Origin of the sequence: Methylophilus luteus, from assembly GCF_042676265.1 — a bacterium.
Taxonomy (GTDB): domain Bacteria; phylum Pseudomonadota; class Gammaproteobacteria; order Burkholderiales; family Methylophilaceae; genus Methylophilus; species Methylophilus luteus.
In genome coordinates this window covers 574069-617509 of the sequence record NZ_JBHTKB010000002.1, presented here as the reverse complement: position 1 = coordinate 617509, position 43441 = coordinate 574069, and the positions used below count along the sequence as shown (strand labels likewise).

The window sequence follows — 43441 nt, the reverse complement described above, 5'->3', positions numbered from 1 at the left end:
TCGTTTCGCTTAATTCCTCAAATTCATTTCAAGGTATGTGTGTCTAAAACACTGTACATACTTGTCATAAATCTAAGTGTAAAGCATTTGTATTTTCTGAGGCTTCTACGCATCAAATGCGCTTCACCCAACTACAAACACCCACACTTATCAGTCATCCTAATTTTTAAAGAACATGGCCACCAGGGCCTTCATCACCAACGCTTTGCGTTAACGAGGTGCGCATTATACAGCGCAATTTAAATCGGTCAAGCAGGAAATTTATTTCAATATAAAACGAATTTATTTGCTTGGTTGCGGGAACAGGATTTGAACCTGTGACCTTCGGGTTATGAGCCCGACGAGCTGCCAGACTGCTCCATCCCGCGTCCGAATCGACTAGTAAAACTTGTGTTGCGTCGAGAGGTGAGACTATAGCAAGGAAGCTTAAGGTGTGTCAACACCAATTCGAAAATACTTACAGAGTGAAGGCGGCCAGTGACTGCTGAAAAGTAAAAGGCGCCGCTAGGTAGCGACGCCTTTTACTTTTCAGGCTTTATATAACTTTTTGCTTACTTGGCGGCACCAAATACTTTTTTCAGCAAGTTGCTGGCCTGGCCCATGGGGTCTTGCCGAATAGCCGCTTCTTCTTTTGCCACCATCAGGTAAACGCCATCCAGCGCTTTTTGCGTGACGTATTGATTGATATTGGCATTTTCTTTTTTCACCAAACCAAACTTACTGCCCATTTCTGCATACTGATTATAAGTATCTGCCAGTTTGACATTGGCAGTGGCTTTTTGCACCACCGGCAGGAATTTGGTCGCCATGTCGGCTGAGGTGGTTTTCTTGAAGTATTGTGTCGCCGCATCTTGCGGGCCAGTGAGTATACCTTTGACATCAGCCAGGCTCATTTGCTTGATCGAGTTCACCAGCAGGGTCTTCGCTTCCGGCACCGCCTGTTCTGCGGCGCGGTTCATTTTCAGTATCAGTTCATCGGCCTGATCACCCATGCCGACCAGGCGCATGCCTTTTTCGACTTTCTTCAGCGAATCCGGCAACGGGATCTTCACGTCTTTATTACCGAGGAAGCCGTCAGTGGCCCCCAGCACATCAACGGCTTTGGTCACGCCCTGATTGAGCGCCAGTTTCAGGCCATCGTTGGTTTCCTTGTCTGTCAGGCTGCTGACAGCACTGCTATTGTCAGCACTGGCGTTACCGCTGACTTTGTTGACTACATCTCCCAGGCTTTTCAGGTCCAGCGCTTGCGCATCCGTAAACAGCAAGCCTATCAGCATCACCCACGCAGTTTTTTTCATTGTTTATCTCCTAGAGAAACTGAGATCAGTGTAACGATAAATGATCTGGCAAGAAAGCACAAAAGCAAGCCCTCGCGGGCTTGCTTTGTCATGTGGGCATTGCTGTTTGCTGCAACAGTCAGGCTTTAAACTGCTCTACCTTCCAGATACGGTTGGCATATTCGCCTATGGTACGGTCACTGGAAAACTTGGCCATACGCGCCACATTCAAGATAGCCACACGCGACCAGGCTTCTTCATCCTGGTACAGGGCGGCCACTTTTTCCTGCGCCTCCACATAGGCGGCGTAGTCAGCCAGCAACAGGTAGTGATCACCTTTGTGCAACAGGGTATCGACTATGGCCTGATAACGATTCGGCTCGCCAACTGAAAAGAAGCCATTACCTATCATGTCTATCACCTGCTTCAGTTCTGGGTTGCCGTTGTAGTAATCCCACGGGTTATAGCCACTGGCCTTGATTTGCGCGACCTCAGGCGTGGTCAGGCCGAAGATAAAGATATTCTCGTCGCCGACTTCTTCCTTGATCTCTACATTGGCACCATCCAGCGTGCCTATGGTCAGCGCGCCATTCAGCGCCATCTTCATATTGCCGGTGCCGCTGGCCTCGGTGCCGGCGGTAGAGATCTGTTCGGACAGATCAGCCCCCGGGAACAGTATCTCGGCGGCGCTCACTTCATAGTTAGGATAGAAAACCACTTTCAGCTGGTCACCCACTACCGGGTCGTTGTTGATCAGGGTGGCGACATCATTGATCAAACGTATGATCTGTTTGGCCAGCCAGTAGCCTGGTGCGGCCTTACCGGCAAAGATCACCACGCGCGGCGTCTGGTTTTTTGCCTGGCCACTGCGGATACGGTTATATAAGGTGATGACATGCAGCACATTCAATAACTGACGCTTATATTCATGGATACGTTTGATCTGCACATCAAATATCGCATGCGGATTGATCGCCACGCCGGTTTTCTGCAAGATTTTATAGGCCAGGCGCTGTTTATTCGCGGCTTTCACTTCCCTGAAGGCTTTCCTGAAGGCGGCATCCTCTGCCAGTGGCTCTATCTTCTGGATCAGGCCAAGGTCTTTCTGAAAGCCTGACCCTATATGCTTGGTTAACAACTCGGTGAGCAAGGGGTTGGCCTGATTGAGCCAGCGCCGCGGTGTGATGCCGTTGGTGACATTGGTGAACTTGCCCGGATAAATCTTGTTGAAATCAGCAAACAATGTGGTGCGTAACAGCTCGCTATGCAGCGCGGCCACACCATTCACGGTATGGCTACCGACCACGGCCAGGTGAGCCATGCGCACACGGCGCCCGTGCGTCTCATCAATAATGGAGACACGGCTGAGCAAGCCGCTGTCGCCAGGGAAATGCTGGTTCACCATCTGCAGGAAACGGTGGTTGATCTCGTAAATGATTTCCAGGTGGCGTGGCAACAGCGATGAAAACAGATCGACCGACCAGGTTTCCAAGGCCTCGGGCATTAATGTGTGATTGGTGTAGGCAAATATTTGCGTGACCAGCTTCCAGGCCCTATCCCATGCAAGATGGTAATGATCCACCAGCTGATACATCATTTCTGCCACAGCGATCGCCGGATGGGTATCGTTTAGCTGGATGGCGATTTTCTGCGGTAAGGTATCCCAGTCCGGATTGTAGGTGATAAACCGGTGCAGGATATCCTGCGTAGAGGCTGACACAAAAAAGTATTGCTGCTTTAAACGTAATTCCTTACCAGATTCGGAAGCATCGTTTGGATACAGCACTTGCGAGATAGTCTCCGCCCCATGACGACCTTCGACAGACTTATCGTAATTACCCTGATTAAAAGATGCCAGATCAAACTCTTTCGCAGCTTTGGCAGACCACAGGCGCAGGTTATTCACCGTTTGCGTGCCATAGCCAGGCACCGGCACATCATAAGGCATGGCGACCACGCTCTCGGTGTCTATCCAGTGGCGCTCGGTGCCACGTTCGGTGTGCACTTGCACAACGCGGCCGTAGAACTTCACTTCGCAGGTATGCTCGGGGCGCTGCACTTCCCAGATATTCTGGTAGCGCAGCCAGTTATCCGGGTTTTCAACCTGCTGGCCGCCTTCTATGCTTTGCCTGAACATGCCATAGTCATAGCGTATGCCGTAACCGGTCGCGGGAATATCCATGGTGGCCATGGAATCCACAAAACACGCAGCCAGCCTGCCCAAACCGCCATTGCCCAGCGCAGCATCGGGTTCCATCTCGGCCACACCTTCCAGCTGCTGGCCGATTTCCTGCAGGCCGTCGCTTAGTTCCGGTGCAACGCCCAAATTCAGTGCCGCGTTTGAAAGCATGCGGCCGATCAGAAATTCCAGTGATAAATAATAGACGCGTTTGGTATTGGCATCGCGATAGGCGTCACGCGTGATCACCCAGCGGCTCATCAAATGGTCGCGCACGGTAAAGGCAGCGGTCTGGTACCAGTCGCGAGTGGTGGCCCAGGAGTCGGATTTACCCAGGGAGAATGTCAGATGGTTGCGTAAAGCTTGCGGTATCGGCAACTGCGTCAGTAAAAAATCTTCAGCGTTATGGATGGTTTCGATTTTGTTGGTCTTGCTACGTGTGGATTTGGCATTAGTGGCCATGCATCTTCCCCTGGAATGATCAATAACGGATGTGATTGTCTAACTTAAAAGCAAAAAACAAGCCTGTCGCGGCTATTGCCCTTTATGACAAAAAGCCACGGCGAAGGTGCCATGGCTTTATTATAAATTACGATAAATGTAATTTTAATGACTGAAAGCGGAAACGCACTCAGGCAATCATATAGAAAATCAGGGATTTAGCCTATAACGCCCAACCGTAAGCAACACCCAGGGAATTCTGGTTCATCCGTAAATCAGCTTCTCCTCCAAAAAATTGAGGGGGAATCGAGTTACTCCCGCGCACTTTGTTTTCAAAGGCATGTGCGAAGAAGAATGAAAGCTCAGATTTGTTCGGCAAAGTATAGGTTGCGCCTAATGTAAGGTGATCCTGCACCACAGCAGGCGCCAGAATATTAAGCAGGGTTTCGCTGCTGCGCACCGGCTGCGAGCTGTGATTGTAGCCAGCACGCAACGTTAATGTATCGCTGTAAGCGTATTATGCCCCGACCTTGAAGACTGTCACGTCTCGCCAACCAAACCCTGGGCCTTTAGATGATCCAAGCGCATTACCTGCAAACAAATTGCTCACTGACAAATTACCAATCGAATCCACATCAGAATATAGGATGCGTTGTGCATCTGCAGCCAGCGTTAAGGATGGAGAAGTTTTAATCGCGATACCGATACCGTAGTTTGCAGGAATATCAATATCGCCACCTTCTGCAAACAGGCCTTTATATTTATCAAACTTGCTGGCATAAGTTTTAGTTTGATAAGTGGCACCCAAAGTCACGGCATCACTCACCTGGCCAACCCAGCCGAAACGCAAGCCAGCGCCATAAGAGTTGTCGTGCCCGTTATTGGTCACATTGCCGACAGAAGTAGTAGAGAGCGCATTATCAAAGTTCTGCAAACCCTTGGCCTCAAAACGCTGGTAGGCCAGATTCAGTGACACGCCCAACACATGCTGTTCATTCACGCGCCAGGTCGCGGTCGGCGCTACCACCACCTGCAGGTAATCGATGCCGACCCGGCTGCCAGTGTTGTTGAAATAAGGGATACCGTCTTTGTAATCGGTGTTCATGCCGCCATTGCCGTAAACGCTCACGCCCAGGGTGATGCGCTCATTGATCACCCGGTTGTAGCCAAACTCAGGGATAAAAAAGTGTTCGCTATCATTGCCATCATAACGGCCATCCAGCGCCCCGCTGCCCCCGGCAGTATTGCTGAGACGTACATCGCGGTCTGGTTTGAACCAGGTCACACCAAAATCGATACGGTCGCCAACGATGCCCAAACCAGCCGGATTGGTAGCCGCCGCCAGTGCATCCTGCGGCAGAGCAATGCCGACACCGCCCAGGCCCAGGCCCTTGACGCCGTAGCCGTGGGCAAAGTAACCATCGGTTGCCCAGGCCTGCCCAGCCATTATAGATAACAGCCACGGCAACAGTTTTACAGTAGTGCGCATATCCAACCCCTTAAACGTTGTTGAGGCCTTTAATCTACCAAGCTTACTTAATACCTAAAAAGAATTTTGAATTATATTGATATAACGGTTAAAAATATAAAGCCCGCTTGCGCGGGCTTTATATCAAAAGCAGATAGGGCTGCTTATTTGATCGAACTTACAGGATCAGGCTGTTGATACGTTTTACAAAGCTGGCCGGGTCTTCGAGCTGACCGCCTTCTGCCAGCAAGGCCTGGTCAAACAGCACATGCGCATAATCGGCGAATTTCGCATCATCGGTTTCAGCCTGCAGTTTTTCCACCAGCCGGTGCGCCGGGTTCACTTCCAGGATAGGTTTGCTCTCAGGTGCCTGCTGACCTGCCGCCTTGAGGATACGTGCCAGATTACCGGAAAGATCATGCTCGCCCGCCACCAGGCAAGCCGGGGAATCGGTCAACCTGTGCGTCACTTTCACTTCTTTCACGGCATCACCCAATGCCGTCTTGAGACGCTCCACCAGGCCCTTGGCGTTTTCTTCCACCTGCTTTTGCGCTTCTTTATCGGCTTCGTCTTCCAGCTTGCCTAAATCCAGATCGCCTTTGGCGATGGATTGCAATTTCTTGCCTTCAAACTCGGTCAGGCTGCCCAGCAACCATTCGTCCACCTTGTCAGACAGCAGCAATACTTCTATGCCTTTTTTGCGGAAGATCTCCAGATGTGGTGAATTCTTGGCAGCGGCAAAAGTATCGGCTGTGATGTAGTAGATCACTTCCTGCTCGGGTTTAAAGCGGGCGATGTAGTCTTTGAGCGACACGTTTTGCGTATCGTTATCGGCATGGGTAGAAGCAAAGCGCAGCAAGCCGGCGATCTTGTCTTTATTGGCGAAGTCTTCACCCGGGCCTTCTTTCAGCACACGGCCGAACTCGTTCCAGAACTTGCTATATTCTTCCGCTTTGTTTTCGGCGATGTCTTCCAGCAAGCTGAGTACTTTTTTCACAGAACCGTTTTTAATCGCTTCCACATCGCGGCTGTCCTGCAGGATCTCACGTGACACATTGAGTGGCAAGTCGGCAGAATCGATCACCCCGCGCACAAAACGCAGATATTGTGGCATCAGCTTTTCTGCTTCTTCCATAATAAATACACGCTTCACGTATAGCTTGATGCCCTGGCGACGCTCTCTGTCATACAGATCGAACGGCGCCCTGCTCGGCACATACAGCAGCGAGATATATTCCTGCTTGCCCTCTACGCGGCTGTGCGTATAAGCCAGCGGGTTCTCATGGTCGTGCGACACATGCTTGTAAAACTCGTTGTACTCTTGTTCACTGATATCACTCTTGCTGCGCGCCCACAAGGCAGAAGCGGTATTGATGGTTTCGTCTTCATCGGTAGCCACCATCTGGCCGCCCTCGCCATTCTCGCCATCTTTCCATTCAGACTTTTTCATCACGATAGGCAAGGTGATATGGTCAGAATATTTGCGGACTATGGTTTTCAGTTTCCAGTCATTCAGAAACTCATCTTCAGCTTCGCGCAGATGCAGGATCACCTCGGTACCGCGCTCCGCTTTTTCGGTAGTCTCTATGGTGAAATCGCCTTCACCGCCTGATTCCCACTTGATCGCTTCTTTCTCACCTGCACGTCGGGTGATCAGCGTGACCTTGTCGGCGATGATAAAGCTGGAATAGAAACCGACGCCGAACTGGCCGATCAGGTTGGCATCCTTGGCCTGGTCACCGGTCAGGTTCTGGAAGAACTCTTTGGTGCCAGATTTGGCAATGGTACCGATGTTATTGATCACTTCTTCGCGGCGCATGCCTATGCCATTGTCAGAAATGGTCACTGTGCGCGCCTGTTTATCAAACGAGATCCTGATGCGAAGCTCACTGTCATTCTCATACAGGCTGTCATTTGAGATAGCCTCAAAGCGCAATTTATCCGCCGCATCAGACGCGTTAGAGATCAACTCACGCAACACGATCTCTTTATTGCTATACAGCGAATGTATCATCAACTGTAGTAATTGCTTAACCTCGGCCTGAAAGCCCATGGTTTGTTTAGATGGCGATTCTGCTGTCGCTGTCGTCATAACGGTTTCTCCAAATAACGGGTGTTAAACACAAAAATTTCTGCATAGATGGGGAAAACAAAACCGTATTTCAAGAGGGGGAATGACAGTTGCAGCTAATCACGCAACTAACCCATGATTAAAACACAACATTGCGCACGTCATTGGCCTATCAAGCCACGGCTTCATCGCGCTGCTCGCCGATTAAAAAAGCGGCGCTCAGCACACTTCTTGCTAGCTATTTACTGAACAGGCTTTGTTAAGTAATGAGGAGTGGATGATGAATATTTTTCACACTTTAATTGAGCAAATGCAAGTCATGCAACTGCCCCTGACCGCAGTGACACTGACAGCGGTGCCGCGCGCGGACACACCCTTGCTACTGATGCTGCACTGGCATGGCTTTCGCAAGCAACCCGTGGCGGCATTACCCATGCTAAAACCAATACTGCAACCGGTGCCAGGCTCAGCCTTGCAGATCAATGACCGCTGGCGTCAGCCGGAAATGGTAGAAGAAGCCGTACTGGATGCCGCCTGGCAATTAGGCGCCTGGGATGTGCAACGCGAAGAACACCGGGCATGCACTTATATCGGGGCAACAGATCAAGAGGCTTTGGCCTGCAAACAAGCGTTTGGCAAATATGATGAAGAGCTGGAAAACGAGCTATTAGTCAGTGAAGCACCCGACCGCGATGAGATGTTGCAACTGGGTGCCAAAGTCGGCTATATACGCTGGCAGTTCAGGCCGGTGAATGGCGGTGTCTGGCAATCGACTGCTGAGGATGATACCTTGCTGGAGGATGGGCGGAGGATCCCGCCGTGTCCGATCAGGCCACTGGCGTTGAAAGGCGGGAAGATGAGTACAACGGCGTTTAGGCTGGGGCAGGTGAATCGGATTATTTTGTTGAAATAAGGGATTGCTATTTGACGCGCTATATTTCTTTGCGTAACAAAACTGGTGGTAGTCGCTAAGCCAGTGATGCACTAGCTGAAAGTTGTAATTGGTATTTCTTTGGATGAATTTGACGTTGCTTTTCGCCTCTAGGCGAGTTACTTTTCTTTGCTTGCCCAAAGAAAACGTAACCAAAAGAAATGCACCCTAGCTTCCGCTTGTTTCCTGCGTTGCTCGTCAACGTGGGCGTCCAACGAAACTCGCCCTAGCGGCTTGCACACCCCGCAAACTCGAACAAACGCTGGCCGACCTCTCCCACGCTGACTGCGCTACTCGGCGCGTCAGATAGGGGCCCAAAGTCAACACCACCACGATGGGCCATTAGTGAAACGTCATGAGTAGAGGGCGCTTAGCGACTAAGTATTTGTTTTATTCACTTGTCTAGCGGGATGCCATGCGAGAAAAACTCACGTCAATCACCGCGTAGTGTCTTTCCGGGTCCCCTATCTGACGCGCCGAGTAGCGGAGTCAAAATAAGGAGGAAGGGAGCGACTGTCTGAGTTCCGCAACAAGCCACGCAGTGTGTGGCTTGTCAGGGCGAGTTTCGCGACCGCTTATTTTGACGAGCAACGCAGGAAACAAGCGGATGCTAGGGTGCCCTTTCTTTTGGTGCCTTTTCTTTGGGCACGCAAAGAAAAGACACTCGCCGAGGGGCGAAAGAAAAGGCTGCATCAGCGCACTGAACCATCCAAAGAAATACCAATTACGGTCAGCTTAGCAACGGTGTATTTGTTTTATTCGCAGGTCGAGCGGGATACGATGTGAGAAAGACCCACCTCACTAACCGTGTGGTGCCTTTCCGGGTGCCCTATCTGACGCGCCGAGTAGCGCAGGCAAAATAAGAAACAAGGGAGCGACTGTCTGAGCTCCGCGGTGGCCTGCGTAGTTTGCAGGCCGCTAGGGCGAGTTTCGCGACCGCTTATTTTGATGAGCAACGCAGGAAACAAGCGGATGCTAGGGTGCCCTTTCTTTTGGTGCCTTTTCTTTGGGCACGCAAAGAAAAGACACTCGCCGAGGGGCGAAAGAAAAGGCTAAAAAAGAGCACCGAACAATCAGCACAGAACCATCCAAAGAAATACCGATTAAAACGATCTACTTCCCCATCAAACAAGGCTAGTCACAAAAACAAACCCCTACGGTGTCCATCTCAACCCAATCGACAACCACCTGCTCTCACTATCCCCATTCACCTGCTGCCCCAGCGTCCCATCCACCTGAAACACCTCCGGCACCAGCGAGTAGCGCACCCCCAGTTGATAAAACGGGTTTTGCGAATTATCGCCAAACACCTCGGCAATGCCTTTAAACGGCCCGCCCAGTTTGAATTCTGCGCCCAGCCCCATACTGGCCTTGAGTTCTGATGCCTGTTTGTCACGCAACATGCCCATATTCAGGTGCACGATCACATCATCATCGCGCAAAGAGAAAGACACCGGCACATAAAAATAGGTATTGCCCAGCTGGTTAGGGCCAGGCTGGATATCGGTGTGCTTGACATGCCCGGCAGCCAAACCCCAGCCCCAGCCATTGGTTTCCAGAGGCTTGAACAAGGTTTTGAATTGCACTATCCAGTCTTCGGTCCGGTAGTTCTCGTCCTGGTTGCGGTATACGCCGCCGCCCAGGGTGACTTCAAAGTTTTCACCGAAGTTGCAGGCGGGTAGCGCCCACATTTCGCGCCCGCCTTCATAGGCACGCACCCAGCTTTCAAGCTGGCAGCTGTGGGCATTGGTCAGGCGGGCGTCATCCGTGACCAGAGGGCGTGCGGCGTGCGCGCTGTGAGACAGGCACAGCAGCAATACCAGGGAGCAAGAGGTCAGTATCAGTTTCATCATTTTTTACTTGTTATTTTAATTGGCAGCGATGACAGTTTAATGAAATCAGTCGTCTGTCAGGGCAGCATTTTATATTCATTGCCGTCACATTAGTTTCACTGGCCTATGCCAGGATAACAATTTATACTGTTTGCAAGAGTTGCCTAACAGGGCAAACATGGCGGAGGTGATCGTGGCGACTATTGAGGTGACTGAAACCAGTCCTAATTCTTTTTCTGTCACCGTGCACGGGTCACAAGTCACCACGCACCAGGTCAGTGTCAAACCGGATTATGCCAGGCAGTTATTGACTACGCCGCATACGATCAATGATCTGGTCGCGGCTTCTTTCGATTTTCTGCTTGACCGCGAGTCTAACTCCAGTATTTTGAGAAGTTTTGATTTGAGTGTGATCGAACGCTATTTTCCTGAATACCCCAAGGCCATTTCACGTTATCTAAAGTAATTTCTTCAGTGGTATCGCATGCAAACTATTACCCATGACACCCAACTCGCTGCTGTAGACCTGGGCTCCAACAGTTTTCGACTTGAAATCGGCCGTGTGGTCGACGGGCAGATCCTGCGTGTCGATTATCTGAAAGAGGCCGTGCGCCAGGGTGGCGACCTCGATGAAGAGCGCAACCTGAAACCGGCAGCGTTTGAACGCGGGCTGAAATGCCTGGCACGCTTTGGCGAGCGGCTGAAAGGCTTTGCGCCGGAACATGTACGCGCGGTCGCCACGCAGACATTGCGAGAAGCGGCCAACAGCGCCGAGTTTATCAAGCAGGCACAGAAAGTACTGGGTTACCCGATAGAGATCATTTCAGGTGTGGAAGAAGCCCGCCTGATCTACCAGGGCGTCAGCCGCATGCTGCCACAATCGGATGAGAAACGCCTGGTGATAGATATAGGCGGACGCTCGACCGAGTTTATTCTGGGCCAGCATTTTACAGCCAATGTTACCGAGTCACTGCGCCTGGGCTCAGTCGGCTGGTCACAAAAGTATTTTGCCGATGGCCAGTTGAGCGAGCGCAACTTTGAACGCGCCGAGATCGCTGCCGAATCTATCATAGACATGATCGCCAGCCGTTATAACGGCCGCTGGGAAGTCGCTTATGGCGCTTCGGGCACGGTGGGCGCGGTGGCCGATGTACTGGCGGGCTCTGGCTTCTCGGCAAACAAGATAGAGCGCAGCCAGCTGGAATGGCTGAAGCAGACCCTGATCAAAGCCAAAACGCCAGACCGCCTGAATATGGAAGGCCTGAAAGATGACAGGCGCGCGGTGATAGGCGGTGGCCTGGCCATACTGACGGCGGTTTTTGACACCTTGAATATAGAGAGCATGCTGGTCGCCAATGGCGCGTTACGCCATGGTGTACTGTATGACATTTTAAGCCCGGCCGACGCGACTGAAGACTTACGTTCAGCTTCTATCGCCCGCCTGTGCAAACAGTTTGGGGTAGAGCTGGAACACGCACAGAATGTCAGCAAAGTGGCACTGCACTTTTACGATGCGATGCAAGCCTGTGACACGCAAAAACCTTTATTGCAGTGGGCAGCCCTCTGCCACGAGATCGGCTGGGCTATCTCGCACACCGACTGTAACAAGCATGGCGCTTATATACTCGACAATACCGAGCTGATGGGTTTTGCACAAAGTGAGTTACACACCATCAGCCTGCTGGTATTGGGGCATCAGGGCAAGCTGCGCAAGCTGCCTGCGGATTTCGATAATCAGGACTTGGTCTGCCAGTTGATGGCATTGCGGCTGGCGGTGATATTCTGCCACTCACGCCGCTTACCGGTGCTCAAGCACCTGCAGTTAGCGCATGAAAAACAGCAGTTCACCCTGACACTGCCTGCACAATGGGTCAGCCAGCATCCGCAAACGCATTACCTGCTTGAAGAAGAATGCCAGCTGTGGCAAAAGCTAGGCTGGCAGCTGGAAGCGCATTATGACTAGGCTGCAAGCCATTATGGCTAGATAGCAGACATAGCCACTGGTGTTGAACACAGCAAATAAAAACGGGCCTAGCTAGGCCCGTTTTTTATTTGCTGCATGATGGCTGCAGCACACCTCGCCTGTGCGGCGACTAATCCTTTTTCTTCTTGCTTTGCTTTTCGTCTTCTTCGCGCAGCTTGGCCATTTTGTCGCGCCACTCGTTCAACTGCTCATCCTCGATCTCCAGCTGCAAAGCGAGGGCTTCTTCCTGCGACAGTTTTTCCTTGATAAAACGTTTAGGCAGCTTGCCACCCATACGTGATAACACGCGTTCAGCTTCAGCCGGACTGAGCTGTTGCACTTTTTCCAGATACACTGGATTCGACTTGTCTTTCATATTACTCCCTTTGACGTAGTGCTTATTGCCTGGCTGGACAGGGCAATCGCTAACTGTTTTGTAAAATCCAGTCGGTGACCGGGTTCCACTGTGCAATATCGACCTCTTTGAGTGAGCCCGACAATTCAAAAATACTTAATCCCTCTTCAGCCGCGGTGACGTATATCTGCGATGAGCGCAACATCGACAACACGGCAAAACCGGATTCATCCATAAATGTGAGTAAGCGCTCGGCAGATTTGGTGCGCGGCATCACGCGCATGCCTACCAGCCCGACAAACGTCTTGTGTTTGCGCACGGCTTTTTCTTCGGCCAGCAAACTGAGAAAATCCTGGGTCGCGCCTATATCAAAAGCAGAGGGCGCGACAGGCACCAGGATGAGGTCGGTCTCGGTCACCGCATCAGAGATCTTCTTGTCGCGCAAACCACCGGGCGAATCAGTGATCACCCAATCGGCTTTTTGCAAGGCTGATTTGCCCAGGTCTTCGGCATTGAATACGCTGGCCACATGTTGCGGGCGGCGTGCCAGCCATGCAGCAGATGATTGCTGGCGGTCTATATCTTCGAGTACGACCTTGTGCCCCAATTGCGCCAGATAGCCAGCCAGATTGGTGGCGAGGGTAGTTTTACCGCTACCGCCTTTGGTGTTTGCCACCAATACCCTGCGCATCTCATGCTCCCTGTTTGAAGGTTTTGAATTCTGTCATGAAAAACAGACTCTATGACACCATAGCAATATGAAATTTTTATGACAATTGACGCGAAACAAAAACAGTATAAACTGTTTTCACGTAAAACTGAGGAGAGCGACATGGCCACTAAACCGGCAGCCAAACCTACGGCAAAAAGCAAGCCAGCAGCAACGACTACTAACACTGCATCCAAAACGGTAAAGCCAGTGACAGCAACCACGGCTAAACCAGCTGTTGCCAAACCAGCAGCCGCCCAATCCCCGGCCAGCAAAGCTGCTGTAAGCAAACCAGCAGTAAAACCCGCAGCCAAGCCAGCCGCCAAACCGCTGGCAAAGGCAAGCGCGCCTGTGGCTAAAAAACCTGCTACTGCTGCTGCGGCTAAAACGCCAGCAAAAGCAGTGGTCGCGAATGACAAACCGAAAACGCCTAAAGTCAAAATGGAACGTGATAGCTTCACCATGCCTAAAGACGAGTACGCGCAGATCGCAGCCCTGAAAAAACGCCTTGAAGGCCTGGGCAAACCGGTCAAGAAAAGCGAATTGTTGCGTGCCGGTTTAAAACTGCTGGCTACGTTGAACGATTCAGCATTAAAAGCCACACTAGACACAGTGCCTACCATCAAAACCGGCAGACCCAAGAAGTAATTGTGCACCACAGCGGCATTTTATCGGTGTGCATCACCGATAGAATGCTGGCAAACGTCATAGATGACGTATCACACTGACTTCAGCGCATGCGTGCCGCTGCATATCTTGCTGTACGCCAACGCTGACTACACCAGATCGGGCGACTGCACACTGTATAGTTTGTAAGGCGGCCCGGACTTGGGCAGCCGCAACCACCAGATGGCGCCTTTTTTGATACTGAGTTGCGTATCTTCCATACCCAGGCATTGCGCTGCCAATTCGCCTATCCAGGGCTGATGCCCGACCAGCATGATGTCTTCAAACGGGCTTTGCGCCAGCAATTGCAGTATAGGCTCCAGCGGCCGTTCCGGCGCCAGCCGGTTCTCTTCTTGCCAGCTTTCACCCCAGTAAGCGGCGGTTTCTTGCGTACGTCGCGCCGGGCTGACCATGGCATAGGTTTGTTTGGGCAGGTATTTCTTTAGCCATGCCGCCATCTGTTTAGCCTGCTTGTGGCCTTTTTTGGTGAGCGCGCGCTCCAGGTCCGAATGCCCGTGCTGCAGGTCTTCCGCTTCTGCGTGCCGCCATAAGATCAGGTTACGTACCGTCATCACCGGTCTCTATAGCGAATGATATTGTTTTAACAATATCTGCTGGCAGGATTGCAAAGCTGACTCGCCGGCTGAATCACGCACGGCTTTATAAACGCCCTGCTCAGTCAGCTGCCAGGCATCCAGGTTGTCATCCAGGTAAAGCTGCAGGCCTTCCTGCATGATGCGCAGCTGCATTTTCGAGTCTGTGATAGGCCAGGCCAGCTCAACGCGCCTGATCATGTTACGGCTCATCCAGTCAGCACTCGAAAGCCACATCTGCACTTGCCCATCCAGCTCGAAATAGAACACGCGTGAATGCTCCAGCAAGCGGCCAACAATAGACCTGACACGGATGCGGCCTTTGAGCGCTGGCAGATCGACTGGCAATATGCAGGCACCGCGTATGATCAGGTCTATCTCCACCCCGGCAGCAGCGGCCTTGATCAGGGCTTCGGTCAAGGGCACATCGGTCAGCGCATTCATTTTGGCGATCACGCGCGCCGGTTTGCCTTGCCTGGCCAGACGCTGGGCTTTGCCCAGTTGCTTGATCATGCCGGAATGCAGGGTGAATGGCGCCACCAGTAAATGCCGCATGCGTGGCAAGGGCAGCTCGCTGGTCAAATGCCGGAACACCGCTTCCATTTCCTTGGTCAGGTCAGGGTTGGCGGTCAGCATGCTCCAGTCGGTGTACAGGCGCGTGGTTTTCGGGTTGTAGTTACCGGTAGATAAATGGCCGTAGCGATGTATGGTTTTACCTTCGCGGCGCATGATCAATAACATTTTTGCGTGTGTTTTCAGGCCGACCACGCCATACACTACTTGCGCGCCGACTGATTCCAGCGCTTCTGCCCAGTTGATATTGGCTTCTTCGTCGAAACGGGCTTTCAGCTCCACCACTACCAGCACTTCTTTGCCACGGCGCACGGCTTCCTGCAACAGCGAGAGCATGCGCGGGTCGGCACCGGTGCGGTATATGGTCATGCGTATCGCCAGCACATGCTCATCTTTCACCGCTTCTTCCAGCAGCTGGATCACCACATCAAAACTTTCGTAAGGCTGGTGTATCAGCAGATCGCGTTCACGCATCTGCGCCAGCAATAAAATGTTCTTGTTGATGTGCTGCGGCCATTGCGGCTGGAAAGAGGTGAATTTGAGGTGGTCGCCTTTCGCCATATCCGGCAACTGGATCAAACGACCCAGGTTGACCGGGCCATTGACGCGATAGAGTGCGAGCGCCGGCAAATTAAATTGTTTGAGCAGGAAATCAGCCAGGGCATCATCACATTCATGCGTCACTTCCAGGCGCACGGCTTTACCATACTGGCGGTGTGCCAGCTCTTCGCGCAAGGCCATGCGCAAATTGCTGACATCATCTTCATCCACTTCCAGATCACTGTTTCGCGTGACACGGAACTGCGAGAAATGCAGTATCTTGGCACCCTCGAACAACACATGCAGATTGGCTCTTATGATGCTGGTCAGCGAGACAAAGCATTGCTGGCCTTTGCTGATGCCATGTGGCAATTGCAGCAGGCGCGGCACCACACGCGGCACGCGCACAATGGCGATCTTCTCTTCTTTATCGATAGCGATACGCACGATAAAGTTTAATGATTTGTTGGCGACTTGCGGGAAAGGATGCGAAGGGTCCAGTGATACCGGCATCAGGAAAGGCAGCACTTCGCGCTTGAAGTAACTGCTCACCCAGGCGATTTGTTCCGGTGTACGCACCGTGCCTGAGACCAGGTGTATGGCTTGCTCGGCCAGCGCAGGCATCAGCGCATCGTTAAACAGTTCATACTGTTTGGCCACCAGCGCATGCGCCATGCTGGCGATCTGTTCGCAACCAGTAGCAGTCACCGGGCCATGCGTGACACCCTGCTGGTGCGCTTCCATCTGTAATGGCATGCGCACTTCAAAAAATTCATCAAGATTGTTGGAGACTATGCACAAGAAACGCAAGCGTTCTAGCAGGGGGTAGTCTTCACGTTGCGCCAGGGAAAGTACACGCGCATTGAAACTGAGGATACTTAGGTCTCGGTCTAGTAAAACAGAGGGGTTATTTTTCATGGCCACTATTGTAGCGCCTGGCATCCAGCCATTTATGACAGTTTTGTGAAATTGCGTGCCGACACTACTGCAGTGGTCGATTAAACCACCACGGCCGGCGAGTGCGCCTGCGCTTTAAATCTCTCTTGCTGCTGCCAGCAATGTGCGGCGATGCGGCAGGTATCTATGAAATCTTCCGCCACCAGGGCGGCACGGCCCAGCAGGCCACCATCGATATCCGGCATGATCAGCAGGCTCTCGGCATTTTTAGGTGCCATACTGCCGCCGTATAGTATGCGTATCTGTTCGGAAAACTCGCGGTCACGCTCGGCGATCATCATGCGGATAAAAGCATGCATGCGCTGTGCCTGTTCAGGCGTGGCGTGCTCGCCGGTGCCTATCGCCCACACCGGCTCATAGGCGATCACCATATTGAGTTTTTTTGCCAGGGCGAACGCTGCATCATCCAGGCCGTAGACCACATTGAGCATCTGGTTGCGCACTATCAATTCGGCCATGCCGCCATCGCGTTCATCCAGCGTCTCACCTACACAAAAGATAGGCGTGAGGCCGGCGTGCAAGGCATTCAGCAGGCGCTTGGTAGCTACCTGGTTGCTTTCCAGCTTGAGTGCGCGGCGTTCAGAATGGCCGACTATGGTATAGGTGCAACCAAACTCAGCCACCATTTTTGCCGAGATGCAGGAGGTATAAGCGCCCTCGGTAAACTGGCTGACGTTTTGTGCGCCCCAGGCAATGGCTGAACCCTGCAAGGCCGATTGCGCCTGGTATAAGTAAACATAAGGCAGGCAGACCGCAGCATCTACGCCTTCCAGGTGATGCAGTTCCTGTTTGAGCCGGTTGAGCAGGCCCTGGTTTTCAAGCAGGCTGCCGTGCAGCTTCCAGTTACCGATGACTAATTTTTTGCGCATGATGTAAAACCTTTCTATCATGCCCCCTCGATGAGATTATATTTTTGCTTTAAGCACGAGCGGGTAAAGTGGAGTAGGTGTTATTGACTGCCACTGCTGTGGCAACATTAACATCTATGGCAGCTATCCCCTATAACCGTTCAATCATTTTTAATAAATGGCGGCCATTTTTTCCAGCGAAACCACCTTGATCTTGCCGGCCTGGCCAGCACTGCCAAACGCTTCAAAACGTTCTTTACACAGTTGCTGCGCCGCGTTGGTGGCTTCTTTAAAGTAGCTGCGTGGATCAAATTCTTCGGGATGGTCGACAAAGTATGCGCGTATGGCAGCGGTCATGGCAAGCCGAATATCGGTATCTATATTCACTTTGCGTACGCCACTCTTGATACCTTCGACGATCTGCGACACAGGCACGCCATAAGTCTCTTTGATATTACCGCCATAATGCCGTATCCGCTCGAGAAACTCTTGCGGCACGCTGGAAGAACCATGCATGACCAGATGGGTGTTAGGGATCTTGGCGTGTATCTCGCGGATACGCTGTATGGATAAGGTGTCGGCTGACGGTGGACGGGTGAACTTGTAAGCGCCGTGGCTGGTGCCTATGGCGATCGCCAGCGCATCGACCTTGGTCGCCTCGACGAACGCGGCGGCTTCGTCGGGGTCGGTCAGCAACTGCGATTCATCCAGTTTACCTTCGGCCCCTACGCCATCCTCTTCGCCAGCCATGCCGGTCTCGAGAGAACCGAGTACACCTAACTCGCCTTCGACCGAAACGCCCACGGCATGGGCGAACTCTACTACGCGGCGCGTGACATCGACATTGTATTCATAACTGGCCGGGGTCTTGTGGTCTTCCTTTAACGAGCCATCCATCATGACACTGGAAAAGCCACTGCGTATGGCCATCTGGCAGATCTTGGGCGAAGTGCCATGATCCTGGTGCATGCACACCGGGATATGCGGAAACTGTTCAATAGCCGCTTCTACCATCTTGCGCAAAAACGACTCACCGGCATAACCACGCGCACCGGCCGATGCCTGCAGAATCACCGCGCTGTTGACTTCATCTGCGGCTTTCATAATGGAGATGATCTGCTCCATATTATTGATATTGAACGCGGGATAACCATAACTATGTTCAGCTGCGTGATCGAGTAACTGCCTGAGGGAAATCAATGCCATGCAAAACTCCTTTATTCTGTGGCTTGCTGGTGGTATTCACGCAAGCGCTGGATTTCTTGTCTGGACCCCAGCAGAACCGGGACACGTTGGTGGCAGGAGGTGGGCTGTATCGCCAGCACATCTTCCAGGCCATTGATACTTTCGCCGCCCGCCTGCGCCACCAGCAGGCTCATAGGGTTGGCTTCATACAATAATCTCAACCGCCCCGCCTTGACGGGCTGCTTATTATCACGCGGATAGAGGAACACGCCGCCACGGGTGAGTATGCGATGTACATCCATCACCATACTGGCGCACCAGCGCATATTAAAATCGCGCCCGCGCACGCCTTCAGCACCCTGCAGGCATTCGTCTATATAGCGTTGTATCGCAGGCTGCCAGTAACGCTGGTTACTGGCATTAATGGCATATTCAGAAGTCTCGGGCGGAATCTCAACCGTTTGCTGGGTGAGCACAAAACTGGCAGTGTCGTGATCCAGAGTGAACACATGCGTGCCTTGCCCTAAGCTCAGCACCAGCAAAGTCGCTGGCCCATACATCACATAGAGCGCAGCGCGCTGTGCCTGGCCGGGCTGTAAAAATGCCTGCTCGCCCTGAGTCGCCACGCCGGTATTCGGCAGCACAGAGAAAATACTGCCGACCACGCCATTGATAGCTAGATTGGAAGAACCATCCAGCGGGTCCATGCTGACCAGAAATGGTGCATCCAGCGTTTCAAACATGACCGGCTTATCTTCTTCTTCAGACAGCACGGCAGCCACTACGGCTGAAGCACGCAATTGTGCGATGGCTACTTCATGACTGCGGATATCCAGCTGCATCTGCGTCTCGCCCTGCACATTGGTGGTGGCAGTTTTTTCAGTCACGCCTTGCAGGGCACCCTGCCGCACCAGGGCAGCGATCTCAATGCCAGCCTGGGCTGCGTGCCATATCAACACGTTCAATGCATGATTCAGTGAAACCTGTTTCAGAAATACGTCCAATTGCATGGCAGATACCTTTTTTATGGTTTTAGCGATACTTGCAGCGAAACTGTACCCGACAATACGGCGACGCAAAGTTGCGATGACAGGCTGGAAACACCTGCATTTAACCTAGATAAAAAGTTTAACTATGTCTAGCTATGCAATGTCCATGCCTGAATTTCTACTAAAGTAGACGTCACATCTGCCATATTGTTCAACAATCTTGTCACAGCAATATGACTATCGCCACCAGAACGGCGACTTAAAAGGCAGGGATCAATCAGACGACACTAATTGTTGCAGCGCATGTTGGGCGGCGACAAAACCAAAGCTGGCAGTGACGCAGATACTGGAACCATAACCGGCGCAATGCAGGCCGGTCAGCCCGCTGTCGGTTGCGCACGCTTCAGCCGGTTTTTCTACCGGCTCGTCTGAATAGACTGCCGTGATGCCGAATCTGGCAGATTTCTTGTGATCGCTGGCTTTGGCAAAGCCATGATCGCGCCGCAACTGGTTGCGCACTTTTGCCAGCATGCGGTCACCATGCACATGTGCCAGATCAGCCAGCCGTATGCGCGTCGCATCCAGCTTGCCTCCGGCACTGCCTACCATCACCAGCGGCAATTGCTGCTGCTGGCAATAAGCCGCCAACGCTATCTTGGCTTTGGTATCATCCATGCAATCGATCACCATGGCCGGCTGAGAGGCCAGCACGCTGCTGAGGTTGTCGGCAGTGATAAAGTCTTCTACCTCACGCACCTCACACTGCGGGTTGATCTGCGCGATGCGCTCACGCATGGCGGTCACCTTGGCTTTGCCCAGGTTGGCATCCAGCGCATGAATCTGCCGGTTGATATTGGATTCGGCGATATTATCCAGGTCGACCAGGGTGAGTTTACCGACCGCATTGCGCGCCAGGGCTTCCACCGTCCACGAGCCTACCCCGCCTATGCCTATCACCAGCACATGCGCGGCTTGCAGACGTTGCAGGCCAGTCTCGCCATACAGGCGGCGCACGCCGGAAAAACGGCGCGCACTATCCAGCTCGGCAGTTACGGCTAAGTTCATTTGTTGCTCACGGTTTCCAGCACCACATAAGCCAGCGCCAGGTTTTTTTCATCGCTGATGCTGATGTGGGACTGATGAATATGATGTTGCTTGAGAAAAGCCTGCAAGGTAGTTGCCAGCTGCAGCAGTGGCCGCCCCAGTGCATCGTGGGTGACGGCGATATTGTGAAAGCTGACGTCGCCGCGTATGCCGGTGCCTATGGCTTTGGCAAAGGCTTCTTTGGCGGCAAAGCGCTTGGCCAGAAAACGGGCTTTCAACTGGCTGGCCTGGTAATCGGCCCACTCGGAATCGGCCAGTATGCGTTTGGCAAACGGTTCACCAAACTGATCCAGCGATGCTTGTATGCGCTCGACTTCAACGATATCTGTCCCAATTCCAAAGATCATATGGTCACCTCGCAAACTCAACCCTTGCATTTATCTGCGGCGTTCAGGGGTTCTGTCAGATCGCCGGATCCGTAATATATCGCTGCAGGGTTTTGCCAGTTGCAGGCATACCCCTGTTGCTAAAGCCTACCTTGCCGAGAATTCTTTCATCAGGGCTTTCATTTCGCGCACCGCATTATCCCAGCCGACAAACAGGGCATGCGCTACGATAGCGTGGCCTATATTCAGCTCTTCAAAGCCGGGCAGACGCGCGATGTGATACACATTGTGGTAATGCAGGCCATGCCCGGCATTGACCACCAGGCCGCCAGCTTTGGCATGGTACAGCGCAGTCTCTACCCGGCGTAACTCTTCGGTCTGGCTCTTTTCGTTTTCGGCGTCGGCAAAAGTGCCAGTGTGTATCTCTATCACCGGTGCGCCCAGCTTGATGGCAGCATCGATCTGCGCCAGATCCGGCGCGATAAACAGCGAGACGCGTATACCCTGGTCAGACAGTTTTTTGACTGCATGTTCCACTTTTGCATAATGCGCCAGCACATCCAGGCCGCCTTCGGTGGTACGTTCTTCGCGGCGCTCCGGCACCAGGCAGACATCCTGCGGCTTGACCTGTATCGCGATATCCAGCATTTCGTCAGTGACTGCACACTCCAGGTTCATCTTGGTTTGCAGCAAAGGGCGCAAGGCAAAGATATCGGCATCCTGCATATGGCGGCGGTCTTCACGCAAATGCAGGGTGATACTGTCGGCTCCGGACTGCTCGGCCCTGAGCGCGGCCTGCACCACGCTCGGATATCTGGTGCCACGCGCCTGGCGTATGGTGGCAACGTGGTCTATATTCACACCTAGTTTTAACATAGTTACTTTCGATGACTCTGGCAAACAGACTGCACTGCCTGCGATTATAAACTTAGCCTTGCTGTGGCCTCAACACTCACCCGTAACGGCCAGCCAGCGCGCAAGATCAGAACCCTTGCAGATCGACCAGCAGTTGCCGCGTATGCAAGGGTTTTTCACCCAGGTAATGTTGCAGCAGATAACGCATCAACTGCTTGCTCTGGCTTTGTGTGATGGCATTGCTGTAACTGCCGCGCGCCATATCCAGCAGGGTCGCCCCCTGGATCAACACACCGTTTTTGGTCACGCCTGGGGCGCAGGCACCGTAATCCGCTTCAAATCTATAGGTTTCATCGGCATGGATGATCTCGCCGTTTTCATCATGGGTCAGCGGCACCGCATAGCCTAGCTCCTGCAACATTTTCAGCTCGAACCTGCGCATGATCTCAGCCAGCTGGCCACTGCCGGTTTCGTGGCTGAGCGTAGACAGCAATTGTACGGTTTGCGCATAGTACTCAAACAGTTGCGCATGGGCGTCGTCACGCGGCAGCAGGCGTAACAGTAACTCATTCATGTAAAACCCGCACATGAGGGCGTCGCCTTTGAGCAGCGTCAGCCCGGTCAGCCACTCCAGGCCGTGCAGGGTTTTCAGTTCGTTCTTACCAGACCAGGTACCCGCCAGCTGCTGGAAAGACTGCAACATGCCACGCATGGCAGAAAGCGGTCTGCGTGCCCCTTTGGCCACGCCGGCGATGCGGCCAAAATCGCGGCTGAACATTTCAACCACCAGGCTGGTTTCTTTAAAGGGATAGGTGTGCAGGATAAACACCGGCTGCAGCGATTGCTTGAGTGAGGCAACATTAGGCATGCTCACGGCCATGACGCTAGCTGCTGCCCGCTACGACTAAAAACCCAGGCTTTTGAGTGCCCGTTCGTCATCAGCCCAGCCACCTTTAACCTTGACCCAGGTTTCCAGGTAGACTTTTGAGCCAAACAGTTTTTCCATGTCCTGGCGTGCTTCGGTGGAGATCTGCTTGAGCTTCTCGCCACCCTTGCCTATGATCATCGGTTTCTGGCTGTCTTTATCGACGATGATGACGGCAAAGATACGGCGCAGCTTTTTCACGGTCTCGAACTTTTCAATCTCAACCGTCATTGAATAAGGCAGTTCATCACCGGCCAGGCGGAAGATCTTTTCGCGTATCAGTTCGGCTGCCAGAAAACGCTCATTCTTGTCGGTCAGCTCATCCTCACCATAGATGGCGGGTTGCTCGGGTAAGTGCTCACGCACAGCGGCCAGCAACTCTTCCAGGTTCTGGTTCTTTTTGGCGCTGACCGGGATGATGCCGGCAAAATCAAACAGCAGGTCAAAATCCTGGATCAGCGGTAACAGATTGCCTTTGTCACCCATCAGGTCTGCCTTGTTCACCACCAGCAATACCGGTTTGTTGTTGGGCAGTAATTTCAGCACCAGCTCATCGGCTTCGCCCAGTTTCATCGGTTCGATCACGAACAGCACCACATCAACTTCTGACAGCACCTGTGTCACTGTTTTATTCAGTGTCTTGTTCAGTGCATTGATATGTTTCTGCTGAAAACCCGGCGTATCCACAAACAGGAACTGGGTATCTTCAGTGGTGTGTATGCCCAGCAATCTATGGCGGGTGGTTTGTGCCTTGCGCGAAGTAATGGCTAACTTCAAGCCCAGAATATGGTTGAGCAGGGTCGATTTACCGACATTGGGGCGACCGACGATGGCCACGGTGCCGCAGCGGAAATCTTCAGTAGGCTGTATTTGTTCTGTCATGATTGGATCTTTTCCATGGCGAGCTTGGCCGCCTGCTGTTCCGCCACGCGGCGGCTAGTGCCGGCACCGGTGGTGGTGAGTTTAAGTTTTTTGATAAGGCATTGCACGGTAAAAGTCTGTGCGTGCGCCTCGCCCTCGATAGACACCACCTGGTATTCAGGCAGATCCATCTTTTTGCTTTGCAGGTATTCCTGCAACTGGGATTTGGCGTCCTTATCAATCGCGTTCGGGTTGATGGTGGTCAGGGTGTCGCGGTAGAGCAAGGCCACCACTTGTTCGGCAGCGGCAAAGCCACCATCCAGGTAAACGGCGCCGACGATGGCTTCGAGTGCATCAGCCAGGATAGAAGGCCTGCGCCAGCCTGCGCTTTTCAATTCGCCTTCGCCCAGCTTGAGGGCATCGCCCAGATTCAGGCTGATGGCCAGCTCTGCCAGGCTGGCCTCTTTGACCAGTTTGGCACGTAAACGGCTGAGGTCGCCTTCGGGCAGGTCAGGGAATAAATTGAATAACTGGTGGGCGATGATAAAGTTGAGCACGCTATCGCCCAAAAATTCCAGCCGCTCGTTATTATTGGCCGAAAAGCTGCGATGGGTGAGCGCTTGCTGCAGCAACTCTGGCTGCGTGAAGCTGTAAGCAATACGGGTCTGTAATACCGGAAGCGCGCTCATCTCACCTACTGCGTTGCTTTGCTGGCCGCGTCAAAATCAATGAGCAGACTGATGCTATCTGTCAGCGGGATGGTTTTCTGGTAACGCACGGTCACCACACCGCCGACCACACTGAGATCGCGGCCGTGCACAGTGCTGATCATGTCTACATGCATCTGGCGGTCAAATGCAGCACGGATATCAGCGTCACTTTGCAGCATGGGGTCATGAGCGATACGGTTGATGGTCGATTGTATGGAGAAGAATTCCATATAGGATGGCAGTGCCTTTAAGCCCACCATGCCTATGATGCCGACCGCGGTCAGCACCAGCAGGAAACCGAGTACCCCTAGCCCATGTTGTGCACGTGCTGTAACTCTAGGACATTTCATCTGCCATCTCCTCACAAATTGCGACTGTCACCACACTCACCCGGCGCGCTTAACCTATACTTTGCCCGATACGACGCCACTGGTCAAAGTTAAACCAGATAAAGAAGGCGCGGCCGACCAGGTGTTTCTCTGAGACAAAGCCCCAGACGCGGCTGTCAGAACTATTGTCGCGGTTATCGCCCATGGCATAGTACTCGCCTTCTGGCACAGTGACGGTCTCGCCCTGCATCAGGCGGTCACCCAGGCTGCCCGGGCTGTACTGGTTCATGATGTCATGGATCAGCACATCATGCTTGATGGTGCCTGATTGCTCAGTCAGGCGCGACGCCGTGACATCGACGGCACGGGAGCTGCCGCTCTCGTCATTCACATTCAGGGCATATTTATAGGGTGCTATGAAATCCAGGTTGACCACTTTGCCGTTGATGGTCAGCTGTTTGTCGCGGTACTGGATCTGGTCGCCAGGCAAACCGATGACGCGCTTGATATAGTCTATCGATGGGTCAGGCGGATAATGAAAAACGAACACATCGCCACGCTTGGGCTTATCAATCGGGTAAAACACGTTATTGAGGATAGGCACGCGCAGGCCATAAGTGAATTTATTCACCAGGATATAATCACCCGCCAGCAAGGTAGGCATCATGGAGCCGGAAGGGATCTTGAACGGTTCGACGATAAATGAGCGTACGGTGAATACCAGCAGGATCACCGGGAAAAAGCTTTTGCTGTATTCCACATACCATGGGTCCGGTACTTCGCCCAGTGCACTCGCCTGGCGTTTCTTGCGCAGAATCAGAATATCCAGCAACCAGATCAGGCCGGATACCAGCAAAATCACCAACATAAAAATCGCAAAATACATGCTCGTTCCCTGTAAAAATCGGGTGTTCCCGTTTTATTTGTCTTCAACGCGCAGAATAGCCAGGAAGGCTTCTTGTGGGATCTCCACATTACCGACCTGTTTCATGCGCTTTTTACCTTCTTTTTGTTTATCCAGCAACTTGCGCTTACGGGTGATATCACCGCCATAACACTTGGCGATCACGTTCTTACGCATGGCCTTGACCGTCTCGCGCGCAATGATATTGGCACCTATGGCTGCCTGGATCGCGATATCGAACATCTGGCGCGGGATCAGTTCACGCATTTTAGACACCAGCTCACGCCCGCGATAAATGCTATTGGCCCTGTGCACGATCAGGCTCAGCGCATCGACACGCTCGCCGTTGACCATGATGTCGAGCTTGACCAGATCGGCGGCACGGAACTCCATGAACTCGTAATCCATGGAGGCATAGCCGCGCGACACGGATTTCAGTTTATCAAAGAAATCGAGCACCACTTCGTTGAGTGGCATTTCGTAACTGAGCATGACCTGGCGGCCCATATACTGCATATTGCGCTGTATACCGCGTTTGTTGTTACACAGGGTCATCACCGGGCCAACATAATCCTGCGGCATCAGCAGGTTCACCACTATCATGGGCTCACGTATCTCTTCAACGCGCGAAGGCTCAGGCAGGCGCGACGGGTTTTCAATCTGCACCACTTCACCGGTTTTGAGCAGCAACTCGTAGATCACGGTAGGAGCGGTGGTGATCAGGTCCATATCGTACTCGCGCTCTAAACGCTCCTGTACGATCTCCATATGCAGCAGGCCTAAAAAGCCGCAGCGGAAGCCAAAGCCCAGCGCGGTGGAATTCTCCGGCTCGAACTGCAAGCTGGCGTCATTCAGGCTGAGTTTTTCCAGCGCGGTGCGCAGGCCTTCAAACTGGTTGGATTCTACCGGGTACAATCCGGCAAACACCTGTGGTTTGACTTCTTTAAAGCCAGGCAATGGCGCGGCGGCCTGTCTGCCAGCCAAAGTCACGGTATCACCCACCTTGGCAGCGGCCAGCTCTTTAATGCCGGCGATGATAAAGCCTACTTCACCGGCATTGAGCTGCGGGCGTTGCAGCGATTTAGGGGTGAACACACCCACCTGCTCGCACAGATATTCGGCACCGGTCGCCATCAGGCGTATCTTTTCTTTGGCACGCAACACACCATCGACCACGCGCACCAGCATGACCACACCTACGTAGTTATCAAACCAGGCATCGATGACCAGGGCTTTTAGCGGCGCATCTATATCGCCTTTAGGCGCCGGCACTTTGGCCACGACTTCTTCCAGCACATCGCGCACACCGAAACCGGTTTTGGCTGAGCACTGTACGGCATCGGTGGCATCCACGCCGATCACATCTTCGATCTCCTGCGCCACGCGGGCCGGGTCGGCTGAAGGCAGGTCTATCTTATTGAGCACGGGCGTGACTTCTACACCCAGGTCTATGGCGGTGTAACAGTTGGCAACGCTTTGCGCTTCAACGCCTTGCGAGGCATCCACCACCAGTAGTGCGCCTTCACAGGCGGAGAGTGAGCGGCTGACCTCATAACTGAAGTCCACATGCCCAGGGGTATCGATCAGGTTGAGGAAATAAGTCTCACCGTTGTTGGCTTTGTATTGCAAGGCAGCGGTTTGCGCTTTGATCGTAATGCCGCGCTCTCGCTCGATATCCATGCTATCAAGCACCTGCGCTTCCATTTCGCGCGCCTCTAGGCCACCGCACAACTGAATGATGCGATCAGCCAGTGTCGATTTGCCATGGTCAATGTGGGCAATAATCGAGAAATTACGAATATTCTTCATGTTCTGCTATAGGTTGATTACAAGCAAGAAAGGCGCTTAACGCGCCTTTCCGAATTTGCTGGCATTTTACAGCAAACGCCTATTTATCAGGGATTTATTTTAAAGCGCACCAGCTGCAGTGCGCTTTAAAACGCACCCTTACTTGCTTACCTTGATAGGCACATACAGCGTATTTTCACCTCTGAGCACCAGCACCGCCACCGTTTTGCCGGCAGCGACAGCGTTGATCTGCTTGTTGAACAGGTCCACACTCTGGCTTTCATTGTTGTTCAGCCCCAGGATCACATCACCACGGCGTATGCCGGCCTGGGCAGCTGCACCGACGCTTTCAACCACCAGCAGGCCGTTTTTGCCGTTGAGCTTTTTCTTCTGCTGTGGCGTCAGTTCACGCAAGGTCAGGCCTATCTTGTTAGATTCAGGCTTGGCAGGCTCTTTGCTCGAAGGCTGCGCGTCTGCCTGCTCGTTAGGCATTTCACCGACACCCAGCTGCAAAGTCTTGCTGGCGCCTTTACGTACGATCTCGACAGGCACCACTTTACCCGGTTTGATAGATGCCACTACGCGCGGCAGATCGGCAGAGGTCACGATAGGCTTGCCATCAAACTTGAGGATGATATCGCCGACTTCCAGGCCACCTTTGTCTGCCGGGCTGTTTTTCTCAACCCCGGCGATCAATGCACCGCTGGTCTGCTTGAGACCAAAAGAGTCAGCCAGGTCTTTGGTGACTTCCTGTATGCCTATGCCCAGCCAGCCACGCGAAATACGGCCACTGGATTTTAACTGGTTGGAGATATCAATGGCGACATCGATAGGGATACTGAAAGACAGCCCCATGGAACCACCGCTCTTGCTGTAGATCTGCGAGTTGACGCCAACCACTTCACCGCGCAGGTTGAACAGCGGGCCGCCCGAGTTACCCGGGTTGATGGCGACATCGGTCTGGATGAACGGCACATAATTCTCCTGCGGCAAGGCACGGCCTTTGGCACTGACGATACCGGCTGTCATGGTATTTTCCAGGCCGAAGGGCGAGCCTATCGCAGCCACCCACTCACCGACTTTCAATGCGCCAGGGTCGCCGACCACGACTTTTGGCAGACCTGTCGCTTCGATCTTGATCAGCGCAACATCGGTGCGCTTATCGGCACCTATGATTTTCGCCTTAAATTCGCGCTTGTCAGAAAGTTTGACCAGTACTTCATCCGCCTCGCTCACCACATGTGCATTGGTCAAAATGTAACCATCACTGCTGATGATAAAGCCTGAGCCCAGCGACTGGGTCTTATAATCCTGCCCGCCCTCTTGCCCTGGCATGCCAGGCATACCGGGAATGCCGAAACGGCGCAGCAACTCTTGCAGGTTCTCATCATTAGGCATGCCAGGGAAGCCCATACCGCCACCATTGCCGTGCACTACCGAGGTGATACTGATATTGACCACGGTAGGCCCCTGTTTTTCCGCCAGCTCAGTGAAATCAGGCAAGTCCTTGGCCTGCACTTGCATGGCAAAGATCGTTAATGACATGCTGCATGTCAGCAATACTGCAGAGATCCATTGCTTCATCATGATTCTTCCTATTATTTAATCAGTTCAAAATTCAATACTTTTAAAATTTATGCCAGGCCGCTCACACTACGGGGATAACAGGCTTTGCACATGAGCTACGATTTCTCTTCACATGGTGCCCGCCGTACTCAATAACAAGAGCGCTAAAAAAAATACAGCTAAAAAGTTTAAGCTTAGTGACACTGCCATACAAAACTCCGCCACCGACGCAGTCAGCGCATGCAATCTGGATAGATCAAAGGCGCGCGTCATGTCTTGGAAAGAAGTCAGGGATTTAAAGAGTGGTGTGGAGTGCATATTGCATGCTGATGGCAGAAGTGGTCCGCGGGTCTATTTTTTAAAGGTCACCTGCTGGGCGATCTGCTCAACTGTTTGCGCCGGCACTTCGCCGACGACCACGAGCTGGTAACCATTTAACACATGGGCATACACATTGGTGGAACCCATGTTTTTCTTGCCTATGCGCGGCTGCATGCCTTTGATCACCGGCTCGACGAACAGCGATACCGAAGCCAGGCCATCAGAGAAGATCAATTGCTGCACCGGCACCGCCCTGCCTGGTACGCGCAGGCGTATCTGGTCTACTTTTTTGTAACCGGCAGGCAGGTTAGCGATCACCAGATTGTTTTCCACATGGGTCAGATCGGTGGTGTCATCCATCACATAAGGTTTGGATGCGTCTATCTTGGGCTGGAACCAGTCCAGGTCTTTGGTCTGCAGCATGGAGACCTGGTTAAAGCCGATCTGCTCCAGTGTATTGCCCTGGGTATCGAGCATGCTCATTTTAAGCAGCAAGCCATATTCACTGTCAGACCAGACACGATACTGGTAGCGCAGATTGTCATTCGGGATCATATCGATCACTTGCGCTAATCGGCCGGCGATGCGCTCCTGACCGATGAATTTCAGCTTGTAGTTTTGCTTGAGGGGTTGCAGCTGGGTGGGCAACATGGCCGGGAACAGATTCTGGCCCCTGCGCTTTTCAATCACTATCTTGTCATTTTTAGCGTTAAAAATGACGATATCATCGCCCTCACTGAACACTTCACGCGGGCGGCCATCGAGCACGACATTGCGCGTGAATTCGCGTCCGGCTTCATTGATATGGGTAATTTGAACGGAGCGTATGATCGCTCCGTTATGGTAGATGAATAAACCCTGATAATTGAGCTCTCTGGCTGCAGTTGCGGTCTTCTGCATGGCAGGCCATAAATCTTCTTCCGCCCATGCCTGCTGGCAGAGCAAACACGCAAGCAACAGACGAATCACACCCGGCACAGACATACCAATCACAGTTAAATTTATTCGCCAGCGTTGTAGCTTACGTTGTGTATATAGTAAGTCGCACTATTGGGGGAATAGTTGTGATGCGCCATCACATATTGATCAGTTTCACTATCGGCGATCTGCACCGTTTCAACCGTTGCCGGCTGGTTGAGCACGAACATGCCGACAAAAAACGCAGCGGCTACAGAGGCGGCGATAGACCAGATGTATTTAGCCGGGCGCGGGCGTATCTGCGTCACCACAGGCGTCGCTGCAGCTTGCGGAGCCAGCATTACCGGCTCTTCGTTCAGAGCGGCCATGATGCGGCTGGTCATATCAGGCTGTACCCAATACTCTTCACGGATGACATCACGGATGATGTGATAATCCTGCCAGGCCTGCGCTACCTCTCCGGTAGACTTGGCCGCGAGAAAGATATGCTCACAGCGCTCGACATCGGCTTCGCCGTCAATTAAAGCGGACAATTGCTGCTTCATAATAACCCCAAATCAATCAATGTTTTTATGTTAGCACTTAACAAATTATTTGTCATAACACCTAATATTTAAAAAAATAATCGCATCAAATGGGCTGTATCACCAACGTTTATGTTGTGGCGTGTCCAGCAATGGTCTCAGCTTTGCAGCAATGGTCTCACGGGCGCGGAAAATACGTGAGCGCACGGTACCGATAGGACATTGCATGACCGTGGCAATGTCTTCATAACTCAAGCCTTCGAGTTCGCGCAAGGTGATCGCCGTACGCAACTCTTCAGGCAAAGCACCGATCGCATCATTCACAGTCTGCGCGATCTCTTTTGTCATCAGCGAGGTTTCAGGCGTTTCCATGGTACGCATGTCCTGGCCTTCGTCAAAATTCTCTACGTCTTCGATCTCAACGTCCTGCATCACCTGTGGCTTGCGCCCCATAGAAACCAGGTAATTCTTGGCAGTATTAATGCCTATGCGATACAACCAGGTATAAAAGGCACTGTCACCACGAAAACTATGCAAAGCCCGATAGGCTTTAATAAAGGATTCCTGAACCACATCCTCGACTTCAGCCTGGTCGCGTATCATACGCGACAACAGGCGCCCAAGCTTGCGGTTATACTTTTCTACCAGCAATCCGAATGCGCGTTTATCGCCCTGCTGGGCACGTTCAACCAGCAACTGGTCGAACTCTCTATTCTCTATCTGTTTGGCGTTTGCCGCCTGAACAGTCATATCGCGATGACTCCCTTGGGTAATTTTCTGATTGGGAGTAGTATACGCTTTTGTATTGTTTTCGACGAACCCGGTGCGTGTTAACGCCTCTAATTTTGTTGTGTTTAACATCGTCTCATCCCTTATTTTCGCCTGCCAATGCAACATGCAATACAGACAACTTTCTGACACCGCCTTTTCTGCGAAGTTCCCCCGACTTAACAACATATGAATAAAGTCTTTGATGTTTTGATCATAGGCAGTGGCTTGGCGGGGCAATCGCTGGCTTTGCGGCTGGCTGACAGTTACCGCATCTGCATACTCAGCAAACGTGAGCTGTCCAGGAGTGCCAGCAACTGGGCGCAAGGCGGCATCGCGGCAGTACACAACAGTGAAGACTCGCTGGAAGCCCATATTCAGGATACCCTGGATGCCGGCGCCGGTTTGTGCGACAGTGAAGTCACGCGCATGGTGGTGAATAATGGCCGTGCCAGTATTGAATGGCTGCTGCAGCAAGGCGTGAATTTCACGCGTGTAGCGGAAGATGACAGCCTGCACCTGACGCGTGAAGGCGGCCATAGTCACAGACGGGTGGTGCATGTGGCGGACGCCACCGGCCAGGCCGTGCAGACCACCTTGACCGACCGCGTGCGCGAACATCCCAATATCACGATTCTTGAACACCATATCGCGGTTGACCTGATCACCACGCACAAGCTGTTCCAGCAGACCGCCAGCGACGGCCCTAACCGCTGCCTGGGTGCTTATGTGCTGAACAGCCAGACCGGGCATGTCACCACGCTTTCGGCGCAATATACCGTGATGGCCACCGGCGGTGCCGGCAAGGTTTACCTGTACACCACCAACCCGGATATCAGCACCGGCGACGGCATTGCCATGGCCTGGCGGGCCGGCTGCCGGGTCGCCAATATGGAGTTCGTGCAGTTTCACCCGACCTGTCTCTACCACCCGCATGCCAAATCGTTTCTGATCTCGGAAGTCCTGCGTGGCGAAGGTGGCTTGCTCACTTTGCCGGACGGCACCCGTTTCATGCACCTGCATGACGAACGGGCCGAGCTGGCACCGCGCGATGTCGTCGCCCGCGCGATAGACTTCGAGATGAAAAAACGCGGCTTGGATTGTGTCTACCTGGATATCAGCCACAAGCCACTGGCCTTTATCCAGTCACACTTTCCCAATATCTATAAACGCTGTTTGCAATTGGGCATAGATATCAGCAAGCAGCCTATCCCGGTGGTGCCGGCCGCGCATTACACCTGCGGCGGCGTGATGACAGACATGCATGGCCGTACCGATATCGATTGCCTGTATGCGATAGGCGAGACCGCCTGTACCGGCCTGCATGGCGCGAACCGGCTGGCCAGCAACTCCTTGCTGGAATGCCTGGCATTCAGCCAGAGCTGCGCGCAGGACATCCAGGCCTCGGGCCAGCAACCGACCATCTCGCTGCCGGATTGGGATGAAAGCCGTGTCACCGATGCCGATGAAGAAGTACTCATCACCCACACCTGGGATGAGCTGCGGCGGTTCATGTGGAACTATGTCGGTATTGTGCGCACCAATAAAAGACTAAGCCGGGCTTTGCACCGTATCCATATGCTGCGCAATGAGGTGCACGAGTTTTACAGCAACTTCAAGGTCAGCCATGACCTGATAGAACTGCGTAACCTGTTACAGGTGGCAGAACTGATCGTGCGCTGCGCGATTGAGCGCGAGGAAAGCCGCGGGCTGCATTACAGCAAAGATCACCCTGAGCTGTTAGCTGAGGCTATCCCCACCGTGTTAACGCCAGAAAACTATACCAGCCTGCTGGATTAGTATGTGGGCACGTCTACTGCTCTGCCTGTTATGCCTGGCCAGCACAGGCGGCCATGCCGAGCCGGTGCTGAAAAAAGTGCTGGATGGCGACACCGTGATCATCAGTGACCAGGGCATCACCTATCGCCTGCGTCTGCTGGATATTGATGCCCCCGAATCACAGCAGGCTTATGGCAAGCAGGCGAAACGCAGCCTGATGGCTCTTTGCAGCGGCAAGATAGCGGTACAGACCAGCGGCAGCGACCGTTACGGACGCACCCTGGGCCACCTGCGCTGCAACGATATTGATGCCAGCCAGTACCAGGTTGCCCAGGGCATGGCCTGGTTCAATAGCCGCTACTCCAGCCGTGCAGAATTAGCGCCTTTGCAACAACAGGCACAACAGCAGGCATTGGGTCTGTGGCAACAGTCTGACCCTACCCCACCCTGGGTTTGGCGCAAGCATTTTGGTCAACATTATCAACAGCGAGAATGACCATATTTCGCCAATATCCTTTAGAATAATGCTTTATTAGCGAACAACTTAGGACATTCCACATGCAAGTAGCAATGAACACCGTAGTCAGCATGACTTACAAACTACAAAATACCGAGGGCGAAACTTTGGAGGAAAGCCAGCAACCGGTCGCTTACCTGCATGGCGGTTACGACAATATTTTCCCTAAAGTTGAAGAAGCCATGCATGGCAAAAACGTCGGTGACGTGATCGAAGTCAGCCTGGACCCGGAAGATGGTTTTGGCGAGTACGATGATGGCCTGGTGCAGATCGAACAGGCCAGCGCTTTCCCGGCGGAAGAGTTAAAAGTGGGCATGCAGTTTGAAGGTGAAGACGAGACCGGTGATGTGATCCTCTACACCATCACTGATATCGCTGATGGCAAAGTCGTGGTGGATGGCAATCATCCCTGGGCTGGTCAACGCCTGCTGTTCACGGCCACTATCAAAGATGTACGTTCAGCCAACAAAGAAGAGATAGAGCACCAGCATGTACACGGTGCTGGCGGCCATCATCACTAAGTATCAAATCAGCTAGGCATTAAACCGGCTGGCGCAATTGCCCTTGCGCCAGTTGCAACACCTCATCGGCGATCTCCGCCACCTCATCACGCACATGGCTGACATACAAGGTCGGCAGACCAAATGTGCTGATCACTTTTCTGATATATGGCAATACCTGCTGCTTGAGCGTTTCATCCAGGCCACTCAATGGCTCATCCATCAACAATACGCTGGGCTGGCTGAGCAGGGCACGGCCTATGGCCACTCTTTGTTTTTCACCCCCGGATAACTGGCTGGGCCTGCGCTGCAGTAATCCAGCGATATCCAGCACCTCGACCACTTCAGGCAATGAAATAGCCACCTCGCCTTTAGGCATGCCATAACGCAGATTGTGCTGTACATCCATATGTGGAAACAGCCTGCCATCCTGAAAAACGATGCCCACCTGCCGCTGCCAGGGCGGCAACTGTATGCCCTGCCTGGTATCGAACCATACCTGCTGATGGCTCTGGATCAGGCCAGAAGCAGGCATCAACAGCCCGGCCAGACTATGCAGCAAGGTGGTCTTGCCCGAGCCTGAGGCTCCCATGATGCCCAGGCAATAGCCAGGTTTTAAATCAAACTTGGCCTGCAGCGTAAAAGCAGGCGTTGCGGCGGCAACTGCATAAGGCTGGCTGATCAGGATATTGACTTTCAACATCAGCGCTGGCTCCTGATCAGGCGTCTTTCCAGCCATTGACTGGCCAGCAGGGCAAACACCGACACCAGCACACTGAGTATCACCAGTCGCAGCGCGGCGGCGTCGCCTTCCGGCGTCTGGGTCAGGCTGTAAATCGCCAATGGCAAGGTGCGGGTCTCGCCTTCCAGATTACCGGCAAAGGTAATGGTGGCGCCAAACTCGCCCAGGCTGCGGCTGAATGCCAGTATCGCACCGGTCAACAAACCGTGGTAGGACAAAGGCAGTGTGATCGTAAAAAATACTTTTAATGGCGTTGCACCCAGCGTTTGCGCGGCTTGTTCTAGTAGTGGGTCGACCTGGTACAGCGCCTGGCGGATGGCGCGCACCATCAGCGGGAAGGCCATCACCGCCGAGGCGATCACGGCGCCCCACCAGTGGAAAGTGAACTGGATATGCAAATGCTCATATAACCAGGCACCTATCCAGCCCCTGCGCCCCAGCAGCACCAGCAACATATAGCCCAGCACCACCGGCGGCAGCACCATGGGCAAATGCACCAGCGCATCCAGCAATGACTGGCCCCAGAAACGTTTTTTGACCAGCAGCCAGGCCATCAGCATGGCGGGCAACAGCAAAATCACCACGCACCAAAACGCCACTTTCAATGAAAGCAGCACGATGGCGATTTCGGCAGGGGATAAAGTCCACATACAAATTACAAAGACAACAACAATTTAATCAAGTGGTTTAAACCCATATGAGGCTAGCAATTTTTTGGCTTCAGGCGTTTGCAGATATTGATAAAAAGCAGTGGTCGCCGCTGAAGCCTGTGGCAGCACCGCCATAGGATAGATGATAGGCACATGACTGTTTTCCGCGAACTCGCCAGCCAGCTTCACCTTGCTGGAAGACTGCGCGTCACTGGCGTAAACGATGCCGACATCGCACTCATCGCGCTCGACCAGATTCAAGGTGGCGCGCACATCCTGTGTGCTTACCAGGCGGTTTTTGAGTTTTTCCCACCAGCCCAGACTGGTCAGTGACTGTTTGGCGTAGATGCCGACTGGCACTGACAAGGTATCGCCGGTACACCAGTAACCAGGTGCCTGCTGGTTCACATCTACAGCTGCCTCGGTCTTGATGTTCAGTGGTTTGGTCAGGGGGGTGATCAGCACCAGGCGGTTACTCAGCCAGGGCTTGATGGTCGCCGTTTGCACCAGTTGCTTGTCTTTCAGGTATTGCATCCACTTTTCATCGGCAGAAATAAACAGATCTCCCGGCGCGCCTTGTTCCAGCTGTTTGGCCAGCGTGCCTGAGCCACCGTATACCGGCACGATCTGCACACCGGCCTGCTGGCTATATTGCTTGGCCAGTACGTTCATCACATCGGTCAGGCTGGCTGCGGCAAATACCTTGACCTTGCCTTCTTCTGCGTGCGCCAAAGCGCTGACCAGGCACAGGCCGACCAGCATGCCCACAGCAGACCTTACCCGCGCAGCATACCAATGTACTCCAGCCCACTGTAGCCTACCCTGTTTAGTCATGATTTCCATCCCAGATAAATGATTAACTGCTGGCGTCAGCTTGTGACTCGCCAAAAGCAGTCATGCTATCATCGTTATAGCCACCCATGCATTACGAAAAGCAAAAAAAATCAGGTTTTTTTCAAATGCTGGGTGATCAGGTGCAGCTCATCGGCTGCGGCCTGTGATGATTTGTGCAAGATCTGCTGGTAGGCCGCTATCAGCGACTTGCCAAACGCCGTGACTTGCGCGCCGCCGCCATGCGTGCCACCGGTGGTACTCTGCACCACTGGCTGATCAAAGCAGCGATTCATGACATCCACCAGCTCCCAGGCCCTGCGGTAAGACATCTGCATGTGCTTGGCAGCGGCAGAAATAGACCCGTGCAGCTCTATCATCTGCAACAGCTCTATCTTGCCCGGCCCCAGCGCAGTATTGCCTTCATGGTTGATGCGTATCTTGAGTAAGCTTGCTGACATCTGTCTTATTCCAGCGGGATCTCGGCTTGTGCAAACACCTCAAATGGCGGCAGTTCTGCCAGTGAGCGTAAATTTAGGTCATCCAGAAAATGTTTGGTGGTTGCGTACAACGATGGCCGGCCTGGCACCTCGCGTTGGCCGACCACATCTATCCAGTCACGCTCCTGCAATTGCCGGATCACATTCGGGTTGACGGCCACGCCGCGGATCTGCTCTATATCGCCCCGGGTGACCGGCTGTCTGTAGGCGATGATAGCCAGGGTCTCCATCACCGCGCGCGAGTATTTCGGCTGCCTTTCCGGGTTGAGTCGCGCAAGGTATTCGCTATATTCCGGCTTGGCCTGAAAGCGATAACCAGTGGCCACCTGCACCAACTCCAGCGTTCTGTCCTGCCAGTCGGTTTTCAGTTCATCCAGCAGCATGCGCAGCGTAGGCCGCTCCATGCGCCCGGCAAACAGTTTGAGCAGATCATCCAGCGCCAGTGCCTGCGGCGAGGTGAGCAAAGCCGCTTCCAGTATCTGTTTCATCTCCTGGATATTGTCCGGGTCACGCATTATGAGCTCTCCTCACTATAAGCGTGTGCCTGCACATAAATCGTGCCGAACGCCTGCTGCTGCGTGATGAGTATCAGGCCTTCTTTCGCCAGTTCCAGCATGGCCAGAAAACTGACCACCAGTTTGGGGATGCCGTCGGTTTCCATATCAAACAACTCGTCGAACCGCAGCACTTTGGCCGTGCTCAGGCGCCGCAATAACAGACTCATATGCTCGCGCACCGAAAGCTCGGCACGCCCCAGTTTGTGGTGCTGGTTCAGTTTGGCGCGCTTGAGTACATTGCGCCAGGCCTCGACCAGGTCATCCAGGCTGACTTCCGGCGGTTTGACCTGGCTGATATGCTGATAGTATGCGGCGGCGACAGTGATCTCTTCGCCTACTTTAGGCAAGGCATCCAGGCGCTGCGCCGACAGCTTGATGGCTTCGTACTCCATCAGCCGCCTGACCAGCTCCGCGCGCGGATCATCCTCCTCCTCGACTTCGGTGGGCTTGGGCAACAGCATGCGCGACTTGATCTCTATCAGCATGGCGGCCATTAACAGGTAGTCTGCGGCCAGCTCGAGTTTGATGGCTTTCATCTTCTCTACATAGGCCATATATTGCGCCGTCAGGCGGGCCATCTGGATATCGAGGATATCCAGGTTATGCTTGCGTATCAGGTAGAGCAACAGATCCAGCGGGCCTTCAAAGGTGTCCAGATAGACTTCCAGAGCATCGGGCGGGATATACAGATCCTGCGGCAGCTCGGAGAGCGTTTCACCTTTGATCCTGACCGGGCTGTGTTCCTGGATATCCATACTGGGGATTGTAACGATTTGCGCGTGCGGATTAAAGGTTATTCAGCATAAGGGTCAGCAAAGCCCAGTTTTTGCATGACCGCCGTTTCCATGGCTTCCATCAACTCGGCCTGCGCATCCACCTCATGATCATAACCGTGCAGGTGCAATATGCCATGCACCGTCATATGCGCATAATGCGCCAACAGGGTCTTGCCCTGCTCGGCCGCTTCTCTCGCCACCACCGGGGCGCAGATCACAATATCGCCCATCAGTTGCGGCTCTTCAGTCAACGGAAAAGTCAGCACATTGGTCGCATAATCCTTGCCGCGGTAGGTCGCATTCAGCAGGCGGCCTTCTTCAGCATCGACAAGGCGGATAGTGACACTGGTATCCACACGCAAGGCGGCACGCACCCAGCGCCTGAATTCAGCAACAGCCGGCAGGTCGTTTGCTACGCTAGCCAGTTGCAGGGAAAAATCTAGTTGCGGCATACGGTCAAGTTTTCTGAAAAATATCCGTCATTATAAGAAGAAAACCCTTAAAGGAAACCGTGGGATGTCGAATCGGCCGAAACTGGTGGTTGCCAATCGCAAAATGCATGGCAACGTACCGGATAATCATCAATTCATGCAAAGCCTGTTGCAGCAAACGCAGCATCACCAGGCGCGCTATGCCGTGTGCCCGCCACATCCCTACCTTTATCAGGCGCAACATATACTGCAGAACAGCCATATCGCCTGGGGCGGGCAAAACATGAGCCGCTTTGAGAAAGGGGCTTATACCGGCTCGGTGTCGCCGGTGATGCTCAAGGAGTTCGGTTGTACTTATGTCATCATCGGCCATTCAGAACGCAGGCAGCGCGGCCATGATAGCGATGAAAGCTGCGGTGAACGGTTTGAAGCGGCGATCAAAGCCGGGCTGACACCTATCTTGTGCATAGGTGAGACGCTGGAGGAATATGAACAGGGTGAAACCGACCTGGTGGTGGTACGCCAGTTGAATCCGGTGATCGCACATGTTGGTATACAGGCATTATCCTTAGGTGTGATCGCCTATGAACCGGTATGGGCGATAGGGTCTGGCAAAGCAGCCACGCCCCAGCATGTGCAGGCTATCCTGTCATTTATCCGCGGCCACATAGGTTTGCTGGACGAACAGGTCGCAGAAAAAATCGATCTGCTCTATGGCGGCAGTGTCAATCCTGGCAATGCGGCACAACTGCTGAGCATGCCGGATGTGGATGGTGGCCTGATAGGCGGCGCTTCGCTGGTGGCAGAAGATTTTATCCGTATCTGCCAGATAGCCAATGAACTGACCGCTTTGAAGACAGCGGCCTGATCAGCAGCGCAGAGTTGCAGGCAACAAAAAAGCCGACTTGCGTCGGCTTTTTTATAACCAGGTAATCCAGATTACAACTGTCTGAATTACTTAGCTTCTTCAGCAGGAGCAGCTTCAGCTGGTGCAGCTTCAGCAGGAGCAGCTTCAGCAGGAGCAGCTTCAACTGGTGTTTCAGCAGCTGGTGTTTCAGCAGCTGGAGCTTCAGCAGCAGGAGCCTCAACAGCAGGAGCCTCTTCAGCTGGTTTTTCACCACAAGCGGTCAAAGCCAAAGCCAACAATGCAGCCAACAATGCAGAACGTGTCATCTTTATTTCCTTAGTATGTATGAGCAAAATTTTGTGTACGGCACAATTCTCATATGCAAGAACCCGCCGAGTAGAAAAATTGTATCAGTAATTTATTAAAAAAAGAATGTAAGTGCAATTAAAAACACATGATTTTTTTGCATAAGAACAACAACCCTCGCTTTTTTTGACAAAAACCGCTCACAAATGGTTCAAATCAGCGCTGGCAAGCTCATATTTCGCCCAAATGCAGATAGCCCAGCAGGTACATGTCACGCAACCATGGCAGTAAATAGCCTGCATTTTCGCCGTGAAAAACCGCCGCATCCAGCTGCCGCCGGTTGGCCAGGTGATTGAGTAGCTTCTGAGCAGGTTCATCGCCTACAGTCACCAGTTCACCGTTGATAAAGTACTGCCCCTGCCAGTGCAACATCTGCGTTTGCAGGTCCAGCACTACGCCGCAATCGCGCACAGCCTCACTGAATTTTGCCTGACTGAGCTTGCGGTTAGGGGTGAATAGCACATAAGCCTTGGGCTCGGTGAAGTAGCGCGCCAGGAAAGGCCCCAGTGCTTCAGGCTGCCAGGCCAGGCGTTGCAGCATCTCGCTGACCCGTTGCACCATGGCCTGGTCTATCGCCGCCGCATCGGCGACCGGCTGCAATTCAGGGTCCTGATACAGCTCATCCGGCAAGTTCTCCTGGCGGCAGGCATCGAGGAACTCGACCGCCAGCTCCCTGGCCGCCGGTGCGCGAAAGCCTATGGAATAGGTCATGCAGTCATCATCTTCGGCCACCCCCCAATGCGCGACGTTGGGTGGCAGGTACAGCATATCGCCCGCTTCCAGCACCCACTCCTGCTCGCTGACAAAGTCTGCCAGTATGCGCAAGGGCGCATCGGCGATCAGGCGTTTATCCGCTTGCTGGCTGATAGACCAGCGCCGCTTGCCTGCCCCCTGCAACAGAAAAACATCATAGCTGTCCAGATGCGGCCCCACGCCGCCGCCCGTGGGCGCATAGCTGACCATGACATCATCCAGCCTGGCTGTGGGAATAAAATTGAAGTGGTCTAGCAAGGCCTGCGCTTCAGGCAACAAGTGATTCAACCCTTGCACTAGCAGCGTCCAGTGTTGTGGCGGCAAAGCCGAAAAATCATCTTCATCAAACGGGCCTTGCCTGACTTGCCAGCCGGCCCCTTGCTGCGCACGGGCCGGGTCGAACTGGATCAGGCGTGAAGGCACTTCTGTTTCGCAGGCCAGCCCGGCCAGTTCATCCGGCGTCAGCAGGCCCTGAAAACCGGGGATGGCGGCGCGTATCAGCAATGGTTTTTTTTGCCAGTATTCGGCCATGAATTGCGCCGGGGTCAGGCCGTTGAGTAAGGTCAGTGCTTGTTGCATGGCAAAAAAATAAACTACCTAAAGGGAAGAAAAGGGGTGGTGGTGATACTTTGCGTCAGGCGCGAGATAAAACGCTGCGACTTCTCCGCCAGCATCAGCGCCAGCATATCGGTGCGCGCGATCAGTTTTGTGAATTCACGCTCAAAACTCAGGTTCTGGCCATCGGCCTGCATGCTGTTGGTCAGCAATAATAGCTCACCGCGTGCATTTTTAGCGTTGCCCAGCTTCCAGACCGCGATCTCTACATTGCGCGCTGCATTGTACAAGTTTTGCGGCTCTATGCTATCCAGCAAAAAGAATGCGGATTTATTACCGTGTGCCCGGTATAACATGGATTGCAGGCCGACGATCAGCGCCAGCACGCGGTCACCGCTGAACTGCGGGTTTAACGCCAGCTTGATCGCTGCCGTATCCTGCGCGCCGGCCAGGGCCTCGAATTTCCATTGATGGGTAGCCACCTGGTCAAATACCAGGGTAGCGATCTGGTCCGGCGTGGCGATCTGGCCCGCGACCCGTAGCCCGGATTTGTGTGCTTCGGCCGGGTTGCGTTTGTATAACTTGAGCATCAGCAGGCGCAAGCTGGCCTCATTCTCGGCATATTCAATATCCGCCAGCCGGTCACTATCACTTTTAACTAACTGATGCAGGGTATTGCGGTCTTGCCGGATCGGCAATGGCCTGCCATTGGGCGAATCTACATAGCCGCCACTGGGGTTGGTGCTACAAGCCGCAAGCAACAATATGCTTATCCAGCTGCAGCCCCGCCATTTCATGCCACAAGTACCCTTTGCGCTGGAAAGACTATGCTGAAACGGCTGCCTTTACCCGGCTCGCTTTCAACTTTGAGGATAGCCTGATGATGATGCAGGATATGCTTGACTATAGACAGGCCAAGGCCGGTGCCACCGGTGTCACGGCTACGTCCGCTATCCACACGATAAAAACGTTCGGTCAGTCTGGGCAAGTGCTGCGGCTCAATGCCTATACCGGTATCCTGCACACTGAATATCACCTGTTCATCCTGCATTTGCCAGAAGATATCTATGTTGCCGTTTGCCGGCGTATAACGCACAGCATTACTGGTCAGGTTGCTCATGGCGCTCAGCAATTCATTATAGCTGCCGCGGATATTCACCTTGGCATCCATATGCAATGTCACGGTGTGGTCGCCCAGGCTTAATGCTCTGGCATCTTTAAGCAGTTGGTTGAGCAGAGGTTCCATCGCAATATCGGTTTCATCCTTGAGCACGACATTATTTTCCAAACTGGATAAGGTCAGCAAGTCTTCAATGATGCGGCGCATGCGGGTGGTCTGCGACTGCATCATATCGAAGTAAGGTTGAATATCAGGCGAGACTTCGCCTTGCATATCGCTGATGGTTTCCAGAAAACCACCCACCACCGTCAACGGTGTGCGCAACTCATGCGAGACATTGGCAATAAAATCCCTGCGCATGATCTCTGTTTTTTCTATGGCAGAGATATCGCGGCAGATCAGCAAGCGCTGCTTACTGGCAAAAGGAATGATCTGTAATTCCAGCGTCACATCCGGGCTGCGCCAGGACTTGAGTTTTAACGGCTCGCTGTAATCTTCACTCTGTAGATACTGCACGAACTCGGCCTGACGCAGTAAATAATAGATAGGCTGGTTTTCATCATGCTGGCGCTTGAGGCCTAAGCGTTGTACTGCCGGTTCATTAAACCATTCGATCTCGTTGCGATGATTGAGCACCACCACGCCATCCGGCAATGCACTGGTCGCGTGGCGTAACCTTTCCAGTGTGCTGCTGAGCTGGCTCTGGCTGCGTGAATGCCTGCGCATCTCCTGGTAGAGGTTGGCAAAAATGTCTTCCCAGATGCCTTTGCCATTAGGCATAAAGTTAAGGCCGGGTTTGAGTGACCACAGGTACAACCGTTGCATCCAGTAAAGATGCCCGGCCAGATAGGCGATCACACCTACCACATAGGCCAGCCAGGCAGTTTCTGCACTGGTCACCCAGCCCAGGATCAGACAACAGAATGCCCAGGAGATCAGCAGCCAGAACGCTTTCCAACGAATATCTTGCACAGGCGACACCCAAAATACAGATGGCTGGGATTATACGACACAACCGCGGCAGGATTGTGACGCCTGACA

45 protein-coding genes and 1 tRNA gene are annotated in these 43441 nt (G+C 53.2%); 8 read left to right on the top strand and 38 right to left on the bottom strand.

What is annotated here, in order from left to right; translation table 11 throughout:
* Window positions 1-291: 291 nt before the first annotated feature.
* From ACFQ1Z_RS12375 to htpG, 6 genes are all read right to left on the bottom strand, one after another.
* Window positions 292-368: transfer RNA gene (locus tag ACFQ1Z_RS12375), tRNA-Met, on the bottom strand.
* Window positions 369-551: 183 nt separating this feature from the next.
* A complete protein-coding gene (locus tag ACFQ1Z_RS12370) occupies window positions 552-1298 on the bottom strand; it encodes a DUF4197 domain-containing protein (protein ID WP_379057990.1) in 747 nt (248 codons plus the stop codon).
* A 118-nt stretch (window positions 1299-1416) separates the two neighbouring features.
* Window positions 1417-3918, bottom strand: coding sequence for a glycogen/starch/alpha-glucan phosphorylase (locus ACFQ1Z_RS12365; protein WP_379057988.1), 2502 nt, complete (start codon window positions 3916-3918; stop codon window positions 1417-1419).
* A gap of 202 nt (window positions 3919-4120) precedes the next feature.
* A complete protein-coding gene (locus ACFQ1Z_RS12360; RefSeq protein WP_379057986.1) occupies window positions 4121-4390 on the bottom strand; it encodes a hypothetical protein in 270 nt (89 codons plus the stop codon).
* A gap of 24 nt (window positions 4391-4414) precedes the next feature.
* Window positions 4415-5386 carry an OmpP1/FadL family transporter gene (locus ACFQ1Z_RS12355; RefSeq protein WP_379057984.1) on the bottom strand — a complete coding sequence of 324 codons (972 nt, stop codon included), beginning with the start codon at window positions 5384-5386 and terminating at the stop codon, window positions 4415-4417.
* A 157-nt stretch (window positions 5387-5543) separates the two neighbouring features.
* The gene (htpG, locus tag ACFQ1Z_RS12350) at window positions 5544-7457 is read right to left on the bottom strand and encodes a molecular chaperone HtpG (protein WP_379057983.1); all 1914 of its coding nucleotides are present in this window, start codon (window positions 7455-7457) and stop codon (window positions 5544-5546) included.
* A gap of 256 nt (window positions 7458-7713) precedes the next feature.
* Between htpG and ACFQ1Z_RS12345 the strand changes: the two genes are divergently transcribed.
* Complete coding sequence (locus ACFQ1Z_RS12345) at window positions 7714-8349, top strand: diguanylate cyclase (RefSeq protein ID WP_379057981.1); 636 nt, start codon at window positions 7714-7716, stop codon at window positions 8347-8349.
* A 1172-nt stretch (window positions 8350-9521) separates the two neighbouring features.
* Here the strand turns inward: ACFQ1Z_RS12345 and ACFQ1Z_RS12340 are convergent.
* The gene (locus ACFQ1Z_RS12340) at window positions 9522-10220 is read right to left on the bottom strand and encodes a hypothetical protein (protein ID WP_379057980.1); all 699 of its coding nucleotides are present in this window, start codon (window positions 10218-10220) and stop codon (window positions 9522-9524) included.
* A 157-nt stretch (window positions 10221-10377) separates the two neighbouring features.
* Between ACFQ1Z_RS12340 and ACFQ1Z_RS12335 the strand changes: the two genes are divergently transcribed.
* A complete protein-coding gene (locus tag ACFQ1Z_RS12335) occupies window positions 10378-10665 on the top strand; it encodes a hypothetical protein (RefSeq protein WP_379057978.1) in 288 nt (95 codons plus the stop codon).
* A gap of 18 nt (window positions 10666-10683) precedes the next feature.
* Complete coding sequence (ppx, locus tag ACFQ1Z_RS12330; RefSeq protein ID WP_379057976.1) at window positions 10684-12162, top strand: exopolyphosphatase; 1479 nt, start codon at window positions 10684-10686, stop codon at window positions 12160-12162.
* Between the two features lie 130 nt (window positions 12163-12292).
* On the opposite strand, the gene ACFQ1Z_RS12325 is transcribed toward ppx, so the two are convergent.
* On the bottom strand, window positions 12293-12538 hold the full coding sequence (locus ACFQ1Z_RS12325; protein ID WP_379057974.1) for a hypothetical protein: 246 nt from the start codon (window positions 12536-12538) through the stop codon (window positions 12293-12295).
* A gap of 49 nt (window positions 12539-12587) precedes the next feature.
* Window positions 12588-13208 carry a nucleotide-binding protein gene (locus ACFQ1Z_RS12320; RefSeq protein ID WP_379057972.1) on the bottom strand — a complete coding sequence of 207 codons (621 nt, stop codon included), beginning with the start codon at window positions 13206-13208 and terminating at the stop codon, window positions 12588-12590.
* Window positions 13209-13349: 141 nt separating this feature from the next.
* On the opposite strand from ACFQ1Z_RS12320, the gene ACFQ1Z_RS12315 reads away from it, so the two are divergent.
* Window positions 13350-13874, top strand: a complete 525-nt coding sequence (locus ACFQ1Z_RS12315; protein ID WP_379057971.1) for a hypothetical protein — start codon at window positions 13350-13352, stop codon at window positions 13872-13874.
* A gap of 128 nt (window positions 13875-14002) precedes the next feature.
* Here the strand turns inward: ACFQ1Z_RS12315 and ACFQ1Z_RS12310 are convergent, their stop codons facing one another.
* From ACFQ1Z_RS12310 to rpoE, 18 genes are all read right to left on the bottom strand, one after another.
* Window positions 14003-14464 (bottom strand): SixA phosphatase family protein, encoded by a 462-nt coding sequence (locus ACFQ1Z_RS12310; RefSeq protein ID WP_379057969.1) that lies wholly within the window; start codon window positions 14462-14464, stop codon window positions 14003-14005.
* Window positions 14465-14473: 9 nt separating this feature from the next.
* Window positions 14474-16516 carry a polyphosphate kinase 1 gene (gene ppk1, locus ACFQ1Z_RS12305; protein WP_379057968.1) on the bottom strand — a complete coding sequence of 681 codons (2043 nt, stop codon included), beginning with the start codon at window positions 16514-16516 and terminating at the stop codon, window positions 14474-14476.
* A gap of 80 nt (window positions 16517-16596) precedes the next feature.
* Window positions 16597-17424 (bottom strand): triose-phosphate isomerase, encoded by an 828-nt coding sequence (gene tpiA, locus ACFQ1Z_RS12300; RefSeq protein ID WP_379057966.1) that lies wholly within the window; start codon window positions 17422-17424, stop codon window positions 16597-16599.
* Between the two features lie 150 nt (window positions 17425-17574).
* Window positions 17575-18609, bottom strand: coding sequence for a class II fructose-bisphosphate aldolase (gene fba / locus ACFQ1Z_RS12295; RefSeq protein WP_379057964.1), 1035 nt, complete (start codon window positions 18607-18609; stop codon window positions 17575-17577).
* A gap of 11 nt (window positions 18610-18620) precedes the next feature.
* Entirely contained in the window at window positions 18621-19598 is a 978-nt protein-coding gene (locus tag ACFQ1Z_RS12290; protein ID WP_379057963.1) for a class 1 fructose-bisphosphatase, read from the bottom strand.
* A gap of 252 nt (window positions 19599-19850) precedes the next feature.
* Window positions 19851-20642, bottom strand: coding sequence for a tRNA threonylcarbamoyladenosine dehydratase (locus tag ACFQ1Z_RS12285; RefSeq protein ID WP_379057961.1), 792 nt, complete (start codon window positions 20640-20642; stop codon window positions 19851-19853).
* Complete coding sequence (gene acpS / locus ACFQ1Z_RS12280; RefSeq protein ID WP_379057960.1) at window positions 20639-21028, bottom strand: holo-ACP synthase; 390 nt, start codon at window positions 21026-21028, stop codon at window positions 20639-20641. The genes ACFQ1Z_RS12285 and acpS overlap by 4 nt, the downstream gene beginning before the upstream one ends.
* Window positions 21029-21154: 126 nt before the next feature.
* A complete protein-coding gene (gene pdxJ / locus ACFQ1Z_RS12275; protein ID WP_379057959.1) occupies window positions 21155-21883 on the bottom strand; it encodes a pyridoxine 5'-phosphate synthase in 729 nt (242 codons plus the stop codon).
* Window positions 21884-21989: 106 nt separating this feature from the next.
* A complete protein-coding gene (recO, locus tag ACFQ1Z_RS12270) occupies window positions 21990-22742 on the bottom strand; it encodes a DNA repair protein RecO (protein ID WP_379057958.1) in 753 nt (250 codons plus the stop codon).
* A 24-nt stretch (window positions 22743-22766) separates the two neighbouring features.
* Complete coding sequence (era, locus tag ACFQ1Z_RS12265) at window positions 22767-23669, bottom strand: GTPase Era (protein ID WP_379057957.1); 903 nt, start codon at window positions 23667-23669, stop codon at window positions 22767-22769.
* Window positions 23666-24337 carry a ribonuclease III gene (gene rnc / locus ACFQ1Z_RS12260; protein WP_379057955.1) on the bottom strand — a complete coding sequence of 224 codons (672 nt, stop codon included), beginning with the start codon at window positions 24335-24337 and terminating at the stop codon, window positions 23666-23668. The genes era and rnc overlap by 4 nt, the downstream gene beginning before the upstream one ends.
* A 5-nt stretch (window positions 24338-24342) precedes the next feature.
* A complete protein-coding gene (locus tag ACFQ1Z_RS12255; protein ID WP_379057954.1) occupies window positions 24343-24708 on the bottom strand; it encodes a DUF4845 domain-containing protein in 366 nt (121 codons plus the stop codon).
* A gap of 49 nt (window positions 24709-24757) precedes the next feature.
* Window positions 24758-25573 (bottom strand): signal peptidase I, encoded by an 816-nt coding sequence (lepB, locus tag ACFQ1Z_RS12250; protein ID WP_379057953.1) that lies wholly within the window; start codon window positions 25571-25573, stop codon window positions 24758-24760.
* Window positions 25574-25606: 33 nt separating this feature from the next.
* Window positions 25607-27400, bottom strand: a complete 1794-nt coding sequence (gene lepA, locus ACFQ1Z_RS12245) for a translation elongation factor 4 (RefSeq protein ID WP_379057952.1) — start codon at window positions 27398-27400, stop codon at window positions 25607-25609.
* Window positions 27401-27538: 138 nt separating this feature from the next.
* The gene (locus tag ACFQ1Z_RS12240) at window positions 27539-28966 is read right to left on the bottom strand and encodes a DegQ family serine endoprotease (RefSeq protein WP_379057951.1); all 1428 of its coding nucleotides are present in this window, start codon (window positions 28964-28966) and stop codon (window positions 27539-27541) included.
* A gap of 330 nt (window positions 28967-29296) precedes the next feature.
* On the bottom strand, window positions 29297-30166 hold the full coding sequence (locus ACFQ1Z_RS12235) for a MucB/RseB C-terminal domain-containing protein (RefSeq protein WP_379057950.1): 870 nt from the start codon (window positions 30164-30166) through the stop codon (window positions 29297-29299).
* A 101-nt stretch (window positions 30167-30267) separates the two neighbouring features.
* The gene (locus ACFQ1Z_RS12230) at window positions 30268-30729 is read right to left on the bottom strand and encodes a sigma-E factor negative regulatory protein (RefSeq protein WP_379057948.1); all 462 of its coding nucleotides are present in this window, start codon (window positions 30727-30729) and stop codon (window positions 30268-30270) included.
* A 99-nt stretch (window positions 30730-30828) separates the two neighbouring features.
* A complete protein-coding gene (gene rpoE / locus ACFQ1Z_RS12225; protein ID WP_379057947.1) occupies window positions 30829-31458 on the bottom strand; it encodes an RNA polymerase sigma factor RpoE in 630 nt (209 codons plus the stop codon).
* A gap of 207 nt (window positions 31459-31665) precedes the next feature.
* On the opposite strand from rpoE, the gene nadB reads away from it, so the two are divergent.
* From nadB to ACFQ1Z_RS12210, 3 genes are all read left to right on the top strand, one after another.
* Window positions 31666-33276: an L-aspartate oxidase gene (nadB, locus tag ACFQ1Z_RS12220; RefSeq protein ID WP_379057945.1), complete on the top strand. Its 1611-nt coding sequence runs from the start codon at window positions 31666-31668 to the stop codon at window positions 33274-33276.
* A gap of 1 nt (window position 33277) precedes the next feature.
* Entirely contained in the window at window positions 33278-33751 is a 474-nt protein-coding gene (locus tag ACFQ1Z_RS12215; RefSeq protein ID WP_379057944.1) for a thermonuclease family protein, read from the top strand.
* A 62-nt stretch (window positions 33752-33813) separates the two neighbouring features.
* Window positions 33814-34293 (top strand): FKBP-type peptidyl-prolyl cis-trans isomerase, encoded by a 480-nt coding sequence (locus ACFQ1Z_RS12210; protein ID WP_379057942.1) that lies wholly within the window; start codon window positions 33814-33816, stop codon window positions 34291-34293.
* A gap of 19 nt (window positions 34294-34312) precedes the next feature.
* Here ACFQ1Z_RS12210 and ACFQ1Z_RS12205 read toward each other — a convergent pair whose 3' ends face one another.
* The 7 genes from ACFQ1Z_RS12205 to ybeY all read right to left on the bottom strand — a co-directional run bounded on the left by ACFQ1Z_RS12205 (window position 34313) and on the right by ybeY (window position 38780).
* Window positions 34313-34975, bottom strand: coding sequence for an ATP-binding cassette domain-containing protein (locus tag ACFQ1Z_RS12205; RefSeq protein WP_379057940.1), 663 nt, complete (start codon window positions 34973-34975; stop codon window positions 34313-34315).
* Window positions 34975-35664 carry a molybdate ABC transporter permease subunit gene (gene modB / locus ACFQ1Z_RS12200; protein WP_379057938.1) on the bottom strand — a complete coding sequence of 230 codons (690 nt, stop codon included), beginning with the start codon at window positions 35662-35664 and terminating at the stop codon, window positions 34975-34977. Before modB ends, ACFQ1Z_RS12205 begins: the two co-directional genes overlap by 1 nt.
* Before the next feature lie 24 nt (window positions 35665-35688).
* Window positions 35689-36498 carry a molybdate ABC transporter substrate-binding protein gene (gene modA / locus ACFQ1Z_RS12195; protein WP_379057937.1) on the bottom strand — a complete coding sequence of 270 codons (810 nt, stop codon included), beginning with the start codon at window positions 36496-36498 and terminating at the stop codon, window positions 35689-35691.
* A 110-nt stretch (window positions 36499-36608) separates the two neighbouring features.
* Complete coding sequence (locus ACFQ1Z_RS12190; protein ID WP_379057936.1) at window positions 36609-36956, bottom strand: winged helix-turn-helix domain-containing protein; 348 nt, start codon at window positions 36954-36956, stop codon at window positions 36609-36611.
* Window positions 36957-36961: 5 nt separating this feature from the next.
* Entirely contained in the window at window positions 36962-37510 is a 549-nt protein-coding gene (gene scpB / locus ACFQ1Z_RS12185) for an SMC-Scp complex subunit ScpB (RefSeq protein WP_379057935.1), read from the bottom strand.
* Window positions 37510-38307, bottom strand: a complete 798-nt coding sequence (locus tag ACFQ1Z_RS12180) for a segregation and condensation protein A (protein WP_379057934.1) — start codon at window positions 38305-38307, stop codon at window positions 37510-37512. The genes scpB and ACFQ1Z_RS12180 overlap by 1 nt, the downstream gene beginning before the upstream one ends.
* Window positions 38308-38345: 38 nt before the next feature.
* Window positions 38346-38780, bottom strand: a complete 435-nt coding sequence (ybeY, locus tag ACFQ1Z_RS12175; protein ID WP_379057933.1) for an rRNA maturation RNase YbeY — start codon at window positions 38778-38780, stop codon at window positions 38346-38348.
* 64 nt (window positions 38781-38844) lie between these two features.
* Between ybeY and tpiA (ACFQ1Z_RS12170) the strand changes: the two genes are divergently transcribed.
* Entirely contained in the window at window positions 38845-39627 is a 783-nt protein-coding gene (gene tpiA / locus ACFQ1Z_RS12170) for a triose-phosphate isomerase (RefSeq protein ID WP_379057932.1), read from the top strand.
* Between the two features lie 86 nt (window positions 39628-39713).
* Here the strand turns inward: tpiA (ACFQ1Z_RS12170) and ACFQ1Z_RS12165 are convergent, their stop codons facing one another.
* From ACFQ1Z_RS12165 to phoR, 4 genes are all read right to left on the bottom strand, one after another.
* Window positions 39714-39932 carry a hypothetical protein gene (locus ACFQ1Z_RS12165; RefSeq protein WP_055827555.1) on the bottom strand — a complete coding sequence of 73 codons (219 nt, stop codon included), beginning with the start codon at window positions 39930-39932 and terminating at the stop codon, window positions 39714-39716.
* Window positions 39933-40143: 211 nt separating this feature from the next.
* Complete coding sequence (locus tag ACFQ1Z_RS12160) at window positions 40144-41304, bottom strand: JmjC domain-containing protein (RefSeq protein ID WP_379057931.1); 1161 nt, start codon at window positions 41302-41304, stop codon at window positions 40144-40146.
* Window positions 41305-41318: 14 nt separating this feature from the next.
* Window positions 41319-42077, bottom strand: coding sequence for a hypothetical protein (locus tag ACFQ1Z_RS12155; RefSeq protein WP_379057930.1), 759 nt, complete (start codon window positions 42075-42077; stop codon window positions 41319-41321).
* Window positions 42074-43372, bottom strand: a complete 1299-nt coding sequence (phoR, locus tag ACFQ1Z_RS12150) for a phosphate regulon sensor histidine kinase PhoR (protein WP_379057929.1) — start codon at window positions 43370-43372, stop codon at window positions 42074-42076. Before phoR ends, ACFQ1Z_RS12155 begins: the two co-directional genes overlap by 4 nt.
* Between the last annotated feature and the right edge of the window lie 69 nt (window positions 43373-43441).

Excerpts from the sequence above, each read along its gene's own strand:
- ACFQ1Z_RS12165 (WP_055827555.1), bottom strand. The coding sequence starts at position 39,932 with ATGACACGTTCTGCATTGTTGGCTGCATTGTTGGCTTTGGCTTTGACC.
- nadB (WP_379057945.1), top strand. The coding sequence starts at position 31,666 with ATGAATAAAGTCTTTGATGTTTTGATCATAGGCAGTGGCTTGGCGGGG.
- lepA (WP_379057952.1), bottom strand. The coding sequence starts at position 27,400 with ATGAAGAATATTCGTAATTTCTCGATTATTGCCCACATTGACCATGGC.
- ACFQ1Z_RS12205 (WP_379057940.1), bottom strand. The coding sequence starts at position 34,975 with ATGTTGAAAGTCAATATCCTGATCAGCCAGCCTTATGCAGTTGCCGCC.
- ACFQ1Z_RS12155 (WP_379057930.1), bottom strand. The coding sequence starts at position 42,077 with ATGAAATGGCGGGGCTGCAGCTGGATAAGCATATTGTTGCTTGCGGCT.
- ACFQ1Z_RS12335 (WP_379057978.1), top strand. The coding sequence starts at position 10,378 with ATGGCGGAGGTGATCGTGGCGACTATTGAGGTGACTGAAACCAGTCCT.
- ACFQ1Z_RS12215 (WP_379057944.1), top strand. The coding sequence starts at position 33,278 with ATGTGGGCACGTCTACTGCTCTGCCTGTTATGCCTGGCCAGCACAGGC.
- ACFQ1Z_RS12355 (WP_379057984.1), bottom strand. The coding sequence starts at position 5,386 with ATGCGCACTACTGTAAAACTGTTGCCGTGGCTGTTATCTATAATGGCT.
- ACFQ1Z_RS12340 (WP_379057980.1), bottom strand. The coding sequence starts at position 10,220 with ATGATGAAACTGATACTGACCTCTTGCTCCCTGGTATTGCTGCTGTGC.
- modB (WP_379057938.1), bottom strand. The coding sequence starts at position 35,664 with ATGTGGACTTTATCCCCTGCCGAAATCGCCATCGTGCTGCTTTCATTG.
- ACFQ1Z_RS12320 (WP_379057972.1), bottom strand. The coding sequence starts at position 13,208 with ATGCGCAGGGTATTGGTGGCAAACACCAAAGGCGGTAGCGGTAAAACT.
- pdxJ (WP_379057959.1), bottom strand. The coding sequence starts at position 21,883 with ATGTTAAAACTAGGTGTGAATATAGACCACGTTGCCACCATACGCCAG.
- ACFQ1Z_RS12325 (WP_379057974.1), bottom strand. The coding sequence starts at position 12,538 with ATGAAAGACAAGTCGAATCCAGTGTATCTGGAAAAAGTGCAACAGCTC.
- ACFQ1Z_RS12285 (WP_379057961.1), bottom strand. The coding sequence starts at position 20,642 with ATGAACTTAGCCGTAACTGCCGAGCTGGATAGTGCGCGCCGTTTTTCC.
- ACFQ1Z_RS12345 (WP_379057981.1), top strand. The coding sequence starts at position 7,714 with ATGATGAATATTTTTCACACTTTAATTGAGCAAATGCAAGTCATGCAA.
- acpS (WP_379057960.1), bottom strand. The coding sequence starts at position 21,028 with ATGATCTTTGGAATTGGGACAGATATCGTTGAAGTCGAGCGCATACAA.
- ACFQ1Z_RS12240 (WP_379057951.1), bottom strand. The coding sequence starts at position 28,966 with ATGATGAAGCAATGGATCTCTGCAGTATTGCTGACATGCAGCATGTCA.
- ACFQ1Z_RS12235 (WP_379057950.1), bottom strand. The coding sequence starts at position 30,166 with ATGCAGAAGACCGCAACTGCAGCCAGAGAGCTCAATTATCAGGGTTTA.
- tpiA (WP_379057932.1), top strand. The coding sequence starts at position 38,845 with ATGTCGAATCGGCCGAAACTGGTGGTTGCCAATCGCAAAATGCATGGC.
- ACFQ1Z_RS12290 (WP_379057963.1), bottom strand. The coding sequence starts at position 19,598 with ATGCAATTGGACGTATTTCTGAAACAGGTTTCACTGAATCATGCATTG.
- ACFQ1Z_RS12160 (WP_379057931.1), bottom strand. The coding sequence starts at position 41,304 with ATGCAACAAGCACTGACCTTACTCAACGGCCTGACCCCGGCGCAATTC.
- ACFQ1Z_RS12190 (WP_379057936.1), bottom strand. The coding sequence starts at position 36,956 with ATGTCAGCAAGCTTACTCAAGATACGCATCAACCATGAAGGCAATACT.
- ACFQ1Z_RS12315 (WP_379057971.1), top strand. The coding sequence starts at position 13,350 with ATGGCCACTAAACCGGCAGCCAAACCTACGGCAAAAAGCAAGCCAGCA.
- rnc (WP_379057955.1), bottom strand. The coding sequence starts at position 24,337 with ATGAGCGCGCTTCCGGTATTACAGACCCGTATTGCTTACAGCTTCACG.
- ACFQ1Z_RS12230 (WP_379057948.1), bottom strand. The coding sequence starts at position 30,729 with ATGAAGCAGCAATTGTCCGCTTTAATTGACGGCGAAGCCGATGTCGAG.
- scpB (WP_379057935.1), bottom strand. The coding sequence starts at position 37,510 with ATGCGTGACCCGGACAATATCCAGGAGATGAAACAGATACTGGAAGCG.
- modA (WP_379057937.1), bottom strand. The coding sequence starts at position 36,498 with ATGACTAAACAGGGTAGGCTACAGTGGGCTGGAGTACATTGGTATGCT.
- htpG (WP_379057983.1), bottom strand. The coding sequence starts at position 7,457 with ATGACGACAGCGACAGCAGAATCGCCATCTAAACAAACCATGGGCTTT.
- era (WP_379057957.1), bottom strand. The coding sequence starts at position 23,669 with ATGACAGAACAAATACAGCCTACTGAAGATTTCCGCTGCGGCACCGTG.
- fba (WP_379057964.1), bottom strand. The coding sequence starts at position 18,609 with ATGGCATTGATTTCCCTCAGGCAGTTACTCGATCACGCAGCTGAACAT.
- ppx (WP_379057976.1), top strand. The coding sequence starts at position 10,684 with ATGCAAACTATTACCCATGACACCCAACTCGCTGCTGTAGACCTGGGC.
- recO (WP_379057958.1), bottom strand. The coding sequence starts at position 22,742 with ATGGCCGTGAGCATGCCTAATGTTGCCTCACTCAAGCAATCGCTGCAG.
- ACFQ1Z_RS12365 (WP_379057988.1), bottom strand. The coding sequence starts at position 3,918 with ATGGCCACTAATGCCAAATCCACACGTAGCAAGACCAACAAAATCGAA.
- ACFQ1Z_RS12255 (WP_379057954.1), bottom strand. The coding sequence starts at position 24,708 with ATGAAATGTCCTAGAGTTACAGCACGTGCACAACATGGGCTAGGGGTA.
- ACFQ1Z_RS12310 (WP_379057969.1), bottom strand. The coding sequence starts at position 14,464 with ATGACGGTACGTAACCTGATCTTATGGCGGCACGCAGAAGCGGAAGAC.
- ACFQ1Z_RS12370 (WP_379057990.1), bottom strand. The coding sequence starts at position 1,298 with ATGAAAAAAACTGCGTGGGTGATGCTGATAGGCTTGCTGTTTACGGAT.
- rpoE (WP_379057947.1), bottom strand. The coding sequence starts at position 31,458 with ATGACTGTTCAGGCGGCAAACGCCAAACAGATAGAGAATAGAGAGTTC.
- tpiA (WP_379057966.1), bottom strand. The coding sequence starts at position 17,424 with ATGCGCAAAAAATTAGTCATCGGTAACTGGAAGCTGCACGGCAGCCTG.
- ppk1 (WP_379057968.1), bottom strand. The coding sequence starts at position 16,516 with ATGAAAAATAACCCCTCTGTTTTACTAGACCGAGACCTAAGTATCCTC.
- lepB (WP_379057953.1), bottom strand. The coding sequence starts at position 25,573 with ATGTATTTTGCGATTTTTATGTTGGTGATTTTGCTGGTATCCGGCCTG.
- ACFQ1Z_RS12180 (WP_379057934.1), bottom strand. The coding sequence starts at position 38,307 with ATGGATATCCAGGAACACAGCCCGGTCAGGATCAAAGGTGAAACGCTC.
- ybeY (WP_379057933.1), bottom strand. The coding sequence starts at position 38,780 with ATGCCGCAACTAGATTTTTCCCTGCAACTGGCTAGCGTAGCAAACGAC.
- ACFQ1Z_RS12210 (WP_379057942.1), top strand. The coding sequence starts at position 33,814 with ATGCAAGTAGCAATGAACACCGTAGTCAGCATGACTTACAAACTACAA.